Below are 57,671 nucleotides of genomic sequence, written 5' to 3'. Positions count from 1 at the left end.
TTAAAATCTCCTGATAAACCAGTTTATTACCCTGAAATTGTTGACGAGAACGAATCGTGGCATTCATTCCCACCACTCGTCCCTGCACCTTTCCCGTCCCAGTAATTTTAGTAATTGTATTGGCCGTTAACTTGTCTCCGGAACGACTCCAAGATTCGAGGGTTGTGGTGTATTGTAGATTGTTATAACGTTCCCAAAAATGAGTTAAAGCTTTTTGAGTTTTTTCGTAGGTCAAACCATCGGAATTAGTAAATTTCGGACTATAAAACTCCATCAATTGCTTGAGATCCCGCTCATTAGCGGCCGTTTCGATTTTGGAGATAAGGGTTTTTAAATTAGCCGGAGCAGTTTCTGGCTTTTCGGCCCGCAGACCGGTGGCAAGGGTCAAAGTTAACCCCAAACCTAACAGCAACGATAGGGAAAAATTGAGGGATTGACGAAAAAATTTATTGGGAATCGTGTTCAAGTTACGCATTAGTGATAGTTTGTGTAAGGATCGATCAATAACTATGGTAGATTATTTCATTCTAGGGCTGAATTTACCCTCTCTCGAATTATGGCACGCACTCCAACCCGTCTCCTGATTTCCGCTAGTGGTACTGGTGGTCATTTATTTCCCGCTTTGGCCCTGGCCGAGCGTTTGCCGGATTACGAGATTGAATGGTTAGGAGTTCCAGACCGTCTGGAACAGTCCTTAGTTCCAAAAACCTATCCCCTGCACACTATTCCCATTGAGGGATTTCAAACCCGTTTCGGGTTAAAAACTCTCAAGATTCTGTTCGGTCAACTGCGGGCCATTTGGCAAGTGCGTAATTTAATCAAAAAACGTCAGATAGCGGCAGTTTTTACCACCGGGGGTTATATTGCAGGCCCGACCATTTTAGCGGCTCGTTTAGCCAATATTCCTGTCATCCTACACGAATCTAACTACATACCGGGCAAAGTCACGAAAGTTCTCGGTCGCTGGTGCGATACGGTTGCCCTCGGTTTTCAGGGAACCGCCAGCTATTTACCCGGCACTCGCACCACTTGGGTTAGTACGCCTGTACGAGAGCAGTTTCTCATTCCCCAGTCCCTAGATTTACCGATTCCAGAGGATGCTTTTTTAATTGTCGTTGCTGGTGGTTCTCAAGGGGCCGTGGCTCTTAATCAAATTGTCCGGCAAAGCGCTCCCCAATGGTTAGAAAAAGGCATTTATATCGTGCATCTCACGGGAGAAAACGACCCCGAAGCGGATAGTCTGCGCCATTCTAACTATTTTTCCCGGCCTTTTTACGACAATATGGCGGGATTATGGCAAAGAGCTAATCTGGCTATCAGTCGCTCCGGTGCCGGCACTTTAACGGAATTAGCGATCACTTGTACGCCTTCGATTTTAATTCCCTATCCTTTTGCTGCCGAAGACCATCAGTTCTACAATGCCAAAGTTTTCGCCGAAGCTCAAGCCGCTTATCTTTATCGTCAAAATGAGTTAACTGCTCAGTTTTTAGGCGAATTAGTCCTCGATTTATGGTCTAATCCCGAAAAATTGGCCGCCATGGCTCAACAAGCTTCTCATCTAGCCATTAGTGACAGTGCCGATTTATTAGCCGATTTGTTGAGAAGAAAGAGTCAAAAAGATAGTTTTTGAAACAAATCAGCCACGGGAAAAGTGAACCCCGGAACCACATCTTCCCCCTCCAAAAAATCTCCTGATGTTAATAATCCCTGCGGTTCGTACCCGGAACGATAAACTAAAACATAGTGTTGACCTGGACTGATAACCCAGAGCAAACGAGTACCATTGGCAAAATACTCGGCAATTTTGTCCTCGATTTCTGCCACTGTATTCCCTGGAGAGAGAATTTCTACCACTAAATCTGGCCCACCTTCTAAAAAACCCGTCGGCAATTCTTCCAATCCTTGCAGACGTTCCTTAGCAAAAAAGGCTATATCAGGAGAACGTTTATTGCCATTTTTCATAGTAAAAGCAGTGCTGGAGTCCAATAATACCCCTAGTTTTCGAGATGTTACTAAAGCGAATAAAGCAGCACTTAAAATAATGGCAATATAACCGTGTAAAGCCCCAGAATTCCCCATATTAGTTAACTCTCCCTTGACTAATTCGTAACGATTACCATCGTCAGGTAACGCCATAAATTCTGCATCAGTCCATACTTTTGTCTCTGGAGTTTTAATCACAGTAGTTTCTCGAATAGACATAACTTATCCTCGGTAAATATTCACAAGTAAAACCCTTAAAGAATTTCCTGTAACATCCGATTGGCCTGGGAAGCATAACCACCACTAAATAAATTAAAGTGATTGAGAATGTGGTAGAGATTGTAAAGAGTTTTGCGCTTTTGATAACCGGCATCGAGGGGGAAAACATCGTTATAACCCCGATAAAAAGCCGCCGGAAAACCGCCAAAAAGTTCCGTCATGGCTAAATCTACCTCCCGGTCTCCCCAATAGGTGGCAGGGTCTAAAATTACTGGTTCCCCATCGACGGTAATTGCCGCATTTCCCGACCACAAATCACCGTGGACGAGGGAGGGATGGGGTTGATGCTGACTCAAAATCTCGCTAATAGCGGGAATAACTTGATCCTCGTCGGGAAAATTACCCCCGCGCTCCTTCGCAAGTCTTAATTGATAGCCAATACGCTGATGAGCGAAAAAATCCGCCCAATTGTTACTAATGGTATTAATCTGGGGAGTAGAACCAATGGTATTATTACAATGCCAACCAAAGCGATCGGATAAAGAAACTTGATGTAAATGAGCTAAATTTTGCCCCATTTTTTCCCAGCTTTGACTATCGCCACCACCGAATTCTAGCCACTCTAGCACTAAATAACTAGATTTATCGGCAATTCCCCAACAAATTGGCTCTGGAACCCTGATAGTCTTGGTGGCGTGAATTTGCTTTAATCCTAAAGCTTCGGCTGCAAACATGGCCTCTTGGTTCGCTTGGTTAATCTTAACGAAATAAATTAAACCATTGCCACTAACGGCATAACCCTGATTGATACAGCCACCACTAACGGGACGACTTTTCTCGATTTCAAAAGGTTTTTCCGTGGTTTGGGTAATATGTCGAGCAATTTGAGTCCACATGGTTTATCAGTTATCAGTTATCAGTTATCAGTTATCAGTTGTAAGTTTTAAGTTATCAGTTATCAGATGTAAGTTATCAGATGTAAGTTTTAAGTTATTTAGTTATTTATTTATTTATTTTCATCTTTATCCCTGTTCACTGTTTACTGATTACTGTTCACTGATTACTGATTACTGATTACTGAATTGGTCTCACCACCACCACACCGTAAGCGTGGGGATTTAAATACTCTTGACAGGCATTTTGAATATCCTCTAAAGTGAGGGCTTCAATGTGTTGGGGATAACAAAAAGCTGGTTGTAAATCACCGATCTGAGTATGATAATAACCGTAAAGGTTAGCCCGATCGCTCGGTCTTTCATTGCTAAAAATAAACCGATTGGCCACTTGGGTTTTAACTCGTTCCAGTTCAGAAACTGTCACAGCTTCCTGTTGAATTTGTCCAATCTGTGCTACCACCTCTCTCTCCACTTGCTCGATATTTTCCGAGGCTAATTGGGCCGACACGGAAAACACCCCTTGCACTGCTTGGGACATATTACTGGCAGTTATTTGGGAAACTAAGCCCTTTTCTTGACGCAGAGACTGAAATAATCGCGATACCTTGCCCTGACCGAGAATAGCCGCTAAAACATCGAGAGGATAGGTTTTTTCTAAGTCTCTCAACCCCGGCACTTTCCAAAATAGGATTAAGCGGGCCTGCTGCAAATTTTCATCCTCGTATTCTTGACGGATAATCTCGTTAAAGGGAGCTTCAGGCTGTAAATTAGCGATAGGATGAGAAATCAACCCAGAATTGCCCTTACTGCCTAAAGTATCTAAAGAATCCCTCACAATAGCCATTAAATCATCTACAGGCAAATTACCCACCACCGCCACCGTCATCCATTCGGGACGATACCAAGTCCGATGAAAATCGCGCATTTGTTGAGCAGTGAGATTTTCAATCACTGCCATCGGACCCAACACCGGACGACGATAGGGTAAAACTTGAAAACAAGTCTCCATGGTGCGATAAAAAGTGCGACGACGGGGATTATCCTGAGAACGACGAATTTCTTCTAAAATAACCTGTCTTTCCCGTTCAAAAGCTTCATCAGGGATTAAAGCGTCTAAAACCACTTCTAGCTGCAGCGGAGCCAGATGGGCGAAGTCCTGCGGGGCAGTGGTAATGTAATAATGGGTGTATTCTTGGCTAGTAGCGGCATTAGTCACCGCTCCCCTCGATTCGATCGCCCGTTCAAATTCACCACTGTCTAAGTTAGGGGTTCCCTTAAAAACCATGTGTTCGAGAAAATGAGCCATGCCATTGATCTGATCCGATTCTAAGGCCGAGCCGACCTGCAGCCAAACATTGAGATTAACCGCTTCTACCGGTTGACTTTCGGCAATAATCGTTAAACCATTGGCAAGACGGTGCAGAATCGGAGTGTTAAGCGTGGCAGGTTTCCCTAGGATAGCCGTCATTCTTTATTAGTCCTCGGTGATCACTCTGGCAAAAATTGTCACTTTTCCCTATTGTAGTCCCAGACTTTCACAGAGCCAACAAGATCAGGTGTTGGGTGTTAGGAGTTAGGAGTCAGTATTCAGGAGACAGGAGACAGGAGATTATTTTTATTTATTCTTTCCACACCCCACACCCCACACCCCACACCCCACTTCCCACTTCCCCTCTTGCCTCTGAGAAAAAAAAATGCTACGATAAAACTAAATCGGGCTTCTACGTTGGTGACTGCCTTTCAAGTTTTTTGATCTATGCTTGATTGTGATAAGGGAGCAAATAACCAATCCGTGTGGTAGTAAACCGAGCTTGTACTCGGAAACAGAAACGCGGAATATAAGTTCCCACCTGGTTAACCCAGGTCATAAACTTAGGTAAAACGGCGTAGCGGTCTTTTCAAGTTTTTCGAGCATATATAGGTCAAATTCTGGGGAGATTCCCTGTACTTCCTTAGTTTTGCCCTCTTGGTTGGTCAAAAAAGCCAGTATCTATATTTTTTTCTAGGTTAAAGACGGCTGTTTTCGGTAACGCTTGTCACCGCTAAATTGTGACAATCCGGACTACACTAGGGAGAAATTTATGAATTATTGTTAAGCAATGACTGAAAAACAGCCAAGAGTTGTTATCATAGGCGGCGGATTTGCGGGTTTATACACGGCCAAAGCCCTAAAAAACGCCCCCGTTCATGTTACCCTCATCGATAAGCGAAATTTCCATCTTTTTCAGCCCCTCCTCTATCAAGTCGCTACTGGGGCGCTATCTCCGGCCGATATCTCCTCACCTTTGCGCTTAATCCTACGGGGTCATGACAATACAGATATTCTCCTCGATCATGCCATAGATATAGATCCAGTCAAGGGAGAAGTGATCTTGGAAGATCACCCACCGATCGCCTACGATCAATTAGTTATTGCCACGGGAGTCAGTCATCACTATTTTGGCAATGAACAATGGCAGCCCTACGCTCCAGGGTTAAAAACCATTGAAGATGCAGTAGAAATGCGTCGTCGCATCTATCTTGCTTTCGAGAAGGCCGAGAAAGAAATCGATGCCGAAAAGCGGCAAGCTTTATTAACTTTTGTTATTGTCGGTGGCGGACCGACGGGGGTAGAATTAGCAGGAGCGATCGCAGAAATTGCCCACGGTGCGCTTAGGTCTGATTTTCACCAGATTAACCCCACAGAAGCGAAAATTTTGCTCTTAGAAGGGATGGATCGGGTATTACCCCCATATTCACCCGATTTATCCGCTAAAGCTGCCGCTTCTCTCATAAAATTAGGGGTGACAGTGCAAACTAACAGCATCGTTACCAATATTGTTGAAGGTTGTGTCAGCGTCCGTCAGGGAGAAAAGACGACAGAAATCGCTGCCGAGACAATTTTATGGGCAGCAGGGGTCAAAGCATCGAGAATGGGGCGAATTTTGGCCGAAAGAACCGGGGTAAATCTCGATCGCGTCGGCCGGGTAATTGTCGAACCCGATTTAAGTATCGCCGGTTATGGCAATATTTTTGTGATCGGGGATCTGGCTAATTTTGCCCATCAGGGAGATAAACCTTTACCCGGAATTGCCCCCGTGGCCATGCAGGAGGGCGAATATCTGGCGAATTTATTAATTTCTCGCCTAAAAGGGCAAAGTATTAAACCTTTTCATTATATCGATCGAGGTAGTCTGGCAGTGATCGGCCAAAATGCGGCCGTGGTTGATTTGGGATTTGTCAAGTTTTCCGGGTTTATCGCTTGGTTAGTCTGGGTTTGGGCTCATATTTACTATCTGATCGAATTTGATAATAAATTAGTGGTGATGGTGCAATGGGGTTGGAATTATTTTACCCGCGGTCGTGGTGCTCGTTTGATTACGGGAGAGGGGCAGAATTTAGCCTCGGGACAATTGCCGCAAAATAACAGCCAAAATAATAATAATCTGGCCGTTTCTAACCCGAAGGAAACTCTCTCTGCGCGATCGTGAAAGGGTGAAAAAATAGCCGTGATTATCTAGTTATCAGTTAACCGGTAAAAACAATCGATCATGAAAATAGAACATCCTAACAGTCTAGAAATTACCCCAGAGGAAAGCCAAGAATTAGAATATTTACGAGTTACAATTGAACGAGCGATCAAAGATGGTGTGATCACAAGAATAGAATTTGAATCGATTAAAACGATCATGTTTTCTAATAAGAAAAATAATCCCGACCAAATCCTCCGGCAAGTGACACTCTATCGCCATTTAGTCGTTGAAAAAATGAATAATGGCGAACTAATTTTTGAATCTCCTCAATAGGGCGAAATTCCTTTTTTAGCTATTTAGTACAAATGCTCAAACTTTCTTTCCCTTCTTCCCACTCCCCACTATCCTATACCTTTTAAACGGGATTTAGTAAGTAGCTAGACACAATTAATTAGGGCTTGCGGCAAAAAGTACGGGCGAAGCATTCGGATAGAAAATCTACGATTTCACCGATAGGTTATGCCCAAATGCTTCGCCCCTACAGGACTCGGGCTGATGAAGACGCAAGGTTTTTAACGACGATTCTCTCAAAATCTTGCACCTGTTTCGCGAGAAAAGCCATAAAACTCTTACGTTGCCTACATTTCACATTTATTCAGCAAGCCCTAATTATACATATCTAAACACCTCTTGCCTTTTGCCTCCGGCCTTTATTAGCTTATTCTTTTTTGTCGCTACCCGGAAAAGCTCGACCTTGAATATTTTCTAAAGCTGAAACTGCCGCCCTGGAACCAGCCATAATATCTCGTTCTTCTCCCCCTAAATATAAGCGGCCAAAACTGCCCACGGAAGTAACGTGTAGGATATTAATTAAAGCAGCTTTTTCGGCCTGATTAGCGGCTAGGGAAGCGTAGGCGGCCGGTTGCACTTCTAAAACGTATAAAGTCTGTCCTGCCATTAACATCATACCCCGAGAACTACGGTTAATTAATTGGGCTTGGTAAGCGTCAATGTTGCGAATAATTTGGCTAGAGACAATTTGCGGTTTCAGACAATCGCGCTGACTAACGCCTAAATACTGCAAAATTGCCTGGCCGGCCGCCCTGACCTCTCCCTGACTGCTAGAATGGAGTTCTAAGAGTCCGTAGAGTCTTTCTACGAATAGAACCCCCGGACGAACCACGGCGGATTTGAGGGCAATATCGGTGATGCGATTAATCTCGATGCCGGGGGAAATTTCAATCCAGAGGGAAGCATCCCCGGGTAAGGGTAAAAATCCTTGGGCGACTGTACCGATGTAAGCGGCGTGTTGAAGTTGTAAATTGTCAAGATAAACGTAACTGCGAAGTTCTACACCCAAGCTGATTTCTCCCTCTTTCTGTCCTCTAGCCAATCCCCATTCCAACCCGGGAGCGATGATTAATCTATCCTTAATTAGGGTTTAGGCATTATCATCTTTCACTATAGTATAGAATTGGTGGCCTTTAAATTTGCCTGATAGAAAGGGTAAAAAACTATAATTATGGGGACAAACTCAGGGAAAAACCAGCATGACGATTCTTTTAGGGGGAGATATCGGGGGAACTAAAACAATCCTGCGTTTAGTGGATTGCCAAAACTCACCGGATAGTCCCCAACCCCTGCTAACTACTCTCGATCAAGAAATTTATCCCAGTGAACAATACCCCGATCTGGTGCCGATCGTCCAGCAGTTTTTGGCCCGACAAACCACTATTCCCCCAGTGACAAAAGCTTGTTTCGGTATTGCAGGTCCTGTGGTTAACAATAGTTCCGAATTGACTAATTTAAGTTGGTCTCTAACTGGCGATCGCCTAAGCCGTGAGCTGCAGATTGAGCGAGTAAAATTGATTAATGATTTTGCGGCGATCGGTTATGGGGTGTTAGGATTAGCCCCAGAGGAGCTGCACAATCTACAGTCGGCCCCAGCAGTACCAGAGGCCCCGATTGCGGTTATCGGTGCGGGAACGGGGTTAGGAGAGGGTTTTTTGATTCCTATCTCGAAGGGTAAATATCGGGTCTTTGCTACTGAGGGATCCCACGCTGATTTTGCCCCTCGATCGAGTTTAGAATATCAACTATTAAATTATCTCTTGGAACTCTATAATATCGACCGCCTTTCGGTGGAGCGAGTGGTTTCTGGACCTGGAATCACTTCTATCTATCGATTTCTCCACGATAGTAACTATAGTCAGTCATCACCGGCCATGGCGGAAATTTACCGCACTTGGTTAGCAGAAATGGGTAAAACGCAAAAAACCGTGGATTTAGCGGCTGAAATCGCCAGTTTTGCCCAAGATAACTCGGATCATCTCTGTTATCAAACCATGAAAATCTTTGTCGAGGCCTACGGTGCGGAAGCGGGCAATTTAGCCCTGAAGTTGCTTCCCTACGGAGGATTATACATCGCGGGAGGGATTGCGGCCAAAAATCTTCCCCTAATGACCGAGGGTAGCTTTATGAAGGCTTTTCGGGCTAAAGGTCGGATGAGGGAGCTATTAAGCAATATTCCCGTCCATATCGTTCTTAATGCTCAAGTGGGACTGATGGGGGCGGTTTACTGTGCTAGTCAGCTATGAGGGAGGGTTTAGTGGAGATGGCTAGGGATTATTTTCAGGTGGTGATTCGGTAGTAGTGATGGAGGCTTAATCCTTTCCTTTGCTGTGCATTAGAACTCTTGCAAATTAATTATATGTTATGATGGTAGGCTAACTAATTTTTTGGGAAAATTAGCCAATTAGTGCATTTTTTCTGAATGAAAACCTGAAGTTTTACTTTTAACTCAAAACTCTTTATATATGCTTTAATTTGGTTATCAAAACCTCTTTATTTAAGCTGCAGAAACCATCTCAATTTTTATTATTGAGAATAAATTATCCTTGACTGGATTAATGTTTGGCAACTTTTAAGAAGTTGCTATAACTATTCCTAACTCATAGTTATAAATAGTCGTCAAAAAGTTAATTTTTAAACTATATCTTCGACGACAATTCCGATATTTACGCGATAATATTTTCAAAATTTTGAGTTTCCTATTTATAGGTTAAATGATAATCCTTTCTTTGGTTAAAGCATTGTTATACTCCTTTTATAACTCTGTTAATTTTCTATTTTTCGGTTTCTTTTTCAGTGCATAACTATTACTATGGTATGCATCTATTCCCTGATAATCATTGTCTTCTCTGCTGGGAGTTAAAGGATGAAACCGAACTCGAATTTTTTAAAATAAACTAAAATCGTGACCTCTAGCTTTCCCACAACAGACACAGATAATTTCCTCGGTATTTTTATCAGCTACTAATTGAGATTTTAAAGTATGATAACCTCTTTTACCACCAAAAAAAATTTTCTGTTTCTTTTTGGGGAGTTCCCTGGGAGTTTCCGTTACATCCATTACCGTTATGACCGGTATCTCTGCTTGATTTAGTAGAGCTTTTTTTCCTTTTAAACGGAAGTTTCCCGATTGTAAAAGCATTTTTTCCGTCTTATTTACAATCCTAACTTTATACCAAATAGGAACTGGAGATACTGCCTAGGTCGGGGATGTAAGACCAAAAACTGGGTGTAAGTCGGTTTTGAGGCAATCCCCCGTGACATAGGAAGTAGTTCACCTTGACTGGAATGTATAACACCCATTTCCTCCTACAGATACCTAGAGAGCGTTTCTGCTCAAATCGACGATCGACTCCTCCCTGACCATTAAGATAGCTGTTATCAGTAATTATCGGAAAATAAATTTCCATACCTTATTTCCTCGTGGCACAATAGAGACAAAGTATAAAAAACTTAACAATAAGGAGGGGTTCGATGGTTGCTACACCAGTCAAAACAAAACGTCTCACTGTGCAGGTGGCCGATCTCACCGCAGACATCACCGCTATTCGTTCCCTCGATTGGGATCGCGATCGCTTCGATATTGAATTCGGATTACAAAACGGTACGACTTATAACTCCTATCTGATTCGTGGGGAAAAAATCGCCCTTGTGGATACCTCTCACGAAAAATTCCGTCAACTATATTTTGATAGTCTCAACGGATTAATTAACCCCCAAGAAATCGATTATTTAATTATCAGTCATACCGAACCTGATCACAGTGGTTTAGTCAGAGATCTGCTGCAACTCGCTCCCAATATTACCGTCGTTGGGTCGAAAGTGGCAATTCAGTTTTTAGAGAATTTAGTTCATCATCCCTTTCAACGTCAACTGGTCAAAAATGGCGATCAGTTAGACCTAGGCAATGGTCACATTCTCGAATTTGTTAACGCTCCTAATTTACACTGGCCCGATACTATCTTTACCTACGATCACGGTTCGGGAATTTTATTTACCTGTGATGCTTTTGGAATGCACTACTGTTCCGATGATCTTTACGATGAGCAATTAAGTGCTATTGAACCAGATTATCGCTTCTATTATGAATGTTTAATGGCTCCTAATGCTCGCTCGGTACTAGCGGCGATGAAACGGATGGAACCCCTAGGTAATATTAATCTCGTGGCTAATGGTCATGGACCAGTATTAAAACATAATGTTACTGAATTATTGACCCGTTATCGTGATTGGAGTCAAGCACAAACTAAGGCAGAAAAAACCGTCGCTGTTTTCTATATTTCCGATTATGGTTATAGTGATCGCCTCTGTCAATCGATTGCCAAAGGTATTACTAAAACTGGTTTGGTTGTAGAAACTTTAGACCTGAAATCCGCCGATCCCCAAGAGGTAAAAGAATTAGCTTCTTCTGCGGTGGGAATCGTCATCGGTACTCCCCCGGTTTCTGGTATTCATGCCCAAGAAATTACGGGTAATCTAGGCACAATTCTCGCCTCGGTTAACCCCAAACAATACCTCGGAATGTTTGAATCTAAAGGGGATGATGATGAATCAATTTTACCTCTATTTAATAAGTTTCGTGAAGTTGGTTTAACCAAAGCTTTTGATCCCATTCGTAGCGCAGAAACTCCTAACGAGAGTCTCTATCAACGCTGTGAAGAAGCGGGGACAGACATGGGACAACTATTAACACAAGAGGTAAAAGTTAAACAAAGAAAATCCCTCGATACTGACCTTGATAAAGCCATCGGACGGATTAGCGGAGGTTTATATATTATTACCACCAAGAAAGGAGACAGAAGCGGTGCAATGGTCGCTTCTTGGGTGACGCAAGCAAGTTTTGATCCTCCCGGTTTTACCGTTGCTGTGGCCAAAGATCGGGCGATCGATTCTTTAATGCAAGTGGGGGATCAATTCATTTTAAATATTCTGGAAGAAGGCAATTATCAAACCCTGATGAAACACTTTTTAAAACGTTTCGGACCTGGGGAAGATCGTTTCGCAGGAGTCAATACTCACACCGCTAATAATGGTTCCCCAATTTTAGCCGATGCTCTCGCTTATTTAGAATGTGAGGTCGCTAGTCGCATGGAATGTGCTGACCACTGGATTGTTTACAATAAAGTCACCGATGGTCGCGTTTCTAAACCTGATAGTTTAACGGCTGTTCACCATCGCAAAGTCGGTAATTATTATTAGGATTCTTGCTTGATTTGACTGGTTGAGAAAATACAGATCAAGATGCTTGATCTCAGCTTTTGAGATTGTTTAACCTCTCAACCAGTTAGTCATACTAAATCCGTTGATTATAGGCTACATATCAGGATAGGCAATAGGCAAAAGAAGTAGAAGGGCATCCGAGGGGGTCAACGAGAGAATAAGGATTTTAGCGATTGTCTTACCCCCTCAGATGCTTATAGATTGTCACAACAATATAAATTTATCTTATGGTAATACTCAAAGAAAAGGTTTTTCTCCGCGCCACTACCTTATACTAAATCTGGTTATTAAAAACTGATTATTTATTCCCCCTTTTGCCTCTTGCCTCTCCTCATAACTAGCCTGTACTCAACGGATTTAGTATTAGTCCTAATTTTTCGGTGAACGGTCAATTCTTTAATGGCATTGGCAGAATGAGTTGAGTTACACTGTAAACAGTGTAATTAAAAGTTAAAAAAATTGATGTCCCAAGTTGTTAGCACCAGACTGCCCGACCACACAGCAGAAAGACTGAAAAGGTTAGCCCGCCGATTAGGAAAAACCCCTAGCGAAACCGGCGCGATTTTAATCGAGGAATCCCTCCGAGAAAGCGAGTTCCCCTATATTGAATTTCGCCATTCTCCTTTGGGGCGGCAGCCCTACCTAAAAAACTCCAGTTTGGCTCTGTGGGAAGTAATTCAAATCGCTCAAAGCTACGGACTAGATGAAGAAAAAACGGCGGCACATTTTCATCGACCCCTGGAATGGGTACGCTCTGCCCTGCTCTATGCCGAAGCCTATCGGTCCGAAGTCCAAACTGCGATTTCCGATGCTCAAGCGATGAATGAAACGACGATAAAGCGGCTCTTACCGCAATTGGAAACAATGACGGTTTCTGCTGATTTGAGCGGGGAATAGCTAAAATGCTATCTTTTTTATTGGATGAACATATTTCTCCGACGGTTGCCGAACAAATTAGTTATAAACGTCCAGAAATCTCGATTTTTCCCCTAATAACTTGGCAAAAAGGTAGATATTTGGGCTATTCGGATGAAATCGTCTTAAAAGCGGCGGCTGAAGCCCGATTAACTCTAGTAACCTACGACCAGAACAGTATTCCCCCGCTTTTGTGGGAATGGGGAGAAGCTTGGAAAAGTCATAGCGGCGTTATTTTTATCGATTATGAGTCTATTCCCCCTAGCAATTTCGGTCTTTTGATCCGTTCGCTTTTAGCCTTGTGGGAACTGCAAGGAAAGCAGGATTGGACTAACCGACTTGTTTATTTGAAGCCAAAAGTCTAATTCTTTTGGACAGATTGCGATCTGATGTGTTATATTAGTTAAAGGTGTGGCAGAAATGACTACAATTATCCATTGCGAAAAGACCTGATTTTTGTCTACGCATGGAGACGTAGTAATGAAAATCACCAAAATCGCCGCCATTAAGGTTTCCGCGTTAGTTGTCTGTAATGTAGTCTCGGTAGTTGCACCGCACGATGCGATCGCACCTGCGGTAAACGTTCTGGTCTGGGGATCGATCGAAATCTGCATAAACAACAGAAAGCCAAAAGATGAAAAATAAGTAGGGTCTGCTGAAAAAGTACGGGCGAAGCATTCGGATAGAAAATCTACGGTTTCACCGATAGGTTATTGTCCGAATGCTTCGCCCCTACAGGACGCGGGCCGATGAAGACGCAAGGTTTTGAAGCACGATTCTCTCAAAATCTTGCACCTGTGAGAGCAAAACAGAACCCTAAAACCCTTACCTCGTCTATATTTTACATTTATTCAGCAAGCCCTAAGTAATCAATATCCCCTAGTTTAACTAAAAACTAGGGGAACGTATTTTTTATAGGGATTTGGCTAATTCTTCGAGATGATGCTTTAAAGGGGTATAATCATTTTCCGTCCATCCACATAGGGTTTCCAATGCAGAAATAAATTTACCTTTAATCTCGTTTCTATAAACCTCATCTACCTTATTGGGGAGATTGCTATCGTTTTGATTTAGATCGATTAACTTTTTGGGATCGGTGAGATAAAGAATCACTTCTTCTTTTTTTACTCCCCGTAAATTGTGCATTAGTTGGTTACGGCGATCGAATTCATGCTCTCTGTCTCTTATGGATGACCAAATTAATAATTGCCAATAATCATTATCTACAGTTTTCGTAAATTCTTTGAGTAAAGGAAAAAGTTCATGAGGACTCTGAAATTTATAATTTCTCTGGTTAGATGATTGAAGTTGCTTAATCACTTCCTGGATTTTTGTTTCTTTTAAGTTAAGTGATAATCCTTTCTCGTTCCATTCTTTAAAACCTCCGGGTATATGTTTTTGTAAATAGAGTGAAATAGAAGCTTTTAAAAACGTCTCCTGCGCGGCATTTAATAGAGTGATTCCCTGAAGATAGTTTTCTTGTTTCAAGAAATATTCGATTAAATCTAAGGTTTCACGAACTCTCTTGATCGCTTGTGTCGGATCAAATTCATCGCCAGTGTCTATGGTTTTAATATTAAAAAGATCGATGTATCTTTCTAGCTCCTTAATTTTTTCTTTTTCTGAGTTATTGTATCCTACCTCTTTTAATAATGCCAATGCCGATCCCGGAAAACCATCTGTGATTAATTTTTTAGCCTTCTGTATTTGTAATTGTTTCCAATAGCTAGAACTCGGAATAATTTCGGGGCTTGTTTTAATATTATTTTCTTCATAATATCGATTAAGTATCAAGAAATTGACGTTAGAGAAGTAACCAATACTGAAAAATTGAACAGCCGAGGAAATAGCGGGGGTACTAGCTTGATGACTGATGTAAAAAACATCATCTTGCTGTATTTTTGTTAACTCTTCGGTGACAAGAGTTAACACTTGATCCCAGTGATCTAGTCCTCTATTATTAACAGAAAGCTGTAAAGTGATAAAATCCGGTTTTAGCTTAAGTTTGGTCTGGAAGTACCATTCAAAAAGCGGTTTTAAGGTACAGGTATCTTGCCAGAAAGGACAGGAAGAATTTTTGATGTCCGATGTTTTAAAAAGCTTTTCTTGATCGGTTAGGATGATATAAACTCGATCGGGAGATTTTTTATCTTGAAATTTTTCAATTAAAACATCAAGCAAAGGGAATACTAAATCTGAATAACAATGTTCATGATCTTGATAAACTAATCCCAAAACTCTAGCGGCAACCGGAAAACGCTTAGTATCGTTTTCTCGTTTAAGATTGGCAAAATCTGCACCTTCTCCCTGGCAATTACAGAGAGGTTCGTTGTTTTTAGCCTTCTTAAATAATCCCTTCCCTCTCGTCCAATTGGCATCGGTATTTAATTGAATATCGCTGTTTCCCGTTGTGATAATCCAAGTAGTCATGGTTTTACCCGATAAATAGGGTTTGCTGAATAAATGGGCAATATGGACGAGGTAAGGGTTTTAGGGTTCTGTTTTGCTCTCACAGGTGCAAGATTTTGATCGTCGTTCAAAACCTTGCGTCTTTATCGGCCCGCGTCCTGTAGGGGCGAAGCATTCGGGCAATAACCTATCGGTGAAACTGTAGATTTTCTATCCGAATGCTTCGCCCGTACTTTTTCAGCATACCCGATAAATATGACAAATATTACCAAATTTTTACAAAGTCCGATCGCTCGTTGAGAAAAGCGATAAAATGAGCGCTATCCTCGGTTGTTTCGGGAAAGAAAGTCAATAGTTCGATCGGTGGTTTCTGTCGTTGCAGTTTACCTTCAGAATTCGAGTGATAATAAGGGTAAATTCGATGCCAAAGTCTTCCAGTTTGCGAGTCCCGTCCGATGCTTCCTTGTAAGTTCCGCAGGGTGTGGGTTCCCTCGTAAGGTTGATGGAACCATTTGATAGCTTTAATCCGATCCTCGACAATTCTTCCCCAGACTTGCACCCCACCTTGATTATCGTAAGGATACCAAGCTTCTCGCCAATCACAGTGTACAGGATTATCGGGATGAATAGTATAGCCTTGTTTAGCGGCGTAATTCTGGAATAGTGTCCGAAGGCGATCGATAAATTGCGATAGATCTTGTTGTAAATCGGTGATAGGAAGATAAAGAGATTCTGAAGAGTCTATAAATTTCCAATGACACCCGATCATCGGTTTATTGCCTTTTTCTAAATAGGGACGGAAAAACTGCCAGTGATCCGCTCTTCGCCATGATTTGCCGAATCCCCCGAGTAAAAGAGCAAATTGCACTATTGCCTTGGCTAATTCCGCGAGTTCTTGCCGATCTTCCGAGGAAGTGCGACGATTCATACAGGAAATTTGTAAAGTTCCCCGTTTGAGATTGTATAGAGGCATAATTTGCTCGCTTTTACCCGGGGGAGTGTAGGGATGCTCGCCAAATTTTAAATCATCATCATGGTAGGTGAAGCTGATGCCGAGTTGTCCCAGAGTAGCGGCTCCGTCGATGCCTCCCCAGAGGATTTGGGTCAGATGTTTAGCGGTCTTTTCATCGGTCATTCCTCCTAGTAAACGTAGGGTATGACCTCGAAGGGCTGCTTTAAACATATTGGGACGGAATTCGGGAGTTTTGTCGAGTAATGTAGCGATGATTCCCTGTCCTGTGAGATGAACTTGTAAGAGGGTTTCTGGTGAGGGTACATCTTTAAAGCGACCGTATCCGGCGCTAACTCTGGAACCGAGTCCATTGCCGATCGCTTTCTCCCAAATTTGCCAGATCGTTCGCCATTCTTGTTCGTCGAGGGGAATGGTACTGGAAATCCCGAAGTTGAGAGTTACCTCGTGAAAAGATAATAGTACATTAGCGTTAGTTTTTCCGTCTTGAATAACTTGTTTTTCCTGCTGGGGATGAGCGATATCGACTAAGTTTCGAGTCCAGTTATTATCCGTAGGATAGCCTCCTAGAAAGCGCAGAATACCTGGTTCGGAACCCTGATCGCCTTGGGAGGGTTTGCCGCAATACTTTAGAGCTTGTTCGGTAGTACAGGCACAGGCACGACGGAAAGCCCCTTTCATCGATGATCCGGGGTAGTAGGGATAGCCTCGCGCACCGATAGCTGGTCGGATAATGCCATCATCTTGACCTCCATTGGTGACGAGTCGCCAAGTCATAGTATAGGGTCGCGTCTTGGCTTCTCCGCTAAATTGCGGTGGTTCGGAAAGGTTATTTTTTTTGACAGGAGACGGACGTTGTTGCGATTTGGGAGTTTTATCGGGTTGCCCGGATCGACCACCGCTATCGTCAGTGGAATGATAAAGTTTAGTCCACTGATCGACCCAATCGTAGGCTGGCGATTTTTGTTTATTTTCTTGTCTTTGTAATTGACATCTTCCCTCGATCTGTGCTTGATAGAGGAGGGGTACATCTGACCAGTCCGGCATTTTATTCTTCCTCCTCGATGTTCGGATTTTGGGGATTAGAGCTAGGTTTTTTGTATCGTTGCGTCCACCAGACCAAGCTATCACAAAGTTGGGTGAGGACGTAGAGAGCGATTCTCTGATCTTCTAGGGGAAAAGTTTCTTGATTCCAGAACTCTCGGGCGATCGCTTGGATAGCTTTGGTTTGAGCTTCCGGTTTATCTTGAGGATTAATCTTGCCACGGGGAACCCGTAATCCCGCCTCTTCTAAGATATCGACGAATTTCTGCCAGACATCTTGCCAGTATCGTCCTTTTTGTCGATCAGTAGCGTCATTTTTGTCGATCAATCTCAGGTGTTCACCCCAAAAACGTTCTAAACCGTAGGCGACGGTGGTTCTCATTTTGTGGGATTCATTTAACACTTTCTCGCTGTCTCGGTATTTTAAGACCAATTCCTGGGCAGCCCGATCGAGGTTATAAGGATTCCATGTCATGAAGCACCTCCCGATGGTTTTTTCAAGGTCATCATGCAGTGGCCGAAGCCGACCGATTCGAGTCCCCCTAGATAAATATCCCCCGTTTTATCTTGTTCCAGTGGTTTCCAGTTGTCCCAAACGTTATCATCGATCGGTTTAAGGGCAAGGGGAAAAGCGAGGACTGTTCCTTCTGGTATTGCCTCGACATTAAAAAAAGCTTTATTAGCCGCCACTTTCCGCCCCTCTTCTAACTGCACGCGACTCTGACGATAGAGGGCCATATCGTGGATCATACCCATATCATTGTCATCGACCACCACGGCGGGCAGGTTTTTGAGGGGAAACCAGGGTGTTAGATCCCAATTGGGGTAACTCACCGTGATAAACCCCAAGTTGAAGAAAAGTACGGGGTCAGAGTTGTTTTTGGAACGGGTTTTTAGAGTTTGCGAGCCGGTGTACTCGGGGGGGATGTCTGCCTTGACGTCGGCAATGCGTTGGTAGCGTCGCAGTAAACTCGGACAACTAACCCAAACGATCGGTTGTCCGGGGCAGAAAACTGGCAGCCAGACGATCGAGGCGTGTTCTGGTTTGATAATCGATTCATAATCGTAGTTTTCCTGTCGGTTTTTTTCTGCACCGCGGCCGTACCAGCGTTCCACTTCTTGTAACGCGCTCGTTTTGGCCTGTTCCGGGGGTTGCCCTTGCTTCTTGTATTGGCTTGTTAAACGGGCTAACATATCGGAGCGGAGACGACCGCGTAGGGAACTACTGGGGATTATGCCCGTTTGGGTGAACTGATCGCGAAAGATCAGGTTAAGGTTGCCGCTTTCTTCCCCGGCGGCGGCTCCCAGATGGAGTGGGGCAAGGGTTTCAATGATGCCGTAGGCTTTTAGATACATTCAATTCAATCCTTTTATTGTTAGCGGTAGAGATAGTCCACAGCCGATATGTTTGAGGGGAAACCCCTCTCTAGGAAACCAGTCTTCCGGCCAGTCCCACCACGATCGCCCGATCGGTTCTTCCAGCACATACACGCTTCCCGAAGGAACGGAATACCTACCCCGTCCCAAGCGTCCACCTAAACCGTAACGGTAGGGGATGGGTTTGTCGGTGAGCAGCAGTTGAACTGAGGGGAAATCGGGTTGTTCGGGAATTCGGGAGGAAAATCGTTTCGATCCCCAGATGGCCGGAGTGATCGTCGCAAAGGCCTGTTCGATTGGCTGTCTCAGCAATTGATAGATGGCCCAATCGGGTTTAATCTCAACGCTCTCGATCTCGACTAGATGATTTTCTCCGCCGAATTTATACCATCCCGGATCGAGGGGATGGGTGGCTAGATAGATCAAACAGGTTCCCTCCTTCATCTGCACGGCGTATTCTAAAAACAGACCGTCCTTCTCGACGGTACAGCGTCGATCGATCTCTAGCTTGGGATGTAGGATCGGGGTAAATTCCCACGGTGAGAGTTCCGCAAATCCGTTGTCGGCGATGTATTGCGCCGATTCTGTCCAATCTTCACTAGAAATCCAGGAAAATTCGGGTTCTATTGAGTCCTTGTCGCAATCTCGCTCCCAGACGACTTGTCGATCGGGTGCAGGTCGGATTCGCCATTCGTCGGAGTCGTCGGTGGCGATTATTTTCGTGCGGGGAATCGGGATATAGACGTTACGAAGACTATTGGTTTCGGCCCAGAAAGGGCCAGCGATGAAGAGGTTGTCTCTTAATTCCCGATGGCTATACTGATGGGTCGTTTTATTGGCGCTGAAAAATAGTCCGGATAGGGTGGCGGCATCGGGGGGAAATTTAGAGCCAGAACGTCCGACAAGGTTTTCTGGGGAGAGGAACGCGCCGGAACTGCCGTACATCATGCCGAGGGGTTTAATGATGATGAGATGGGAAAACATAAGTAGGGTCTGCTGAAAAAGGTTTTCCTGGGGGCAGGGTGTGGGGTGTGGGGTGTGGGGTGTGGGGTGTAGGGTGTGGGGTTTTAGCGATTTTCATCTGGTCAATTACCTAATTTTCAGGGAAAAAGTTCAGGGATTTTACCCCCGATCACTCCAATGGTTGGCACTTTTTGAGGGAAAAAAAGTCTAAAAGGTTTACTCAACAAGGTTTTTAGATTTATTCAGCAAACCCTAAGTAGTCGTGCAAAATTAATTTCTTGGTTAGGATAGGCAATAGGCAATAGATTCGGATTTAGGATTATTTTTTGATCGTTTCCCCGATCGAGAGATGCCAACCGATCGCGATCAGTTCGTCTATCCAGCGAACGATCGCCCTAGCGTAGTCCTTCGATGGCGCGTCCTTTGGGAGGGAGACGATCTGATCATCTTCTTTTTCTAAAATTTCTTTATAGCCGCTAAAGTATAGATCGAAAAACTGTAGGAGTTTGGAGAGGTTATCGAGGATTTTCGAGTCTGCGCCATCGGAATGGCTTCTAGGGTTATCGAGATAGCCCAGACCGAAAGCGTGACGGGCTTTTAGTCGGGCGAAGTCGCTATAGATATGACCCCAGTTTTTCCCGCCGTCCCGATCTCGATAGTGGTTTAGCGTGTTCAAGTATTTCCATCTGGTTGTCCATTGAACATATTGCCCGTTGTTAAATAAAACGCGGATGGTGAGGCGATCGCGTCCTAGTTTTTTCGAGCGCTGTTCTGCTTCCCGACAGTGCTGTAAAACGTCTCTCTGGGGAATGCTGTGGGCTGCCCAAACGAAGCCGAGACTTAGAGTCACCCGTTGATTGATTTCTTCAGTTTTTCCAGTTTTCCACTGTTGATCGAGGGTTTGTAGCCAGTGAAAAACTCGATCGAGATCGATCGAGTCGAGTTGTGGATCGGGAAATTGGCTATTATAAACGATGCCCAAAAAATCATCTCCTCCCGCGTAAATTATTCTACCGAGTTCGGTCTGGTTAAAGTCCCTCTGAAATTTTTGTCCCCACTGACGCATAATCTTGCTGAAATCTCGGATTTTTTGGTCTGAGCCGAGGTTTTTCAGGTAATCGCCTACTTTATCGCCATCTCCCATGAACCAGCCCGTTTTTTGTCCCACTGAGGCGGGGTTATCTTGCGGTCTCCTGATCAGGTCTCGAAATCCTCGCTGGCGAAGTTCTTCGGGAAGTTCAACTCCTAGAGAGCGGGCGATATGTGGGAGAGTGATCAACCGTTTGGTTAATTCGGGAATATTCAATCTTTCGTTTCCATCGATGTATTTGCCTTCCGGTTGTCTATCTTTGGGTTGACCGTCAGGATCGTTAACTCCATCGAGAAGGAAGGCTAATCTTCGGTAGAATAGGGCGATATGTCGGTTTTCTTCGCTCCAGTCAAGCGTTTTCATGTCTTGGTTTTCCCGATCCATCCCGTACCAAGCGATCGCGTCAGTCCCGGACAGACTAGAGCTTTCCCCGACCCAATTCACCCCTTGCCAATTGCGGGCGAGTTTACGATTTTCTAGATCGACCATGGCGGACTCTAGATCGTCCCCCATGCCCCAGAAAAATTCCCAGGTGCGTCTTTCCCACTTTTTCCAGCTTTTTTGCCAATTCCATTCTGAGGATCGATAGTAAGGCGCGAGGGCGTTTTCGACCCATTTTCTACAGGTTGCGAGAATATTTTTCCAACGATTTAAAAAGGCTCGTTGCAGTTCCGCAATGATTTCCTCGGAGGAGGAGGACTGTATTTCGCTATCGATTTTCAGGAGAACACGGTTGGGCATTCCCTGTTGGGAGTTTAGCAGTCCGGGGCTAATTAGGTGGTACTGCTCGGGCCGGTGGGTGACGATTGTACTGGTCAGATCCGAGAGAATCTGAGAGGCTCCGTACAGGTCCCTCAATTTGCGGGATTTTTCAATAAAGCTTTGGACGGGGGAGAAGGTGATGGCTATATATTTGGACATAAAGCTAAGTAGTCGTGCAAAATTAATTTCCTAGTGAAGATAGGCAAGAGGCAAGAGGCAAGAGGCAAGGGGCAAGGGGCTAGGGGTGGTTAGATATGTGTAATTAATTTTGCTTAGGTAGCTATAGAAAACTCGATTGTTTAAGAGGTATATTCAACAGCCTTGAAAAGACCTAGAAAAGACTTATCTCTGGCTAAAAAAATAGGATTGTTAGATTAATTGGCTCTTTTGTACTTTTATATCTATCACTAAATTTCTAATTATTGTGTTAATTTTAAATAATTTTTCTTAAACAATCTTTATTTTCATTGATTTTTCTTAATTAAGTATCGTTTCTATTCAGGCACTTAACTAATTGGAATTAAAAAAATTGTAGGGTTAATTCATGAGTTAACCCTACACATCTTTTCCATTCATACGCTTCACGAATTGGAAGCAAGTAGAGGCTTTTCCGAAGTATAAGGCGGCTTTAGAGGAGTTTCCATTCATACGCTTCACGAATTGGAAGCAAGGAAAACTGTATCAATACGCCCACGATAACCAGTTTCAGTTTCCATTCATACGCTTCACGAATTGGAAGCAAGCGTCCCCACTTGGCAACCCTATGGCAATGCTACGGTTTCCATTCATACGCTTCACGAATTGGAAGCAAGAAAATTTATCAATTTTTCCGATAGCCAAAACCTCTGCCGTTTCCATTCATACGCTTCACGAATTGGAAGCAAGTCTTGCGTTGTTCTGTTTTCCGTTGGTTCTTTCGGCACTCAAAGGTTTCCATTCATACGCTTCACGAATTGGAAGCAAGCCCAACCTGGACAATCCCCGTAATGCCCTGCATATTGTTTCCATTCATACGCTTCACGAATTGGAAGCAAGCTTCTCGTTTCCGCTTGCGTCTTCGTTTTAAGCTGGTTTCCATTCATACGCTTCACGAATTGGAAGCAAGTCACATTGTGGGGGCTGATTTACATTAGTATCGCACGGTTTCCATTCATACGCTTCACGAATTGGAAGCAAGTCTTGCGTTGTTCTGTTTTCCGTTGGTTCTTTCGGCACTCAAAGGTTTCCATTCATACGCTTCACGAATTGGAAGCAAGATGCAGGAAGCAACTACTGGTGAAAATCCAAGAGTTTCCATTCATACGCTTCACGAATTGGAAGCAAGAGAGTGGCTACTAAGCAATTTTTCAGTCTGGGGTTACGGCCACGTTTCCATTCATACGCTTCACGAATTGGAAGCAAGACCTTATGTAAAGGTAACTTTTAAGACTATTCCGAGTAGTCTGGAGTTTCCATTCATACGCTTCACGAATTGGAAGCAAGCAAAGAGAGGGGTGGGATCCTGATCCCTCAAATTTCGTTTCCATTCATACGCTTCACGAATTGGAAGCAAGTTCATTATCGGACTATGCGCAACTGCGCATAGATTTTGGTTTCCATTCATACGCTTCACGAATTGGAAGCAAGGTTTTTATTGGCCCTTTGCCTCCTCCTATACCGTTTCCATTCATACGCTTCACGAATTGGAAGCAAGACTGACTGGGGAAATCACCCAGAAAGCTCCTTTCCAGACAAACGTTTCCATTCATACGCTTCACGAATTGGAAGCAAGTTTTTTAGGGTTACTCTTGCTCTGGGAATTTCTCTTGTTTCCATTCATACGCTTCACGAATTGGAAGCAAGACTAGCTTTGCAAAGCTAGGCTGTACAAGGATTGTACAACGATTTTTCGTGGGATATTGAAAAGCATAGACATTATTAATAATAATTGTCAATAGTCACCTCGGTCATCAGGCTCAAAGCCTTACTGGACAAGGCATCGACGCACCTCAACGAAAACTCTAGATTTTCAGCCATTGTGTCTAACCCGCGAAAAATGTTGATAACCGATAACTGATAACTAATAACTGATAACTGATCCTATGGACTAATACCCGCAGATTTAAGGGCTTTTTCCATTAAAATTACATGGGTACTGCTTTCCTGTCCCTCATTGTCAGGACGACATCGCTTTTTGATGATGAGGAATAGCGATCACTTTTGGGAGAAGCAACTTTTTTGGCGATTTTGATGAGGAGGAGTGCGATCGCTTTTGGAAGGAGCAATTTTTGGGAATGGAAGTAATTAAACTAAAACTAATCAGAATAAATATCTCGACGATGACCAACTTGATGAATCGTAATAAAGTCATCATCAAAAGAATATATCACCCTGTAATCGCCAATTCTAAGTTTAAACAAACCGCTTTAAATTAGAACTTAAACTTTGATGTCTAATATCATCAAAATTTTCATTTATCCAACGAACTTTTTTAAAAGACACGCTCGCGAACAACTGCCGTAAGCGACTCTAAACCTTCAAAAGCTTTATCGGTAAATTCTATATAGCGAGGCATTACCAATCTAATCCTAATCTTTGAGCTACTTCTTCCGCAGAAATTCCCCGTTCTCCATTTCGAGTTCGCTGTAAAGAGTCAGCTAGAGATTGAGAGACTTCGGTTTTAAGTTGTTTATCAACATCAGGATCATTTAGTAGAGATTGAACTGTTTCTGTAACAGTTTCTTGAATCAAAAACTTAAAATCTTCAACACTTAGGTCTTTAACTTGCATTCTTGTAATTAGAACTCACTATTCTGACTATAGCATCGTTTAAGAATAGCGATCACGTTTTGTGGGGATACAATTGGAGGATGCGATCGCTTTTTGATGATGAGGAATAGCGATCACTTTTGGAGAGTCAACTTTTTTGGAGATTTTGATGAGGAGGAGAGGCGATCGTTTTCTTATCAAAGTCCTATAGAAATGAGATAGGATCAGGAAATTCCTGTAAAGTGTCAAGAATTTATGAAATCCATTAAAATCATTGTGGAAAAACATTCTGATGGCTATATCGCCTATCCATTGGGAATTCAAGGCGTAGTAGTCGGTGAGGGTGATACCTATGAAGATGCTCTTATTGATGTGCAATCGGCGATCGCTTTTCATGTTGAAACCTTTGGGGAATCAGTTCTCGAAGCTGACTCATCTTTATTAGAAGCCTTTGTTGTAGAAGCAATAGTCTAATGGCAAAATTTCCGGCTGATGCCCCTAAAGCCAAAGTGATTAAAGTTCTTGAAAAATTTGGTTTTTCAATTGTTAGATAAAAAGAGCATATTTCTATGATTAGAAAAAATCCAGATGGAACAACAACACTTTTAACGCTACCCAATCATAAGCAAATTAAAAGCTCTACACTAAGGATTATTTGCACTCAAGCGGGTATCTCACGAGATGATTTTATTGCTTCCTAAGTAGCTGGTTATAATTAAATTAAAAATGGATTTTAGGTTCGATCCCCCCTGCCCCCCTTGATAAGGGGGGTGCCGATCCCCCCTTAATCCCCCCTTGATAAGGGGGGTGCGGATCCCCCCTTAATCCCCCCTTAATAAGGGGGGCATCTGACAGCTTTTAACGCCTACCTACTTATGAAAAGATTTAAAGCAAAATCCTTTAAATGTGATTATTTGGTCTTTTGAAAGTGCGATCGCTACTTAGGGTTTGCTGAAAAAGTACGGGCGAAGCATTCGGATAGAAAATCTACGGTTTCACCGATAGGTTACTGCCCGAATGCTTCGCCCCTACAGGACGCGGGCCGATGAAGACGCAAGGTTTTGAAGCACGATTCTCTCAAAATCTTGCACCTGTTTCACGAGAAAAGCCACAAAACCCTGACCTTGCCTACATTTCACATTTATTCAGCAAACCCTACTTATGAGGAGTTTGTAGCCAGTGGAGAACTCGATCGATCTCGATCGAGTTGAGTTGTGGACCGGGAAATTGGCTATTATAAACGATGCCTAAAAAATCATCTCCTCCCGCATAAATTATTCTGCCGAGTTCAGTCTGGTTAAAGTTCCTCTGAAATTGTTGTCCCCACTGACGCATAATCTCGCTGAAATCTCGGATTTTTCTTAACCGATGAGATGGGATTGATCCCTGGCATTCTGTTTCCATTCATACGCTTCACGAATTGGAAGCAAGGTGAGTTCGAGATTACCATTTCTCTCGACGGTAGTGACGGTTTCCATTCATACGCTTCACGAATTGGAAGCAAGATTCTCCTGCTGCAGAATGAGGTGGATCGCTTACGGTTTCCATTCATACGCTTCACGAATTGGAAGCAAGATTTAACTTTGACCGAAGTTTAGACCCCCAAACCCTTGTGTTTCCATTCATACGCTTCACGAATTGGAAGCAAGAAGTATTCATAGCCGTCAATATTCTGAAGTCTCATCTTCGTTTCCATTCATACGCTTCACGAATTGGAAGCAAGGCTCCGTTTCAGGGCAACGTCACTGGAACCGTAGGCGTTTCCATTCATACGCTTCACGAATTGGAAGCAAGCCTCCACCAAGAGGTGGAGGACGACAAAAAGTCCATCAAAGTTTCCATTCATACGCTTCACGAATTGGAAGCAAGAAACGCGCACGGTGATCCGGTGCGCTAGGATTGAGCGCCGGTTTCCATTCATACGCTTCACGAATTGGAAGCAAGTCGCAACGGAGATGTGCTGACTATCAATCTCGTGTTTCCATTCATACGCTTCACGAATTGGAAGCAAGAGGAGTGAGTGTCGTTCCTACACCCACCACTACCCCCAGTTTCCATTCATACGCTTCACGAATTGGAAGCAAGTTGCATTTCTTGTCAAGAACAAGAAATCGATGTTGAAGGTTTCCATTCATACGCTTCACGAATTGGAAGCAAGTAGTTTTTGGATTGTTCGCCTGCGAACAAACCGTAACCCGTTTCCATTCATACGCTTCACGAATTGGAAGCAAGACCGGACACTACGTCCAGTGGTGGCCTACCTCTATGTTTCCATTCATACGCTTCACGAATTGGAAGCAAGCAGGTCCCAAAAGGGACATTCTGCGCAGCAAAAGGTTTCCATTCATACGCTTCACGAATTGGAAGCAAGCCTTTAACAGAGTTAAAGGCTTTACCTTGTTGGCTTTACTTGCTTGGTTTCCATTCATACGCTTCACGAATTGGAAGCAAGGTTGATATAGTTTTCCCCCTCGGGACACTGAAAGTGTTTCCATTCATACGCTTCACGAATTGGAAGCAAGTTTGTCGCTTTGTTTCTGGCCGTCCTAGGTAACCTCCACAGTTTCCATTCATACGCTTCACGAATTGGAAGCAAGTTCACTTGTTTATATTTTTCAATGAAAAAAATTGCCGGGTTTCCATTCATACGCTTCGCGAATTGGAAGCAAGAAGCAAGATTAGAGTCCGCAATAATGGACTATTTAGCAGAGTTTCCATTCATACGCTTCACGAATTGGAAGCAAGATGTTTTTATCTGCATTTCTTTTTGCTAGATTAGGGTTTCCATTCATACGCTTCACGAATTGGAAGCAAGTGTCCCTCGTTAGAAAGGGCATCGAAAAAGCACTACCCTTGACGTTTCCATTCATACGCTTCACGAATTGGAAGCAAGACCCCCTTGCGCGGGTCAGGGAGATTGGGGAAATTGTGTTTCCATTCATACGCTTCACGAATTGGAAGCAAGTTTATCCCCCATGCATAAGCAGGGAAGCGCCGCCATGAGTTTCCATTCATACGCTTCACGAATTGGAAGCAAGACGACTACGCCGCTGATAAAGCTGATAGAAACGTCGTCTAGGTTTCCATTCATACGCTTCACGAATTGGAAGCAAGACCAATTATGGACCTCAAAACCATTGCCAATGTCCCAGGTTTCCATTCATACGCTTCACGAATTGGAAGCAAGTTGCAACCGACCGTAAAGGTGGGTGGTTGGGCGCTTTTGGGTTTCCATTCATACGCTTCACGAATTGGAAGCAAGCTCCGATTGGAAACAGAGGAGTGGGAGGACCTGGGGTTTCCATTCATACGCTTCACGAATTGGAAGCAAGTTGTAAGGAAGCCGACCTGCAGTGGGAGTGGGACCGAGAGTTTCCATTCATACGCTTCACGAATTGGAAGCAAGACTAGCTTTGCAAAACTAGGCTGTACAAGGATTGTACAACGATTTTTCGTGGGATACTGAAAAGCATAGACATTATTAATAATAATTTTCAATAGTCACCTCGGTCATCAGGCTCAAAGCCTTACTGGACAAGGCATCGACGCACCTCAACGAAAACTCTAGATTTTCAGCCATTGTGTCTAACCCGCGAAAAATGTTGATAACCGATAACTAATAACTAATAACTGATCACTGTTCCTATGGACTAATACCCGCAGATTTAAGGGTCTTGTCCATTAAAATTACATGGGTACTGCTTTCCTGTCCCTCATTGTCAGCACGACGCTGAATATAACTGCCATCGGATTGTAATTCCCATGCTTGTCGGTTATCTGACAACATAATCCCGAGAATTTCTTCCAGTTCCTTGGCGATCGCTGGTTCATCAATGGGTGTCACTGCTTCCACGCGACGAGTCAGGTTCCGCGTCATCCAATCGGCGCTACCAATATAAACCTCCTCCTGACCATCATTGTAAAAGTAAAAAATGCGGGAATGTTCCAAAAAGCGGCCGATAATGCTAATTACTCGGATATTTTCGCTTATTTCTGGCAATCCGGGTCGTAAACAACAGATGCCGCGAATAATTAAGTCAATCTGCACACCAGCACGAGAAGCGGCGTATAAAGCTTCTATAATCGGTTTATCGACAATAGAGTTCATTTTTGCCACAATGCGCCCCGTACCGCCATTTTTACAGTTTTTGGCCTCGCGATCGATCATTGCTAACATCCGTTTTCGCAAACTCACTGGAGCAATTAAAAGTTTGCGGTAGGATTGCTGACGGGAGTATCCAGTCAGAAAGTTAAATAAATCGGTGATATCTGCCCCCAAATCCTCGCGACAGCTAAGTAAGCCCAAATCAGTGTATAATTTAGCCGTTTTTGGGTTATAATTGCCCGTGCCAATATGGAAATAACGACGGATTTTATCCCCTTCTTTTCTGACCACGAGAACCACTTTCGTGTGGGTTTTTAGACCAACTAAGCCATAAACAACGTGAACTCCGGCTTGTTCGAGCTTTTTCGCCCAACTAATGTTATTTTCCTCATCAAAGCGTGCTTTTAGTTCCACTAACGCCGCTACCTGTTTCCCATTTTCCGCGGCTGCAATCAGGGAATTGACAATCGGGGAATCTCCGGAAGTACGATACAAAGTCATTTTAATCGCTAAAACATGGGCATCATAGGCCGCCTGGGCGATAAACTGTTGTACTGAGGCACTAAAGGAATGGTAGGGGTGATGAACGAGAATATCGTTATTGCGAATTAAAGTAAAAATATCTTCGCCATCCTGTTCTAAAATGCCGTCTTCGTTACCGTCAACTATTTCTCGCAATCCCTGTAAAACCGGTGGGGTGACAGGATTCCAAGGGGGATCTTTCAGTTCGGGACAGGGTAAAGACAGAAAATAAAATAAATCTTTGTGTCCCAGCAGTCCATCCACATCGTAAACATCGATCTCCTCAAGTCCCAGATCGCGCATGATCCGGTCTTTAATATTGCTAGGGGTAGAACTGTGAATTTCCAGACGTACTGCCGATTTACCGATGCGGCGCTTGCGTACTTCTTCCTCGATCGCTAATAATAAATCATCGGCCTCATCTTCTTCGACGGAGATGTCAGCATTGCGTGTCACCCGAAAAGGATAACATTCTTGAATGATCATGCCGGGGAAAAGTGCCTCTAAATTGTGCATTACCACCTGTTCCAGAGGCACTCCCGTCCAAATCGAAGCTTTTCCATCTTGGTGGCGTAATTCCTTGGATAATGCCAGAAAACGGGGGAAAACCTGCGGCACTTTCACCCTGGCAAATAATTCTTTATCGGTGTCGGGATCGCGAACGACTACGGCTAAATTGAGACTAAGATTAGAAATATAGGGAAAAGGATGACTAGGATCCACCGCTAGGGGAGTTAAAACGGGGAAAATATTTTGTTCAAAGTAATCATGGAGATAATTGCGCTGTTCTTGATGTAAATCAACATAGTTAATCAGATGAATTCCCTGTTCCACTAAGAGATTTTTTAGGGTGTGTTCAAAAAGACGATCCTGCTGTTGTACAAGGGGACGCAGACGTTTACTGATCTCGGTTAGCTGTTCCGAGGCAGTCCGGCCATCGGCACTTAAAACGGCTACATTTGCCTCTACCTGTTGTTTAAGCACTGCCACCCGTACCATAAAAAATTCGTCGAGATTGGCACAAAAAATGGCGGTAAATTTTAATCTTTCTAGTAGGGGAGTCCGAGGATCAAGTGCTTCATAAAGCACGCGACGATTAAATTCTAACCAGCTTAATTCTCGGTTAAAGTAATATTGCGAATCTTTAAGATCGATTTCAGAAGTTACGGTAGAAGCTTTAGCCATAGAGTCTAATACCTAAATAATAGATTAAACAGTTAGTAAGAAGCCACTCAAGTCTAAATTTGACTATTTTTGGCGTTTTTTTAGGCTACATTGCCCCAGATTAACCAAAGTTACCCCGATTATCTTGGATGCTAGTCCTACTGATTTTAGCCTGACTGGGGAAAAAATCAATTTATTAAAAGGTTAAGAAATCAGTCCCGACAGATCAAGGTTAAATTAATCTTTCGGTGAAATTAGATTTGTTAAAGATCTAGACTTCCCCGTTGACAAAAGGCCATAACCTGTGCTGTGGCAGGGATTAAGAGAATTTGTGCCGCTCGCTACTGGCTATAAATTAAGGAAACCCCTAATAAATATAACGCTTTCTGTTGCAGAGAAGTCGGTCGAGTTATCTTAGAAAAACCATAACTTCCCTCTCTAATTCTACATTTTACTATATTCAAGTAAATCGTCCTCAAGTCCTCCAATAGAGTCCGAGTAATATCTAGTTCCCAAGTAGAACCGGGGAACGCTCTCTTTAGGTTCTACCTGAATACTAATGCTATTTTAAGGCAGAGCTTTAGATATTGTGTTCCAAGAAGTTAATTTTGTCCTATTACTTATAAAATGATCTATCAAAACTAAGCTAAAGTAAAAGCAATCTAGTGGCAGAAAAACTTTTCCAAGAGATTCCCTCTGACAAAAGAAAAATCGACCCTTGTGACAAGGGCAAAGAATTTATTGGACATCAAGAGTTGAGTGAGAAACTAGGAGTAGATTTTTATTTTGCTACTCCTGATCATTCTTGGGAGAGGGGATTAAACGAGCCGACTAATGGACTAAGCTCAGACGGATCTAAATCCCTTATTCTTGGATTAGCCGAATCTCCCCCACCCCCCGGAAGTGGGAAAGTTGGGGGGAGTCTTGCCTCTTGCATAAGTCCCTCATCTCAACAAGTAATTTAAATTACGAAAAACTTAACAATCGTCCTCGAAAATATCTTGACTATCCTAGCCCGAATGAGGTATGCTCTGATAGCTCAGACAGTGATGCAATTCAGGCTTGAATTGGCCTGTACACAGAATCGAGGATATTAGGTATGAGGACAGAACACAAAAATCCACAATTAAATTGTCAGAAATTAGCAGAAGTATTTTTATCAAATCCCTTAATTGAAGATTGCTATTTTATGGTACGGGAGGGGGAATTAGTCGCCTATATCGTTTCCTCTGGAGCTTGGAATTCTGAACAATTGTCCTCCGATTTACAGTCTCAGTTACCGGACAATCTTCTACCTAATATCTATGTGCAGATTTCCAGTTTACCCTTAACCGATAGCGGTGATGTCGATGAAACTGCATTAAAGAATATTGAAATTATCGATGATCATCAAGTTCAGGAAACAGAAGAAAAACTAGGCTCTTTGTCAGATGTCGATCAAGTCGCTGTCGTCATGACTTCTAAAAAGAACAAAATTTTACCCCTACATCTATCAGAATTATTGCCCTTAAAAATAGAGAAAAAAAATGATAATCAAGAATCTCAAACCCCGATTCATCTGGGGATTCACACTTCTAACACTCAAGCTGGAATCAGTCACGGACAGCTTTTAGAAGAATCTGAACTTCAACCGAAAACCTTGGCAGAAATCCTCCAAAAAGCTGCTGAAAATTATTCAAATAAAGGGATTATTTATATTCAATCTAATGGTTCAGAAGTTTTTCAATCTTATCAACAATTATGGGAAGAAGCTCAACAAATACAAGCCGGATTACAAAAGCAGGGTTTACAAGCTCAAGATAAAGTAATTCTTCAGCTATCGGAAAACTATGATATCATTTCCGCATTTTGGGGGTGTCTTTTAGGAGGATTTATTCCTGTTATTATTTCAGTGCCACCCAGCTATAAAGATTTTAATAATGAAATTCATAAAATTTCTCAAGTTTGGCAGTTGTTAGATGAACCTACTATTATCACAAATCAATCCCGTCAGCAAGAGATAAAACATTTAAAACAATGGTTGCCTAATCAAACCTTAAGATTGAGTTTTATTGAAGAATTAAAAACTTATTCTCCCCATCAGACTCATATTAGTCAACCGGATGATATTGCGTTCTTTAATCTAACATCAGGCAGTACAGGAATACCGAAATGTATCTCATTAACCCATAAAAATGTCATCTCTCGTGCGCGAGGAACAAACATCATTTGTGAACATCAAAACGACGATATTATTCTTAATTGGCTTCCTTTTGATCATATTGGAAGTATTTCAGACTGGAATATTCGCTGTGTCGAGTTAGGATGCCAAATGGTTTATGTTCAAACTGAATATATATTAGGTCGTCCTTTGAATTGGTTAGATTTAATTGCTCAATATCGAATTACCCATAGTTGGGCTCCTAATTTTGCTTATAATTTGATCAATGAAGCTTTAAAAAAAGAACCGGATCAAAATTGGAATTTAGATTGTGTCAAATTCTTTTTGGCAGCGGGTGAAGCCGTTTCTGGTCAAGCAGTTGGAGAATTTATTAACACCCTTCATCTTCAATATAATCTGAAAAAAACGGCGATGCGTCCTGCTTTTGGGATGGCAGAAATGGGGTCAGGAATTACCTATTATCAGCCGACAGAACAACAGCCATTACTCTTTCATACGGTTGATAAATCCTCCTTGAATTCTTCCTTAAAACGAGTCCATCCTGAACATCCCAATGGTGCAACCTTTACGGATTTAGGATTACCCATCCCAGGAATATCGATTAGAATTGTTAATGCTGATAATTCCCTATTACCAGAAGAAACCATTGGTCATTTACAAGTTAAAGGTCATGCAGTTTCACCCGGGTATTATAAAAACCCAGAAGCAAATCAAGACGCTTTCTTAAAAGATGGCTGGTTTAAGACAGGAGATTTAGCATTTATTAGTAACGGTCATTTAGTTATCACTGGAAGAAGTAAAGAAACCATTATTATTAATGGAGTGAATTATTATAGCCATGAAATTGAAACTGTAGTGGAAACTATTGAAGAAGTACAAGCGTCCTACACAGCCGCTTGTGCTGTTTATGATCCTAGGAATAGTACCGATCAATTAGCTTTATTTTTTAGTGCAGAAACCTTTGATCACCAGCATCTAGCGGAACTTCTGAAAAAGATTAGACGAAAAGTAATTAACAGTTTTGGCGTTAATCCTGAATATTTAATCCCCTTAAATAAAACTGAAATTCCTAAAACTTCCATTGGTAAAATTCAGCGATCGCAATTAACAAAACGGTTTGGAAATGGAGAATTTAATTCTATTTTAAAAGAAATAGATATTTTATTAGAAAACGATCAAACCATTCCTGATTGGTTTTACCAGAAAGTTTGGAAACCTCGATCTCCAGTTAACTTAAAACCCGAACTTTCCAAGTATTGTAGTTTAATTTTTCTGGATTGCTTGGGTTTAGGAGCATCTTTAGCAGAAAAAATCGAAGGGCAAAACTTACCCTGTATCACGGTTTTAGCAGCGGAAGAATTTTCTCAAATCAGTCAAAATTGCTATACTCTAAGACCCGGGACAGCCAATCATTATCAACAGTTAATGGCATCTTTATCCGAGCGAAAAATTATTCTTGGCAATATTATTCATCTGGGGACTTATCAAGACTATCAGGGAGAAATTTCAACAATTGAACAGTTAGAAAAAGCACAAGAAAAAGGAACCTATGATTTATTATTCCTAGTTCAAGCTTTAGCTAAAATTCATGATTTTAACTCAAAAATTCAATTGCTATTTGTTTCCAGTTATAGTCAATTTGTCATAGAAACCGATGAAATTGCCTATGAAAAATCTCCAGTTTTAGGACTGATCAAAACCCTAGCTCAAGAACTTCCTTGGTTAAATACTCGTCATGTTGATTTACCTCTGGATCAAACCGAAATTAATCTCAGTTATCTGCTGCAAGAACTATCGGTTTTATCCAAGGAAAGAGAAATTGCCTATCGCAACGGGAAACGTTTAATCGCAGGTTTGGAAAAAGTCAATTTACTTCAACACACCCAACAGGAATTACCCTTTAAATCAGGGGGAATTTATCTGATTACTGGAGGACTAGGGGGGATTGGCAGACAAATTGCTCAGTATTTGCTCAAAAATTATCAAGCTCGTTTACTGTTAATTGGAAAAACACCTTTACCAGAAAAACACCTCTGGAGTGAGTATCTCAAAACCGAAGATCAATTATCCTTAAAAATCAAAAATCTCCAAGCTTTAGAAAATCTTGGGGGACAGGTAATTTATCAAGCGGTAGATGTGGCTAATTTCCCTCAAGTTAAACAGGCTGTAGAACAGGTGAAAAAACAATGGCAAGGAGAACTTAATGGGGTGATTCATCTGGCTGGAATTTACAAAGATTGTTTACTTCTGGACGAAACTCAAGAGGGTTTATCGACAATTCTTCACTCTAAAGTAATAGGAACTTGGGTTTTACATCAACTTCTCAAAGAATCTCAGGGAATTTTTATTAGTTTTTCTTCCTTGGCTAGTTTTTTTGGAGGAGCGGCTTTGGGTTCCTATGCGGCGGCTAATAGTTTCCTTGAGTCTTTGAACAGCTATCAAAAATCTAAGAATTTGTTCCCCAGTTATTGTTATAGTTGGACAACTTGGCAAGAAACCGGGATTAGCCAAGGTTATCAGATGCAATACATAACTCGATCTCAAGGGTATTATGATATGACAGTGCGGCAAGGTTTAGACTCATTTCTAACGAGTTTATATCACAACCAAAGACAATTAATAATCGGTTTAGATGGGAGTAATAGCAAGATTAATCGTTTCACATCTAGGTCTGAAGGATGCCAAAAGTTAACGGCTTATTACACCCGTAAATCTACAGTTCAATCGGTCAATCTACCTAATCATGTTAGTCTAAAAGATCGATTGGGAACGTCCTATCAATGTCCCCTAGTTCTGCGACAATCTCTGCCTATTAAGGATAATGGAGACATTGATAAGCGGCAATTACTCAAGGAACTCCAAGGCAAAGAAAATAACGAATTGATAGCACCCAGAACGGAAGCTGAACGTCAAGTTGCTAAGATTTGGCAAAAGGTGTTAAATCTATCTCAAATTGGAATTCATGACAATTTCTTTGAACTAGGAGGACATTCCTTGCTGGCTAGTCAAGTCATCTCTCGTTTACGCGATGTTTTCTCGGTAGAATTGTCTTTGCACAGTTTATTAGAATACCCCACCGTTGCCAGTTTAACTCAAACGATTGAGGTGCTTAATGTAGCCAACAATAGTCAAAGTGTATCCAAAAGTGGTAAAGTTATGACAACAGCCTCAGAAAATTATGAAGAAGGAGAATTATGAAAATAGCTTAACTAAAATTTAAGCTTTTCAGATCCATTTTGGAAAAAAATGTAAAAAATTGTATCCATCACTAAAATTTATCATCCAGAATATGCTATAAATAGTTTCGGTTTAAAACAGTCTTTTTGTGGAGTATGTAAGCGGTTGCTCCCATAGCAACTGACTTTAACAATAACCACCGACTCCCCGCCATTGATAATTTTTGTTTGGTCTATAGTATTTAGTCTTTGAGGGACTTAAATTTATGAAAACAGTTGAATTTTTATCGGATCTGAATCATTTAGGTGTGACAATTTGGATGGAAGGGGATAAGCTGCGCTATCGTTCTCCTCAAGGTGTTATGACTCCCGATTTACTCGAACAATTGAAAGAGCATAAAGAAGAACTCATCGTTTTATTGCGTGAACAAGCTGACAATTTTAGTTCGGAAACAGACTATGATGTGGCAATTTGTGGCGGTGGATTAGCGGGTTTAACCTTAGCGAGACAGTTAAAACTTAAACAACCTAATCTTTCCGTTGTTGTTCTTGATAAAATGGCTCGTCCTTTACCCGAAGCTGGTTTTAAAGTGGGGGAATCAACCGTTGAAGTTGGTGCTTTTTATTTAGCAAATACGCTGCAGTTAACCGATTATTTTAACAATCAACATTTATCTAAACTGGGATTACGTTATTTTTTCAAACCTCAAGAAACTGAATTTCATAAAAGACCTGAACTGGGATTATCAGAGTTTCATGCTCCTAAATCTTATCAAATTGATCGGGGTAAATTAGAAAATGATTTACGCCAATTTAATATTGAAGCAGGAATTGACCTTAAAGAAAATTGTTCGGTTAAAGACATCGAGTTTGCTGAAGGGCTACAGCAACAGCATAAAATTATTTATACTCAAGGCAGTGGAGCGAATCAAAAAACTCATTGTATTAAATCCCGATGGGTTGTCGATGCGATGGGTCGTCGTCGATTTATACAGAAGAAACTCGGTTTAGCGAAACCTAATCATAATAATTACAGTGCGGTTTGGTTCCGAGTTGAGGGTCGTTTTGATGTCAGCAATTTTGTGCCAGCCAGTGAAGAAAAATGGCATCGGCGTGTTCCTAATAACAACCGTTATTATTCTACAAATCATTTATGCGGTGAAGGATACTGGGTTTGGTTAATTCCTTTATCTACGGGTTATACCAGTATTGGCATTGTGGCTCGTCAAGATATTCACCCGTTAAAAAATTATCATAACTATGAGTTAGCCTTTCAGTGGTTAAGGGAAAATGAACCCGTTTTAGCGGCTCATTTAGAAGGTAAATCCCCAGAAGACTTTAGAAAGATGCCGAAATATAGCTACTCCTCGAAACAAGTCTTTTCCTTTAATCGTTGGGCTTGTGTCGGTGAAGCAGGCCTATTTCCTGATCCGTTTTATTCCCCCGGTTCAGATAGTATTGGTTTTGGCAATTCTTTAACCACTCAAATGATTGAACTTGACCTTAAAGGTCAACTAACTCCCGAAAGAGTTGACGATGCGAATCACTTTTATTTAACCTATCACGATGGGTTAGCCTTTAATATTCAAAATTCCTATAACTGTCTTAAAAATGGGACAGCGATGGCTACAAAAGTCATCTGGGATACCTTAGCTGGATGGACATTCGGTTGCTTAATGATGTTTAATTCCATCTTCCTTGACCCGGAACTTAAGATGAAAGTTCAACAGATTAATGCAGAATTTTTCCCTCTTTCCTATCGAATACAACAACTATTCCGAGATTGGGCAAATCAATCCCTGGGTCGGGTTAGCTTTGAATTTATTGATTACTTAGCAATCCCCTTTGTAAATGAACTGCGAACCAGGAATTTACAATCTAATAAAACCGAAGCTGAAATCATAGAAGCTTATCGAGCCAGCTTAAAATTATTAGAAGAATTTGCTCAAGTCATTTTTCAAATTGCCTTAGAGGATACCAGACCCGAACTGTTACCTAAAATTAACGAACACCCCTGGTTAAATGCTTGGGCAATTAGTTTGGATGCCAGTAAATGGGAGACTGATGGGCTGTTTTCGCCTAAGAGCGAACCTCGTAATTTACACAGCATTAAAAAACAATATTTAGAGGCAATAAACCGATAAAAATAGACGAATCAAGTTGATTATATCTCTAACAGTAGCTCTAGCTTGAGCTACTGTACTCAGCCAAATATCACCCCCATTCCAAAAATACCAGAACATTAATTAAGGAAAAGGATACTATTGATGAAAGTCGCAGAATTTTTATCTTACTTAAATAGTTTAGACATCAAGCTTTGGCTTGAGGAAGAAAAGTTAAAATATCAAGCTCCCCAAGGAGCAATGACACCAGAAATTAAGCAAGAAATCGGGACAAGAAAACCAGAAATTCTCACTTTTTTAAGAAGTGCAACAACACCATCTAAACCCCTTGAATCCGTAATTAATAGCGTTGCCCGAACTGAAGATTTACCCCTATCTTTTGCTCAACAGAGAATGTGGTTTCTCTATCAGATGGATCAGCAAAATTCGGCTTATAATGAAGCTCTAACCATCCGTTTAACGGGACGCTTAAACATTGATATTTTAGAGCAAACGATTAATGCTATTATTCAACGCCATGAGAGCTTACGGACAACCTTTCCAGTGGTTGAAGGAAAACCTATTCAAAAAATTGCTCCATCTCTAAAGATTAAATTATTAGTTATTAATTTAAAAGATATTTCCCAAGATCAAATTGATAAACAGATTATTGAAGAACTACAAAAACCCTTTGATTTAACCCAATCTCCCCTATTACGATGTACTCTGTTTGATCTGGGATATGAAAATTATATTTTAGTCAACGTTTTCCATCATATTATTATCGATGGTTGGTCAAAGGGCATTTTATTTAAAGAATTATCTAAATTTTATCAAGCACTTTTATCCAATTCAACCGTAGATTTACCCGAATTAGCCATACAATATGCGGATTTTGCGGTATGGCAAAGACAATGGTTACAAGGTGAAATCTTAGAAAATCAGTTAAATTATTGGAAAAAACAATTAACGGCTGCTCCTCCTTTATTAGAACTTCCAACCGATAAACCCCGTCCAGCTACTCCCAATTTTCGAGGTCATAGTATCTCGTTTCAAATTGACTCAGAACTCACAGAAAACCTGAAACTTTTGAGCCAAAAGTCGGGGGTGACTTTATTTATGACCTTACTGGCTGCTTTAAACACTTTACTCTTTCGTTATAGTGGTCAAGATGATATTTTAATCGGGACACCCACCGCCAACCGAAACCGACAAGAAATTGAACCTTTGATTGGGTTTTTTGTCAATACTTTAGTGCTGCGGAATTCCCTAGAAGGAAATCCGACTTTTTCGGGATTATTACAGCAAGCTCGCAATGTTGTTTTAGAAGCGTATGCCAATCAAGATGTCCCCTTTGAGCAAGTGGTTGATGGGTTAGAAATCGAACGAAGTTTAAGTTATAATCCCTTATTTCAGGTCATGTTTGCGATGCAAAATGCCCCCCTCAATGCTTTAGAATTACCTGATTTAAAGGCTCAATATTTAGCCGTTGAAAACCAGAGAATTAAATTTGATCTCAGCTTAGTTTTAGAGGAAATCGAAACCGAAAAAGGAGCTTATTTAGAAGGTTTTTGGGAATATGATAGCGACCTATTTACTCCTGAAAGAATTAACCGCATGGTGGGTCATTTCCAAACTTTATTAAAGGGGATTGTAGCCAATCCTCAGCAAACCATCGGGGAATTACCGTTACTGACTGAATCGGAAAAACAGCAATTATTAGTAGAATGGAATCAAACTCAAACGTCTTATCCTGATCATTACTGTATTCATCAGTTATTTGAAGAACAGGTTGTTAAAACACCTGATGCTATAGCGGTCATCGATGGAGAACAATCCCTCACCTATGAACAGTTAAATCAAAAAGCCAATCAGATTGCCCGTTATTTACAAAAATTAGGGGTTAAACCAGATCAATTAATTGGGATTTGTGTCGAGCGATTACCCTTAATGATTATTGGATTTTTAGGAATCTTAAAAGCTGGAGGAGCTTATGTACCACTGGACACAAGCTATCCCGAAGAACGACTTGAATCTATCATAAATGATGCTGAAATCAAAATTTTATTAACGCAACAGCACCTCATCAAAAAACTACCAACAACAGTCAATCAATTGATTTGTTTAGAACAAGATGAAGACCCAATTAAACAACAAAGTAAACAGAATCCTCTCAGTCATGTTAACGCTGAGAATTTAGCCTACGTCATCTATACTTCAGGTTCTACAGGTAAACCTAAAGGAGTTGCTATTCCCCATCGAGGAGTGACTCGTTTAGTCTGTAATACTAACTATATATATTTAAAACCAACTGATAGAATGGCTCAGGTTTCTAATCCTTCTTTTGATGCCGCTACTTTTGAAATTTGGGGGGCGCTGATACATGGCGCACAGTTAATAGGAGTAGATAAAGATAGAGTTCTTTCTCCTGAAAAATTTGTTCATTTTCTCCAAAAATATCAAATTACTATTTTATTCTTAACGACAGCGTTATTTAATCAGTTAGTTCAGACTATTCCCCATGCTTTTCAAAGCTTAAGATATTTACTTTTTGGTGGCGAAGCAGTTGATCCTCAATGGGTCAAAGAATCCCTTAATAAAGGAACCGCTCAAAATTTACTTCATGTTTATGGGCCAACAGAAAGCACAACTTTTACCTCTTGGTATTTAATTAAAAATATTCCTTCAGAAGCTACAACTATTCCAATTGGTCGTCCTTTAGCTAATACAGAAATTTATATTCTTGATCCCTATTTGCAACCTGTTCCTATTGGTGTTAAAGGCGAATTGCATATTGGTGGTGATGGTTTAGCCCGTTGTTATCTCAATCGTCCTGACTTAACTGAACAAAAATTTATTCCCAATCCTTTTAGTCAAGATTCGTCAGCACGTCTGTATAAAACAGGTGATATAGTACGCTATTTAGCCGATGGGAATATTGAATTTATTGGACGGATTGATCATCAGGTAAAAATCAGAGGTTTTAGAATTGAATTAGGCGAAATAGAAGCCGTTTTATTTCAGCATCCTCAAGTCAAAGATGGAATTGTTATCGCCAGAGAAGATCTACTTGGAATCAAGCGTTTGTATGCTTATGTTGTTCCGAAAGATAAACAACTCACTCAGCCAGAATTACGAATTTTTCTCCAAGAAAAGCTGCCCAATTATATGATTCCTGCTTTCTTGATTTTCTTAGATGCTTTTACTCTTAATCAGAATGGAAAAATTGATCGCAGTGTTTTACCTAGACCAGAAATTGATGTTAATGAATTAGAAAATTATCTTCTTCCTAGTACCGAGAAAGAAACAATTCTAGCCCAAATTTGGCAGGAAGTTTTAGGGCAAAATCAAATTAGTATTAATGAGAATTTCTTTGAATTAGGAGGCGATTCAATTATCGCCATTCAAATTGTCGCTAAAGCTAATCAAGTGGGATTACAAATTACTCCTAAACAATTATTTAGTCATCAAACTATCGCTCAATTAGCCACCGTAGCGGAGACAACTGCTATCACTGAAATTGACCAGGGATTAGTTACAGGTGAAGTCCCGTTAACGCCGATTCAAAAATGGTTTTTTGAACAAAACTGGCCCGAACGTCATCACTTTAATCAATCTATCTTGTTAGAGGTTCCCAATAATCTACAACCAGATTTATTAAAACAAACTATTTCTAAATTACTCTATCACCATGATGCCTTGCGGTTACGGTTTGTGCAAAAAGGGGAACAATGGCAACAAAATCACAGCGATGATTGCAATAATTTCGCTTTTGAAAAGGTGGATTTATCCCATCTATCTTACCATGAACAATTGACCAAGATGGCAGAAATTTCTGAGGTTCAACAACGGGTACTGAATTTAGAGGAAGGCCCCTTAATGGCGGTGGTTTTCTTCGCCTTGGGTGAGAGTGGAAAAATGTTAATTGTAATTCATCATTTAGCAGTAGATGGAATTTCTTGGCGGATTATCCTCGAAGATTTCGTTACGATTTACCAGCAATTAGAAACCCAAAAGCCTCTGCAACTTCCTCCTAAAACCAGTTCTTTTAAAACTTGGGCTGAGGAACTGCAAAACTATGCGAAAACCCCAGAGTTTTACGCTCAATTCAAGTATTGGCTAAACCGTGATTTTTCATCCGTTTCTCCTCTTCCTGTAGATGTTCAGGGGGATGCCCAATCTAACATTGTTGCCCATGCCAAAACGGTCTCTTTCACCTTAACCGAAGAACAAACCCGCTTACTCTTACAGGAGGTTCCGCAAGCTTATAACACCCAAATTAATGATATTCTATTGACCGCTTTAGTCCAAGCTTTTGGCCGTTGGACAGGAAATTATAAGCTTTTGCTTGACATGGAAGGTCATGGAAGAGAGAATGTAATTGAATCCGTGAATTTATCTCGAACTGTGGGTTGGTTTACCAGTATTTTCCCCGTCTTTTTGACCTTAGAAAATCTTCACCATCCGGGTGAGTGTCTCAAGTCCATTAAAGAGCAGTTAAGACAAATTCCGAATCGAGGATTTGATTATGGAATTGGATATTATCTGAGTTCAGATTTAACGATTCAATCCCCGTTAAAAAACTATCCAAAAGCTCAAGTCAGCTTTAATTATTTAGGTCAATTTACCAGCCATCAAATCGGCGAGATAGGCTGGAAATTATCTCAAGAATCCACTGGTTCCATTCATAGTCCTTTGGGACAACGTTCCCATTTAATTGCGATTCATGGAATTGTGGTTGATGGGCAACTTGATATGGAATGGCAATATAGTGAAAATTTTCATCATCAAACAACGATCAAAAATTTAGCCGCTGCTTATCGAGATTCTTTAGAAAGCCTGATTAACCATTGTTTATCGGTAGAAGGAGGCTATACTCCATCGGATTTTCCCGATGCGGATCTTAATCAGGCAGAATTAGATGAACTGCTTTCAGAACTTGATTTTTAACCTCAACTTAATGTTTAACCCTCCTGCTTGATAACAACTATGCCATCACCTAATCTTCCCAGTGAAATTGAAAATCGTAAAAGTGAACATCTGCGAGTTTGTATCGAAAAAGATGTAGAATTTCAACAACTTACAAGCGGTTTAGAAAAATATCGTTTTACCCATTGTTGTCTTCCTGAACTTGACCGTAGCGATATTGAACTGGGGACAACCTTTTTAGGGAAATCTTTAAAAGCTCCAATTCTCATCTCTTCCATGACCGGAGGAACAGAATTAGCCCATTTAGTCAATACTCGATTGGCAACGGTCGCTCAACGCTATGGTTTAGCGATGGGGGTGGGTTCTCAACGCATTGCACTCGAACAACCGGAATTAGCGCCGACCTTTGCAGTCCGTTCTCTGGCGCCGGATATTCTCCTGTTAGCGAATTTAGGGGCTGTACAGTTAAATTACGGCTGCGGTTTAGAAGACTGTTTAAAATTGGTGGAATTATTAGAAGCTGATGCCTTAATTCTGCATCTCAATCCTTTACAAGAATGGGTGCAATCGGGAGGCGATTCTAATTTTAAAGGGTTACTCGCTAAAATTCAGCAAATTTGCGCTCAATTACCCGTTCCTGTCATCGCCAAAGAAGTCGGAAATGGCATCTCTGCGGTGATGGCCAAACAATTAATTGAAGCCGGAGTCGCCGCGATTGATGTGGCGGGAGCCGGAGGCACGTCCTGGGCTAAAGTCGAAAGCCAAAGAGCCAAAGACAACAGACAAAGGCATCTCGGACAAGTTTTTGCCGATTGGGGTTTACCTACGGCTGAATGTATTACCGCCATTCGGTCGATGAATTCAACCATTCCTTTAATTGCTTCTGGGGGCTTAAAAAATGGCTTAGATCTTGCCAAATCTATCGCTCTAGGAGCCGATTTAGGAGGGTTGGCTCGTCCGTTTCTCGTAGCAGCGATTGAATCAGAAGCCGCCGTTGATGAGTTGGTAAAATTTTTAATTGCTGAACTTGAAATTGTTTTATTTTGTACCGGAAATCCTAATTTATCCACCCTTAAAACTTCAGGAGCCTTAAAACCATGTTAAAGTTTTCAATGGAATTGTGTTATCCTCAGCTTGATATCAAAACTTTAAGCGTTGGCACTTTGGGTCCTAAAGAAACCAGCAGCGAACAAACCTTAAATTATCTAATTTCTCAATGGAAATTACAACAGATTTCGGTTAATAGTCATTTATTTGATAGCTTTACAGATTTAAAGGAATCTTTACTCCAAAATCAGATAGATTTGGCGTTAGTCCCCCATGCCTATGAAAAAATTAATGATTTCTATATGGAACCGAGGTTTAAACTAGGTTTTATCTTCACCTATCCCACACCCGTTTACGGATTAGCCAAGCGAAAAAATGAAGAAATCGTTTTAGAAAATTGTACCCTGGTCACTCATCCCGCTCCTCTTCCTTTACTTCCTTATTTATTACCTGGCGACCTGAATCAAAATAAGATTAAAATCAAATTTGTCAATTCTACCAGTGTGGCCGCTATTCAAGTTAAACAAGGGTTGGCAGATTTAGCCATTACCAATGAAAATGCCCTCCGAGAATATGATTTAGAATTTATTTCACAATATGGTAAAATTGAGATGAGTTGGTCTTTATTTCACAAAAAGGAAAACACCATGATTCAAAGTATTTATTTACCAGTGCATACCTAAAAAAGCTACCTATCCGCTCAAAATAGTTGCCTTCATCACATAAAAATAATTGAGAGTTTAAATCTCAATTTCATTTTGAACCTGTACCCTAAAATCATGTCTGAATTTTTCCCAATTCCCAAGCCTATTAAACTCAATCCTCATGTAGAATTAGAGGTTTTTCAATGCCAAGATACCATTTTTCAATTATACGTTATAGCTCCTAATGCTAAACTTGAATCCCACCAACATCCTGAAAGTCAAATTGGCATGGTATTCTCAGCAGAACTAGAACTGTATATTAAAGATTTGATTAAACCCTTAAGACCTTTGCAAGATGTTTATATAGCTGATGGCAATATTCCTCATGGTGCTTTTAATCCTTTATCAGAACCGATGATTGGATTTGATCTTAAACGGATTACCTCTGCTTTACCGTCAGAAGATGTTTTATTAACACTATCCAACAACCAAGATAAAATCACTCATTTACCTTGTCAATCTGTTAAGGGTTCTTGGTTTGAAATTGTCATGATGAAAATCCCTTCTGGTTATTCCATTCCCCCACATCAAGGTGAGCAAGAAGAAATCGGATTTATTTTGAATGGAAAATTAGAAATCTCCATAGAAAATGAAGGACAGTTTTTAGAATATGGTCAAATTTATTATGCTCCTTCAAAAGTTTTAAAAAAGGGATATAATTCATCGAAACAAGATATTAATTTGATTAAAATTTTAATTTAGTTCGTTTTATGATTTTAAGTTTAACCTCAAAATGCTAGGACAAAGTTTATGGATTTAGGATTAAAAGATAAAGTGGCTTTGATTACGGGAAGTAGTGCGGGAATTGGGTTTACTATTGCTGAAAAATTAGCAGAAGAAGGCTGTCACTTAATTATTTGTGGTCGCAATTCCCAACGCTTAGAACAAGCTTATCAATCTCTGGCTCAAGCTTATCCTGTCCAAGAAATTCTGAGTTTAGTGGCTGATGTCCATCAAGCTCAAGATTCTGAACAATTAATACAGGACTCTTTAAATCAATATGGCAAAATTGACATTTTAGTCAATAATTCTGAAGGAGCTAACTTTGCTGATAATTTAATTGAAAACCTTTCCGATGAAGATTGGTTAAACGTTTTTCAAGGAAAATTAATGGGTTATATTCGCTTAACCAATTTAGTGTTACCGATTATGAAAAAACAACATTGGGGAAGAATTGTTAATATCATTGGGACATCGGGAAAAGAGCCATCTCCTCGTTTAGTTAAATCGGGTGTTGTCAATGCAGCTTTAATGAATTTTACCAAATCAGTAGCTAGACAAACCGCCCCCTATAATGTTTTAATTAATAGTGTTAACCCCGGCGTTATTGACACCCCTAGACATCGAGAATATTTAGAAATTTATGCCAAAAAGGAGGGAACGACCCCAGATTTAATCCGAGAAAGAATTCTAAAAACAATTCCCATGAATCGAATTGGTACGACTGAAGAATTTGCTAATCTCGTTGTATTTTTAGCTTCAGAATGTGCGAGTTATATAACGGGAATTACGATTCCGATAGATGGGGGTTTATCCTCGTCAGCATTTTAAATTGATCTGTCAAGCCAAAATCAACAACCACAAGTGTTATGAATAGCGAATCTAAATCTCAAATGTTAGACAAATTTGTTCCCTATTATCCGACTAAAGATACTCGTAACTTTCCCATTTTTTCCTATCTTATCAATAATGTTAATATTTGGAGGCTGAAACACAAATTTAAACAAGAGCTTGAACAACCTTCGGTGATCCTGGTTTATCAAATGGGTAAAGTTGGTTCTGCTAATCTTTATCTGGCTATTAAAAGAACCTTTCCAGAAAAAGCGGTGTATCATGTTCATAATTTAAACCCAGAAATTGTTGCCAAAATTTGGGATAAAATTCATCTTACTCAACCTTATTATTTGAGTACGATAGAACATTCTTTGACCACCAAATATTTAAGTGATCATCTCGAAACAATTAAGGATAAGGATAAGATCAGAATTATTGCGGGAGTAAGAGATCCCATCGCTCGTAATATTTCTTGGTTTTTCCAAATTATCGATTGTGAGTCTGCTTTTCCCCAATTTTTCCGAAAATTTAAGGAAGGATTAATTACAATTGACGATATGGTAAATTGTTTTTGGTCACAAAAATTTGTTTTTAGCAAACAGTTTGATTGGTTTGAATTAGAGTTAAAATCTGTTTTTGGAATTGATATCAGTGAGATTGATTTTCCCAAAGAAAAAGGTTATACAATTGTTGAATTTCCTGACAAAAAAATTGAGTTATTATTATTCAAATTAGAAAAACTTGACTCTTGTTTACAAGAAATGACACAAGCTTTCTTTGGAATTGAGAAATTAGATTACCAAAAATTGAAATTGATTGACGTAGATTTGGAGTATCATCGTATCTATGAAAATTTTAAAAATAGTCTCACCTTTAGTGATGAATATTTAGAAAAAATTTATGATCAACCATTAGTGAGTCATTTTTACACCGATGAAGAAATTAACAAATTTAAACTCAAGTGGTCTAGTCAACGTTAAAGGTAATTCGTTCTAAGTTTATCGTATTTATTGAATAAAATTTGATTCAATAAACTCACGCACATTTTTATTTAATCTATTGGGAAAAATAATGGTAACACCTCAACAATCTAGGGTTAGTAAAAAAGATATTGAATCCATTTATCCCCTTTCTCCCATGCAGCAGGGGATGCTGTTTCATTCTTTATATAATCCAGAATCAAAGACGTATTTATCACAAATTCAAATCACCTTGCAAGGCAATTTAGATATTAATGCGTTCCAACAAGCTTGGCAAAAAGTAGTAGATAGACATAGTATTTTACGGACTTGTTTTGCTTGGAAAAAAACCAAACAGCCTTTACAAGTGGTTAGAAAAAATGTCACCTTGCCTTGGTTTAATCAAGATTGGCGATCACATTCTCCCGCCGAACAAGAAACTAAATTTCAGGAATTATTAACCTCTGATAAAGAGCAATATTTTGAATTAGATAAAGTCCCCTTACTTCGATGTCATTTAATTCAAGTCGAAGATCAAAAATATGAATTTATCCATACTGGACATCATATTTTATTAGATGGTTGGGCAACAGCAATTCTGTTGAAAGAAGTTTTCGATTTTTACGCTGGACTCATCAACTATCAACCCGTCAATTTACCCACACCCCGCCCTTATCAAGACTATATTAATTGGCTACAACAGCAAGATCAAACTGAAGCCGAACGATTTTGGCGACAAAATCTTCAAGGTTTTACCTCTCCAACTCCATTAGTCGTTGATAAACCGTTAAATCCTCTTGTTACTCAAAGTAAAAATTATCTTCATCAAAAATCAAAACTTTCTCCAGAAATTACCAGTCGTCTGAAATTACTCGCCCAAGAATATCGCCTTACTCTTTCTACCCTAATTCAAGGAGCTTGGGCTTTATTATTGCATCATTATAGTAGTGAATCTGATATTGTATTTGGGGCAACCGTTTCGGGACGACCGCCCAATTTTACTGGGATTGAATCGATGGTGGGGATGTTTTTAAATACCTTACCCGTTCGCATCCAAATTGAGTCTCAACTTGAATTATTAACTTGGTTTCAACAACTACAACAAGAGCATTTAGAACGAGAGCAATATAGTTATAGTTCTCTAATTGATATTCAAAAATGGAGTGAAATTCCGTCCCCTCATTCAGTTTTTGAAAGTTTTGTTGTCTTTGAAAATTTACCCTTTAGCGACAATGATAGTGATAATTTAGGCGGTTTACAAGTCGGTGAAATGCAAGATTATGGCAATGCTGATTATCCCTTAACGGTTATTGTCACCCCTGGAGAAGCCTTAAGTATCAAAATTATTTATCCTCAAGAACGATTTGAAAATGACACCATTGAACGGATATTAGGTCATTTTAAAACCTTATTAGAAGGAATCGCTATTAATCCCCATCGTCGGATTCAAGACTTACCTTTATTAACGGAAGCTGAACGTCAATTATTATTAATTGAATGGAATCAAACTGCACCCCAAAAGCCTCTTAAACACTGCGTTCATGAATTATTTGAACAACAAACCCTCAAAACCCCTTCAGCCATCGCCGTTGTTTTTCAAGAGCAACAATTAACCTACCAAGAACTGAATGAATCTGCTAATCAATTGGCTCATTATTTACAAAAAATTGGGGTGAGTTTTCAATCTTTAGTCGGGATTTGTTTAGAACGGTCTGTTAATATGGTAATTGCCGTTTTAGCGGTGTTAAAAGTAGGCTGTGTTTGTGTTCCCCTAGATCCAACCTATCCTCAAGAAAGACTTTCTTACATCCTGCAAGACACCCAAATCAAAACCTTATTAACCCAAAAAGATTGTCAATCCCTCTTAAACAGTGAAACCATTTCTCAACGGATTTTATTGGATGAACAAGGGTCAGAAATTGCCTTAGAACCCAAGACTAATCTTGACAACCCCGTGAGTTTAAAGGATTTGGCCTATATTATTTATAGTTCAGGCTCTACGGGTGTGCCAAAAGGGATTATGATCCTGCATCAATCCTTAACCAATATTATTGAGCATCATCAGGCGAAAATGTCACCGGAGAGAAATTTCTTACAATTTGCTCCCTTCAATTTCGATGTTAGCTATCACGAAATGTTTGCAGCCTGGTGTTTAGGAGGAACCTTATTTATTGTTCCAGAAGATGCCCGCTTAGACCTTGCTAAAATAAGTCAATTATTGGCAAATAACCCCATTCATAAAGCGATTTTGCCCGTTACTTTGTTACAACAATTAATTGAAACCTATAGTGAGGAAACCTACTTATTTGCTAACTTGCGTGAAATTATTTCAGCTGGAGAGCAATTACAAATTACTCCAACGATGATTTCTGTATTCAAAAAACTCGAACATTGTACCCTTTACAATTATTATGGACCCACAGAAGCGGATATCGTTACCAGTTATACCTTTGACCCTAATCCTGAGCTTTGGCCGAAGTATATTCCCATTGGTAAACCCGCGATTAATGTGCAAGTTTATATTTTAAATTCCCATCTTCAACCTGTACCCATCGGAGTCACTGGCGAGTTATATGTTGCGGGTGGCGGTTTAGCGCGGGGTTATTTCAACAATCCCCAATTAACCAAAGAAAAATTTATTGCTAATCCCTTTAGCGATAATTCATTGCTGTATAAAACTGGAGATTTAGCTCGTTATTTACCCAATGGAGACATTGAATATTTAGGAAGAATTGATGATGTGGTGAAAGTTAGAGGTTATAGAATTGAATTAGGGGAAGTAGAAACTATTTTAAATCAACATCCTCAAATTGCCCAAGCCATTGCTACAGTTCAGGGAGAAACCGCCAGAGAAAAATATTTAGCCGCTTATTTTATTCCCCGTCCAGGTGAAACCGTAAACCAAGTTGAATTACGTCATTTCCTTGAAAACTGGCTACCCGATTATATGATTCCCTCTGCTTTTGTGGTGATGGAATCTTTTCAACTCAGTCCTAACGGTAAAGTTGATCGAAAAGTCTTACCAATACCCGATAAAAACCCCTTATCGTTAACTCAAAATTATGTCGCTCCTCGCACTGCAATTGAAGAAGTTTTAGCGGTAATTTGGGCAGAAATTTTAGAAGTCGAACGAGTTGGGATTGAAGACGATTTCTTTCTGTTAGGTGGGCATTCTTTAAAAGTGATTCAACTGATTAGTAAAATCCGTCAAACCTTAGAAATTGAAGTTTCTGTGCGTCAACTTTTTAATCACTCAACCATCAGCCAATTAACTCAAGTCATGGTTGAATTAGTGGGGAATGAAGGGTTACTAAATGAAATTGCCGTAACGGTTCAAGAAATTTCCCAACTTTCACCAGAAGAAGTTCAAGCTTTATTATCTCAAAACTAAAAAAAATAAGTCAACCACTTCTGAATTATTAATTACAAATGAAAAACAACTCTCAAGATCAACAAAAATTACTCAAGCTCCTGCTTCAAAAAAAAGGTATTAGTTTTAAAAAAGTAAATACTATACCTAAACGCCAATCATCCAACTCTGAATTAATTCCTATCTCTTTAACTCAGTTAGAACTTTGGTTTTTTGCTCAATTTTATCCAGAAAATTGTATTTATAACTTGCCTTGTATTTATCGCATTGAAGGCTTGCTTAATGTTCCTGCACTAGAGGAAAGCTTAAGAGAAATTGTCAAACGTCATGAAAGTTTGCGGACAACTTTTACTTGTATAGATGGAAAAGTGTTCCAAAAAATTACAGATGATCCAGTTTTTGATTTTTCAATTCTTGACCTACAAAGACTTAGTGAAGTGGAGCAAAAAAAAGAAACCCAAAGATTGTTATCAGCAGAAATTAACCGATCTTTTGATTTAGAAAAAGATTCATTATTTCGCAGTAAAATTATAAAATTTGCTGAAAATAACTATCTGTTAATTATGACAATCCATCATATTATTGCTGATGGTTGGTCTTTGAATATTTTGACTAAAGAGTTAGGCATTCTTTATGAAGCTTTTTGTCTGAATAAACCTTCACCTTTGCCTGAATTACCGATTCAATATGGTGACTTTTCTCTGTGGCAATGGCAATCAATAAAAGATAATTCATGGCAATCTCAGCTGAATTTTTGGAAGAAACATATAGGGATTAACCCACCCATTTTAAAACTTCCTACTGATTACCCACGCACAACGGCTCAACCTGTTGAAGCAGCTATTCATCATTTCCTCATTTCCCAAAACTTAACAGACGCATTAAAGTCATTAAGTCATCAAGAAAAAGCGACTTTGTATATGACTTTATTAGCCGCCTTAAAAATATTACTCTTTTACTATACAGAACAGACAGAAATTATTATTGGTGGAGTTGCGGCTAATCGTAACCAACCCGAAACACAAGATTTAATCGGACTTATGGTTCAGTTTCTCCCCTTATATACTCATGTAGAAGGTCAAGCCAATTTTCGAGACTTGCTGCATCAAGTAAAAGAGATGAGTTTAGAGTTTGATGCTTATCAAGAAATTCCTTTTATCACGTTAGTGGAAAAATTAAAACCCATTAGGGATACTCAATATGCTTTGTTTCATCAAGTCATTTTCCTTTTCCAGAATGCTCCTAAACAAGATTTAAAATTCATCAATCTGACAGTCACAGACGAGTTATTAAAAATGGATATAGAACCCCATAGTGCCGAAAATGATTTAACTATATCCCTTGAAGAAACTGAGCAAGGTATGAAAGGTGCTTTCGTGTATAAAGCTGATTTATTTACGGCTGAAACTATTACTCAAATGGAACAATATTTTCAGCAGTTATTGAAGAATATTGTCACTGATCCTAATAAAACCATTTCTGATCTATGTCCTTTCTCTGAATCCGTCTCTTTCTCAGACAATACTTCCCCCTTGTCTTTATCAATCAATGAAATTAAATCTAATGACTTACCCCATAATCTAACTAGAGAAACCATGGTCAATATCTGGCAAGAAGTTTTAGAATTAGAAGAAATTAGTGTTAATGATAACTTTTTTGACCTTGGGGGGGATTCTCAAAAAGTTATTCAGGTAATTGATAAAATTGGTAAAATTCTTAAAATTAATTGTACTTTGCGTGATTTTTTTGAAAATCCCACTGTAGCACGTCTAATCACAACCTTTAAAAATAAATGAATTTAAGCGTATTTCCCTAGCTTTAAAAATGGTATAATTACAAAAAAAATACAGAAAAAAATGACAAATCATCTCTTTGATTTAACAGGTAAAGTTGCAATTATCACGGGTGCTGCCCGAGGAATTGGTCGGGTACTAGCGCAAGGATTAGCACAAGCTGGAGCTAAGGTAGTAATTGGTGATATTAATCAAGTTGGTGCTGAACAAACGGTTCAACTGATTCAAGAAGCAGGAGGCGAGGCCATCGCAATCCAGACCGATGTTCGTCAACGTCAAGCTTGTCAGAATTTAATTAACCAGACGGTTGCTAATTATGGTCAACTCGATATTATGGTCTGTAATGCAGGGGTTGAAATTCTCAAAAACACTGATGAATTAGAGGAATTTGAATGGGATCAGGTTATTAATGTTGACTTAAAAGGTTATTTTAATTGCGCTCAACTCGCAACCAAACAAATGATCAAACAAGGAACAAAGGGATCAATTATTATGAATTCTTCTATCTGTGCTTTCGTTGCTGTTCCCAAATCTTCAGGAGCATATAGCGCCGCAAAAGGTGGTGTCAATCAATTAGTAAAATCCCTAGCGGTCGAATTAGCTAGTCACAAAATTCGAGTCAATGCTTTTGCACCGGGGTATATGAATAATATGATGGAAGGAACAGAAGGTTTACGTTCAACTTCCGATGAAATGGACGAATTATATACTAGAATTCCCATGAAACGAACCGGAGATTTAGAAGAGTTAATTGGCCCTGTCGTGTTTTTAGCGTCCGAAGCTTCCTCTTATGTAACTGGAGCAATTTTAATGGTAGATGGAGGTTATACCGCTATTTAGCATCAATAATTAAACAATTTTTAGGTTGATTTGTATCCATCAAACCAACCTAAAATCACTGAATTAATCCTATTTAAACCATGTCAAAAATGAACCATAACTCTCAAGACAAACAGAAATTACTCAAGCTGTTACTACAAAAAAAAGGAATCGGTGTAAAAACAAATACGATACCTACTAGGAATCCGTCTCAACTTGTACCGCTTTCTTTTTCTCAAGAACGACTTTGGTTTTTGTACCAATTAGAAGCTAACGGCTATACCTATAATATGCCGTTTCGCTTTCAAATTGACGGCAATTTGGACGTTAATATCTTTAGAAAAGCTTTGGAAACTATTATGCAACGTCATGAATTGTTGCGAACTTGTTTTCAAGAAGTTGACAAAACTCCTCGACAAATTATTAAACTAAAAATTCAGTTAAATTTGCCTTTATTGGATTTACTACAAGAACTTTCTCATTTATATGAAGCTTTTGACAAAAATAATCTAATCCTTGATCAAATTTCCCTATTCAATACGGTGATTTTCCCGTTTGGCAAAGACAACAGTTATTTTGCATATTTTACTAAAAGTGGGTTTTTAACACAATAAATGTCGATTTAATCATACCCGATAAGCTGAATTGCACCAGCTTATCTCATCCATTCATTAATTTCACGAGTAAAATCTTATGTTTAATTTAAAACATCAATTATATTTATTAATTTCAAAATTTTTAGAAAAACAAAAACGGATCGAAAAACATAAAAAACTTTCCGACAATGCTACATTTCACAGTTCCGTCAAATTTATCGGAAAGTGTATAAACTATAGGGAGGATAAAACTCTAATTCAAATTGGAGAGAATACAGTAATTATCGGAGAATTAGCTATATTTCCTTTTGGTGGAAAAATAGAAATAGGGAGAAATTGTTATATTGGTGAAGGAACTCGAATTAGATCAGCTACTTCTATCAAAATTGGAAACGAAGTTATAATTTCCGATGATGTCAGTATTTATGATACCGATGCTCATTCATTAAATTATGTTTTAAGACAGAAAGAATTTATGGAAGTACTCATTTTGAATAATCTGATTAAGGATGCTAAGGATGTTGATATACAATCTGCACCCGTGGTGATAGAAGATCATGTTTGGATTGGATTTAATGTTGCGATTCTTAAAGGGGTTACGATTGGGAAAGGGGCAATTATTGGAGCAGGTTCTGTTGTAACAAAAGATGTAGAACCTTTTACCATCGTTGCGGGTAATCCTGCCAAAATTATCAAACGATTATGAATCTGATCCAATTCGGTTAATATTCATTCCTGATCTGTAGAAAAGCCAGAAAATAGTAGTAATATAATTTGTGATAATAATGCAGATTTTTATGGTATGCTGAATTGATGTCTAACTCAAGAGATAGACATTAAAAGTTCTAATGTCCCCCATTTTAGATCAAGGAGAATCCTATGAATGTTGCAGAAAAAACCTCAGATAGTATAAATCTCAAAGAAGATGTCCGAACTTTCAATCAATCTCTTCAAGAATTTTTAAGATTTATTCAAGTTTATTGGTATCCTAAAGAACACCAGGATAGAGCCTTTTCACAGATTATTCGTTCCTGGGGAATGCTCGTTTTATTGTTTTTATTATTAGTGGGATTAGTAGGTCTTAATGCGTTTAATAGTTTTGTTTTTAGAGACTTAATTACCTTCACAGAAGCTAGGGATGCAGAAAAATTAACTCATCTTGTCATTATTTATGCGATTACCCTAGGCAGTATGACGTTTTTCGGAGGATTGTCCAAGTTTCTTAAAAAACTAATTGCGCTAGATTGGTATCAATGGATCAATAGTAGTATCTTGCAAAAATATTTTAAAAATCGTGCTTATTATCAAATCAATTTTAAAGGAGATATTGAAAATCCAGATCAACGTTTATCCCAAGAAATTCAACCCATTGCCAGAACAACGATGGACTTTTTAACAACCTGTGTTGAAAAAGTTATGGAGATGCTGGTTTTTATTGCCATTCTTTGGTCAATTTCTAAAACCATTTCTATTGTGCTTCTGGTTTATACGATTATTGGAAATATTGTTGCCACCTATATTACTCAACAATTAAATAAAGTCAATAAACAACAATTAGAAATCGAAGGAACCTATAAATACGCCATGACTCATGTTCGGACACACGCCGAATCAATTGCATTTTTTAGAGGGGAAGAAAAAGAGTTAAATATTATTCAAAGAAAGTTCAATCAGGTGATTAAAATCATGATTGAAAGAATTAATTGGGAAAGAACCCAAGAATTTTTTAACCGCGGCTATCAATCCATTGTTCAAATCTTCCCCTTCTTAATTGTTTCCCCATTATATATTAGTGGTGAAATTGAGTTTGGACAAGTTAACCAAGTCAGCTATTGTTGCTATTTCTTTTCCACAGCCTTATCCGTGTTAGTGGATGAATTTGGACGCTCCGGTGAGTTTATTAATTATATTGAACGTTTAGAAGAGTTTTACCAAGCTTTAGAGGGTGTAAGCGAACAAACCAACCCAGTTAATACCATTAAAGTCATTGAAGATAACAATCTAGCTTTTGATGATGTCACCTTACAAACTCCCGATGCCGCTAAAGTGATTGTCGAACATTTATCCCTGTCCGTTGAACCAGGGGAAGGTTTATTAATTGTTGGGCCAAGTGGTCGAGGAAAAAGTTCTCTTTTACGCGCTATTTCTGGGTTATGGAATACAGGTACAGGTCATTTGGTGCGACCTCCCCTCGACGATTTATTATTTTTACCCCAACGTCCTTACATCATTTTGGGAAACCTGCGCGAACAGCTAATTTATCCTCAAACGACAACGGAGATGAGTGAATCCCAATTAAAAGAAATCTTACAAGAAGTTAACCTGCAAGATGTTCTTAATCGCATCAAAAATTTTGATGAGGAAGTGGATTGGGAAAATATTTTATCTTTAGGAGAACAACAGCGTCTAGCCTTTGCGCGACTATTCGTTAATCAGCCAGATTTTGTGATTTTAGATGAAGCCACCAGTGCTTTAGATTTAAAAAATGAAGATCATTTATATAAACAGTTACAACAAACTGGCAAGACCTTTATTAGTGTCGGACATCGAGAAAGTTTGTTTAACTATCATCAAAGGGTTTTGGAACTTTCCGAGGATTCTACTTGGCGTTTAATGAGAATGGCAGACTATCATCCATCAGCAGCGATTGCAACTCATTCTAACAATGACCAAACCGTTGATGAAACGATAGAAATTGTCTCTGAAATGAACAATCAAGACAATTTTACCCATCAAGAAATGCAAAAACTGACCAACTATAGCTTAAGTACGATCAAAAATAAAGCCAGTCGAGGTCAAATGATTGTTGCCAATGATGGCATGAGCTATCGTTATGACAAAACCCTTGATATTGCCAAATGGGTGAGAGTTTAGCTTCTCAGATGGATTAAAATCCGCCTGGACTTAAATAACTGGGATTTTCCTGTAGGGAAGTATCGAAGGGATTGGGTAAATCTTGGGTGCGAATTAAAGGTCCAGACTGTTGCTGTTGCATGACATCATAGTATAAAGTTTCGACCAATTTCGCATCCCGAGTAATCAGATTATCGAAATAGGAACCTTGCATAAAAGTACGCCAACCAAAAAGAGAGTTTAACTGTCCTAAAATGCTGGTGTAGTCGTAGAAACGACCCGTATTGTTATTAACAGCGCGGTTAAACAAACCAGGGATATTATTAAATCCTACCGCCGTATCGGGAGAGGGGACAAGTTGCAATTGTTGGGTTTTTACCGGTGCCGGAGTGGTGGCGGGGGAACGTTGGGCGATCGCACTAGGCGGACTCAACCAAACTAAACCGGTTAAACAAAACAGGGAAGGAAGTAAAAACTTAGCGCGCATGGGTAAAAATCTCCTCACAGGGATAGGGTTAATTAAAAAATTGCTTCAATGGGATGAGAAAGAAATCAATACTAGCGATCGAGTCAATATATAATGACTTTTGGCTTAATTGTAACCGAAATTTTGGAGTCAGTCAGGCTCCCAATCCTGAAAATATGGCTAATTCCTCGGTGGCGAATCTCGATACTGCTTCCCTGCGTCAATTTCTCCTCGATGCTCTTGTCCGTCTTGCCTATCGAGAGGGAGATTTCACCCTGTCTTCAGGACAAAAAAGCAGCTACTATATCAATGGTAAACAAGTTACCCTCACTGCGGAGGGAGCTTTAGCCGTGGGGCGTTTATTGCTGTCCCTACTGCCTCCAGATACCCAAGCGGTGGCAGGATTAACCCTAGGAGCGGATCCGATTGTCAGTGCCGTTAGTGTGGTATCTGCCTACGAAAATCGCCCGATTCCAGCTTTAATCGTCCGTAAAGAGGCAAAAGGTCACGGTACTATGGCTTATATCGAGGGGCCGACTTTAAACCCCGGTGCCGCGGTGGTTGTCCTCGAAGATGTGGTGACAACGGGGAAAAGTGCCATGGTAGCGGTAGAAAGATTACGCAATGCGGGTTATCAGGTAGATTTAATCATTGCTTTGGTGGATAGAGAACAAGGAGGGGCGGAATTTTACCAATCTCAGGGAATACAGTTTCAAGCTTTGTTTTCGATTCGGGATCTACAGGCGGCTTATCAGAAAAAATAGGGTTTGCGGCAAAAAGTTTTTCCTGGTGGCAGGGTGTGGGGTGTGGAGTGTGGGGTGTGGGGTTTTACCAGTTTTGAGGTGGCCAATTACCTAATTTTCAGGGAAAAAGTCCAGGGATTTTCCCCCTGATCACTCCCATGCCTGGTACTTTTTGATTGACAAAAAGTCTAAAAGTCTTACCCAACAAG

Annotated in this window: 40 protein-coding genes, 1 other RNA gene, 2 pseudogenes and 2 CRISPR repeat arrays (1 of these 45 running past the window's edge); of the genes and pseudogenes, 26 read left to right on the top strand and 17 right to left on the bottom strand. The window is 40.2% G+C overall.

Annotation, left to right across the window (positions count from 1 at the left end):
* Positions 1–475, bottom strand: the 5' portion of a protein-coding gene (locus IM507_RS15670; protein ID WP_002734171.1) for a hypothetical protein. The gene continues 332 nt to the left of window position 1, outside the view; only the first 475 of its 807 coding nucleotides appear in the window; its start codon is at positions 473–475; its stop codon lies beyond the left edge, outside the window.
* Positions 476–556: 81 nt separating this feature from the next.
* Between IM507_RS15670 and murG the strand changes: the two genes are divergently transcribed.
* Complete coding sequence (gene murG, locus IM507_RS15665; protein ID WP_002733733.1) at positions 557–1,630, top strand: undecaprenyldiphospho-muramoylpentapeptide beta-N-acetylglucosaminyltransferase; 1,074 nt, start codon at positions 557–559, stop codon at positions 1,628–1,630.
* On the opposite strand, the gene IM507_RS15660 is transcribed toward murG, so the two are convergent.
* The 3 genes from IM507_RS15660 to IM507_RS15650 all read right to left on the bottom strand — a co-directional run bounded on the left by IM507_RS15660 (position 1,612) and on the right by IM507_RS15650 (position 4,566).
* Complete coding sequence (locus tag IM507_RS15660; RefSeq protein WP_002732637.1) at positions 1,612–2,202, bottom strand: Uma2 family endonuclease; 591 nt, start codon at positions 2,200–2,202, stop codon at positions 1,612–1,614. The genes murG and IM507_RS15660 overlap by 19 nt on opposite strands.
* A 35-nt stretch (positions 2,203–2,237) precedes the next feature.
* The gene (locus IM507_RS15655; protein WP_287637315.1) at positions 2,238–3,098 is read right to left on the bottom strand and encodes a fructosamine kinase family protein; all 861 of its coding nucleotides are present in this window, start codon (positions 3,096–3,098) and stop codon (positions 2,238–2,240) included.
* 178 nt (positions 3,099–3,276) lie between these two features.
* Positions 3,277–4,566: a M16 family metallopeptidase gene (locus IM507_RS15650; RefSeq protein ID WP_287637313.1), complete on the bottom strand. Its 1,290-nt coding sequence runs from the start codon at positions 4,564–4,566 to the stop codon at positions 3,277–3,279.
* Positions 4,567–4,810: 244 nt separating this feature from the next.
* Here IM507_RS15650 and ssrS point away from each other — a divergent pair.
* The 3 genes from ssrS (at position 4,811) to IM507_RS15635 (ending at position 6,883) form a co-directional block, all read left to right on the top strand.
* Positions 4,811–4,998, top strand: a non-coding RNA gene (gene ssrS / locus IM507_RS15645) — 6S RNA.
* 199 nt (positions 4,999–5,197) lie between these two features.
* Positions 5,198–6,568: an NAD(P)/FAD-dependent oxidoreductase gene (locus IM507_RS15640; RefSeq protein ID WP_123230873.1), complete on the top strand. Its 1,371-nt coding sequence runs from the start codon at positions 5,198–5,200 to the stop codon at positions 6,566–6,568.
* A gap of 60 nt (positions 6,569–6,628) precedes the next feature.
* Entirely contained in the window at positions 6,629–6,883 is a 255-nt protein-coding gene (locus tag IM507_RS15635) for a hypothetical protein (protein WP_002731866.1), read from the top strand.
* A gap of 385 nt (positions 6,884–7,268) precedes the next feature.
* On the opposite strand, the gene IM507_RS15630 is transcribed toward IM507_RS15635, so the two are convergent.
* A complete protein-coding gene (locus tag IM507_RS15630; RefSeq protein ID WP_002734433.1) occupies positions 7,269–7,910 on the bottom strand; it encodes a bacterial microcompartment protein in 642 nt (213 codons plus the stop codon).
* 190 nt (positions 7,911–8,100) lie between these two features.
* Between IM507_RS15630 and IM507_RS15625 the strand changes: the two genes are divergently transcribed.
* Positions 8,101–9,147 carry a glucokinase gene (locus tag IM507_RS15625; RefSeq protein WP_287637312.1) on the top strand — a complete coding sequence of 349 codons (1,047 nt, stop codon included), beginning with the start codon at positions 8,101–8,103 and terminating at the stop codon, positions 9,145–9,147.
* Between the two features lie 326 nt (positions 9,148–9,473).
* Here the strand turns inward: IM507_RS15625 and IM507_RS15620 are convergent.
* Positions 9,474–10,067, bottom strand: a pseudogene (locus IM507_RS15620) (transposase family protein); the annotation flags it as partial.
* A 308-nt stretch (positions 10,068–10,375) separates the two neighbouring features.
* On the opposite strand from IM507_RS15620, the gene IM507_RS15615 reads away from it, so the two are divergent.
* The 4 genes from IM507_RS15615 (at position 10,376) to IM507_RS15600 (ending at position 13,681) form a co-directional block, all read left to right on the top strand.
* On the top strand, positions 10,376–12,100 hold the full coding sequence (locus tag IM507_RS15615; protein WP_287637311.1) for a diflavin flavoprotein: 1,725 nt from the start codon (positions 10,376–10,378) through the stop codon (positions 12,098–12,100).
* A gap of 483 nt (positions 12,101–12,583) precedes the next feature.
* On the top strand, positions 12,584–13,018 hold the full coding sequence (locus tag IM507_RS15610) for a ribbon-helix-helix domain-containing protein (RefSeq protein WP_002774994.1): 435 nt from the start codon (positions 12,584–12,586) through the stop codon (positions 13,016–13,018).
* A gap of 5 nt (positions 13,019–13,023) precedes the next feature.
* A complete protein-coding gene (locus tag IM507_RS15605; RefSeq protein ID WP_002774995.1) occupies positions 13,024–13,401 on the top strand; it encodes a DUF5615 family PIN-like protein in 378 nt (125 codons plus the stop codon).
* Between the two features lie 91 nt (positions 13,402–13,492).
* Entirely contained in the window at positions 13,493–13,681 is a 189-nt protein-coding gene (locus tag IM507_RS15600) for a hypothetical protein (RefSeq protein ID WP_172963161.1), read from the top strand.
* A gap of 267 nt (positions 13,682–13,948) precedes the next feature.
* Here IM507_RS15600 and IM507_RS15595 read toward each other — a convergent pair whose 3' ends face one another.
* The 8 genes from IM507_RS15595 to IM507_RS15560 all read right to left on the bottom strand — a co-directional run bounded on the left by IM507_RS15595 (position 13,949) and on the right by IM507_RS15560 (position 24,420).
* Positions 13,949–15,466, bottom strand: a complete 1,518-nt coding sequence (locus IM507_RS15595) for a hypothetical protein (RefSeq protein WP_287637310.1) — start codon at positions 15,464–15,466, stop codon at positions 13,949–13,951.
* Between the two features lie 244 nt (positions 15,467–15,710).
* Positions 15,711–17,462: an RAMP superfamily protein gene (locus IM507_RS15590; protein ID WP_287637309.1), complete on the bottom strand. Its 1,752-nt coding sequence runs from the start codon at positions 17,460–17,462 to the stop codon at positions 15,711–15,713.
* 1 nt (position 17,463) lies between these two features.
* Positions 17,464–17,934 (bottom strand): hypothetical protein, encoded by a 471-nt coding sequence (locus tag IM507_RS15585; protein WP_287637308.1) that lies wholly within the window; start codon positions 17,932–17,934, stop codon positions 17,464–17,466.
* On the bottom strand, positions 17,931–18,815 hold the full coding sequence (locus IM507_RS15580; RefSeq protein WP_002733227.1) for an RAMP superfamily CRISPR-associated protein: 885 nt from the start codon (positions 18,813–18,815) through the stop codon (positions 17,931–17,933). Before IM507_RS15580 ends, IM507_RS15585 begins: the two co-directional genes overlap by 4 nt.
* Positions 18,816–19,820 carry a CRISPR-associated protein Cmr3 gene (locus tag IM507_RS15575; protein ID WP_042790453.1) on the bottom strand — a complete coding sequence of 335 codons (1,005 nt, stop codon included), beginning with the start codon at positions 19,818–19,820 and terminating at the stop codon, positions 18,816–18,818. It abuts the gene before it with no gap.
* A gap of 298 nt (positions 19,821–20,118) precedes the next feature.
* Entirely contained in the window at positions 20,119–21,810 is a 1,692-nt protein-coding gene (locus tag IM507_RS15570; RefSeq protein WP_287637307.1) for a Cas10/Cmr2 second palm domain-containing protein, read from the bottom strand.
* Between the two features lie 405 nt (positions 21,811–22,215).
* Positions 22,216–23,493: a CRISPR direct-repeat array (repeat unit 35 nt; unit sequence GTTTCCATTCATACGCTTCACGAATTGGAAGCAAG).
* A 452-nt stretch (positions 23,494–23,945) separates the two neighbouring features.
* Positions 23,946–24,020, bottom strand: coding sequence for a hypothetical protein (locus IM507_RS15565; protein ID WP_238560405.1), 75 nt, complete (start codon positions 24,018–24,020; stop codon positions 23,946–23,948).
* Positions 24,021–24,204: 184 nt separating this feature from the next.
* Entirely contained in the window at positions 24,205–24,420 is a 216-nt protein-coding gene (locus IM507_RS15560; protein ID WP_002741152.1) for a hypothetical protein, read from the bottom strand.
* A gap of 234 nt (positions 24,421–24,654) precedes the next feature.
* Between IM507_RS15560 and IM507_RS15555 the strand changes: the two genes are divergently transcribed.
* Positions 24,655–24,873: a type II toxin-antitoxin system HicB family antitoxin gene (locus IM507_RS15555; RefSeq protein ID WP_002795264.1), complete on the top strand. Its 219-nt coding sequence runs from the start codon at positions 24,655–24,657 to the stop codon at positions 24,871–24,873.
* 681 nt (positions 24,874–25,554) lie between these two features.
* Here the strand turns inward: IM507_RS15555 and IM507_RS15550 are convergent.
* Together IM507_RS15550 and ppk1 are read right to left on the bottom strand one after the other, a co-directional pair.
* Positions 25,555–25,734: a hypothetical protein gene (locus IM507_RS15550; RefSeq protein ID WP_110578694.1), complete on the bottom strand. Its 180-nt coding sequence runs from the start codon at positions 25,732–25,734 to the stop codon at positions 25,555–25,557.
* Positions 25,735–25,795: 61 nt separating this feature from the next.
* A CRISPR array of direct repeats spans positions 25,796–27,805; the repeat unit is 35 nt; unit sequence GTTTCCATTCATACGCTTCACGAATTGGAAGCAAG.
* Positions 27,806–28,042: 237 nt separating this feature from the next.
* Positions 28,043–30,211 (bottom strand): polyphosphate kinase 1, encoded by a 2,169-nt coding sequence (ppk1, locus tag IM507_RS15545; RefSeq protein ID WP_002733452.1) that lies wholly within the window; start codon positions 30,209–30,211, stop codon positions 28,043–28,045.
* Positions 30,212–30,840: 629 nt separating this feature from the next.
* On the opposite strand from ppk1, the pseudogene IM507_RS15540 reads away from it, so the two are divergent.
* The 15 genes and pseudogenes from IM507_RS15540 to IM507_RS15470 form a co-directional block, all read left to right on the top strand.
* A pseudogene (locus tag IM507_RS15540) lies at positions 30,841–31,032 on the top strand (IS30 family transposase); the annotation flags it as partial.
* Positions 31,033–31,289: 257 nt separating this feature from the next.
* Positions 31,290–35,549, top strand: coding sequence for an SDR family NAD(P)-dependent oxidoreductase (locus tag IM507_RS15535; protein ID WP_123230863.1), 4,260 nt, complete (start codon positions 31,290–31,292; stop codon positions 35,547–35,549).
* 244 nt (positions 35,550–35,793) lie between these two features.
* Positions 35,794–37,671, top strand: a complete 1,878-nt coding sequence (locus IM507_RS15530; RefSeq protein WP_002734343.1) for a TubC N-terminal docking domain-related protein — start codon at positions 35,794–35,796, stop codon at positions 37,669–37,671.
* A gap of 123 nt (positions 37,672–37,794) precedes the next feature.
* Positions 37,795–42,579 carry a non-ribosomal peptide synthetase gene (locus IM507_RS15525; protein ID WP_123230862.1) on the top strand — a complete coding sequence of 1,595 codons (4,785 nt, stop codon included), beginning with the start codon at positions 37,795–37,797 and terminating at the stop codon, positions 42,577–42,579.
* A gap of 39 nt (positions 42,580–42,618) precedes the next feature.
* A complete protein-coding gene (gene fni, locus IM507_RS15520) occupies positions 42,619–43,662 on the top strand; it encodes a type 2 isopentenyl-diphosphate Delta-isomerase (protein ID WP_002733320.1) in 1,044 nt (347 codons plus the stop codon).
* Positions 43,656–44,288 carry a LysR family transcriptional regulator gene (locus tag IM507_RS15515; RefSeq protein ID WP_002734096.1) on the top strand — a complete coding sequence of 211 codons (633 nt, stop codon included), beginning with the start codon at positions 43,656–43,658 and terminating at the stop codon, positions 44,286–44,288. Before fni ends, IM507_RS15515 begins: the two co-directional genes overlap by 7 nt.
* Positions 44,289–44,384: 96 nt before the next feature.
* Entirely contained in the window at positions 44,385–45,011 is a 627-nt protein-coding gene (locus IM507_RS15510) for a cupin domain-containing protein (RefSeq protein WP_002733836.1), read from the top strand.
* A gap of 48 nt (positions 45,012–45,059) precedes the next feature.
* Complete coding sequence (locus IM507_RS15505; protein WP_002732949.1) at positions 45,060–45,860, top strand: SDR family oxidoreductase; 801 nt, start codon at positions 45,060–45,062, stop codon at positions 45,858–45,860.
* A gap of 38 nt (positions 45,861–45,898) precedes the next feature.
* Entirely contained in the window at positions 45,899–46,843 is a 945-nt protein-coding gene (locus IM507_RS15500; RefSeq protein ID WP_069474086.1) for a putative capsular polysaccharide synthesis family protein, read from the top strand.
* 91 nt (positions 46,844–46,934) lie between these two features.
* Positions 46,935–50,213 (top strand): non-ribosomal peptide synthetase, encoded by a 3,279-nt coding sequence (locus tag IM507_RS15495; protein ID WP_002732387.1) that lies wholly within the window; start codon positions 46,935–46,937, stop codon positions 50,211–50,213.
* A gap of 38 nt (positions 50,214–50,251) precedes the next feature.
* Entirely contained in the window at positions 50,252–51,988 is a 1,737-nt protein-coding gene (locus IM507_RS15490; RefSeq protein WP_123230861.1) for a condensation domain-containing protein, read from the top strand.
* A 60-nt stretch (positions 51,989–52,048) separates the two neighbouring features.
* A complete protein-coding gene (locus IM507_RS15485; RefSeq protein ID WP_002733257.1) occupies positions 52,049–52,825 on the top strand; it encodes an SDR family NAD(P)-dependent oxidoreductase in 777 nt (258 codons plus the stop codon).
* An 80-nt stretch (positions 52,826–52,905) separates the two neighbouring features.
* Positions 52,906–53,418 carry a condensation domain-containing protein gene (locus IM507_RS15480; RefSeq protein ID WP_042790284.1) on the top strand — a complete coding sequence of 171 codons (513 nt, stop codon included), beginning with the start codon at positions 52,906–52,908 and terminating at the stop codon, positions 53,416–53,418.
* Between the two features lie 79 nt (positions 53,419–53,497).
* Positions 53,498–54,106: an acyltransferase gene (locus IM507_RS15475; RefSeq protein WP_002732414.1), complete on the top strand. Its 609-nt coding sequence runs from the start codon at positions 53,498–53,500 to the stop codon at positions 54,104–54,106.
* Between the two features lie 173 nt (positions 54,107–54,279).
* Entirely contained in the window at positions 54,280–56,274 is a 1,995-nt protein-coding gene (locus tag IM507_RS15470) for an ABC transporter ATP-binding protein/permease (RefSeq protein ID WP_287637299.1), read from the top strand.
* A gap of 13 nt (positions 56,275–56,287) precedes the next feature.
* Here the strand turns inward: IM507_RS15470 and IM507_RS15465 are convergent, their stop codons facing one another.
* Entirely contained in the window at positions 56,288–56,740 is a 453-nt protein-coding gene (locus IM507_RS15465) for a hypothetical protein (protein ID WP_002731648.1), read from the bottom strand.
* 53 nt (positions 56,741–56,793) lie between these two features.
* Here IM507_RS15465 and pyrE point away from each other — a divergent pair, with 53 nt between their 5' ends.
* Positions 56,794–57,483, top strand: coding sequence for an orotate phosphoribosyltransferase (pyrE, locus tag IM507_RS15460; RefSeq protein ID WP_002794035.1), 690 nt, complete (start codon positions 56,794–56,796; stop codon positions 57,481–57,483).
* The last annotated feature ends 188 nt before the right edge of the window (positions 57,484–57,671 follow it).

It is taken from the genome of Microcystis sp. M20BS1, assembly GCF_020245305.1.
GTDB lineage: Bacteria > Cyanobacteriota > Cyanobacteriia > Cyanobacteriales > Microcystaceae > Microcystis > Microcystis ichthyoblabe_A.
This window is presented reverse-complemented; position numbering and strand designations above follow the sequence as displayed.

Excerpts from the sequence above, each read along its gene's own strand:
- murG (WP_002733733.1), top strand. The coding sequence starts at position 557 with ATGGCACGCACTCCAACCCGTCTCCTGATTTCCGCTAGTGGTACTGGT.
- IM507_RS15660 (WP_002732637.1), bottom strand. The coding sequence starts at position 2,202 with ATGTCTATTCGAGAAACTACTGTGATTAAAACTCCAGAGACAAAAGTA.
- IM507_RS15655 (WP_287637315.1), bottom strand. The coding sequence starts at position 3,098 with ATGTGGACTCAAATTGCTCGACATATTACCCAAACCACGGAAAAACCT.
- IM507_RS15650 (WP_287637313.1), bottom strand. The coding sequence starts at position 4,566 with ATGACGGCTATCCTAGGGAAACCTGCCACGCTTAACACTCCGATTCTG.
- IM507_RS15640 (WP_123230873.1), top strand. The coding sequence starts at position 5,198 with ATGACTGAAAAACAGCCAAGAGTTGTTATCATAGGCGGCGGATTTGCG.
- IM507_RS15635 (WP_002731866.1), top strand. The coding sequence starts at position 6,629 with ATGAAAATAGAACATCCTAACAGTCTAGAAATTACCCCAGAGGAAAGC.
- IM507_RS15625 (WP_287637312.1), top strand. The coding sequence starts at position 8,101 with ATGACGATTCTTTTAGGGGGAGATATCGGGGGAACTAAAACAATCCTG.
- IM507_RS15615 (WP_287637311.1), top strand. The coding sequence starts at position 10,376 with ATGGTTGCTACACCAGTCAAAACAAAACGTCTCACTGTGCAGGTGGCC.
- IM507_RS15610 (WP_002774994.1), top strand. The coding sequence starts at position 12,584 with ATGTCCCAAGTTGTTAGCACCAGACTGCCCGACCACACAGCAGAAAGA.
- IM507_RS15605 (WP_002774995.1), top strand. The coding sequence starts at position 13,024 with ATGCTATCTTTTTTATTGGATGAACATATTTCTCCGACGGTTGCCGAA.
- IM507_RS15595 (WP_287637310.1), bottom strand. The coding sequence starts at position 15,466 with ATGACTACTTGGATTATCACAACGGGAAACAGCGATATTCAATTAAAT.
- IM507_RS15590 (WP_287637309.1), bottom strand. The coding sequence starts at position 17,462 with ATGCCGGACTGGTCAGATGTACCCCTCCTCTATCAAGCACAGATCGAG.
- IM507_RS15585 (WP_287637308.1), bottom strand. The coding sequence starts at position 17,934 with ATGACATGGAATCCTTATAACCTCGATCGGGCTGCCCAGGAATTGGTC.
- IM507_RS15580 (WP_002733227.1), bottom strand. The coding sequence starts at position 18,815 with ATGTATCTAAAAGCCTACGGCATCATTGAAACCCTTGCCCCACTCCAT.
- IM507_RS15575 (WP_042790453.1), bottom strand. The coding sequence starts at position 19,820 with ATGTTTTCCCATCTCATCATCATTAAACCCCTCGGCATGATGTACGGC.
- IM507_RS15570 (WP_287637307.1), bottom strand. The coding sequence starts at position 21,810 with ATGTCCAAATATATAGCCATCACCTTCTCCCCCGTCCAAAGCTTTATT.
- IM507_RS15560 (WP_002741152.1), bottom strand. The coding sequence starts at position 24,420 with ATGCAAGTTAAAGACCTAAGTGTTGAAGATTTTAAGTTTTTGATTCAA.
- IM507_RS15555 (WP_002795264.1), top strand. The coding sequence starts at position 24,655 with ATGAAATCCATTAAAATCATTGTGGAAAAACATTCTGATGGCTATATC.
- IM507_RS15550 (WP_110578694.1), bottom strand. The coding sequence starts at position 25,734 with ATGCGTCAGTGGGGACAACAATTTCAGAGGAACTTTAACCAGACTGAA.
- ppk1 (WP_002733452.1), bottom strand. The coding sequence starts at position 30,211 with ATGGCTAAAGCTTCTACCGTAACTTCTGAAATCGATCTTAAAGATTCG.
- IM507_RS15535 (WP_123230863.1), top strand. The coding sequence starts at position 31,290 with ATGAGGACAGAACACAAAAATCCACAATTAAATTGTCAGAAATTAGCA.
- IM507_RS15530 (WP_002734343.1), top strand. The coding sequence starts at position 35,794 with ATGAAAACAGTTGAATTTTTATCGGATCTGAATCATTTAGGTGTGACA.
- IM507_RS15525 (WP_123230862.1), top strand. The coding sequence starts at position 37,795 with ATGAAAGTCGCAGAATTTTTATCTTACTTAAATAGTTTAGACATCAAG.
- fni (WP_002733320.1), top strand. The coding sequence starts at position 42,619 with ATGCCATCACCTAATCTTCCCAGTGAAATTGAAAATCGTAAAAGTGAA.
- IM507_RS15515 (WP_002734096.1), top strand. The coding sequence starts at position 43,656 with ATGTTAAAGTTTTCAATGGAATTGTGTTATCCTCAGCTTGATATCAAA.
- IM507_RS15510 (WP_002733836.1), top strand. The coding sequence starts at position 44,385 with ATGTCTGAATTTTTCCCAATTCCCAAGCCTATTAAACTCAATCCTCAT.
- IM507_RS15505 (WP_002732949.1), top strand. The coding sequence starts at position 45,060 with ATGGATTTAGGATTAAAAGATAAAGTGGCTTTGATTACGGGAAGTAGT.
- IM507_RS15500 (WP_069474086.1), top strand. The coding sequence starts at position 45,899 with ATGAATAGCGAATCTAAATCTCAAATGTTAGACAAATTTGTTCCCTAT.
- IM507_RS15495 (WP_002732387.1), top strand. The coding sequence starts at position 46,935 with ATGGTAACACCTCAACAATCTAGGGTTAGTAAAAAAGATATTGAATCC.
- IM507_RS15490 (WP_123230861.1), top strand. The coding sequence starts at position 50,252 with ATGAAAAACAACTCTCAAGATCAACAAAAATTACTCAAGCTCCTGCTT.
- IM507_RS15485 (WP_002733257.1), top strand. The coding sequence starts at position 52,049 with ATGACAAATCATCTCTTTGATTTAACAGGTAAAGTTGCAATTATCACG.
- IM507_RS15480 (WP_042790284.1), top strand. The coding sequence starts at position 52,906 with ATGTCAAAAATGAACCATAACTCTCAAGACAAACAGAAATTACTCAAG.
- IM507_RS15475 (WP_002732414.1), top strand. The coding sequence starts at position 53,498 with ATGTTTAATTTAAAACATCAATTATATTTATTAATTTCAAAATTTTTA.
- IM507_RS15470 (WP_287637299.1), top strand. The coding sequence starts at position 54,280 with ATGAATGTTGCAGAAAAAACCTCAGATAGTATAAATCTCAAAGAAGAT.
- IM507_RS15465 (WP_002731648.1), bottom strand. The coding sequence starts at position 56,740 with ATGCGCGCTAAGTTTTTACTTCCTTCCCTGTTTTGTTTAACCGGTTTA.
- pyrE (WP_002794035.1), top strand. The coding sequence starts at position 56,794 with ATGAGAAAGAAATCAATACTAGCGATCGAGTCAATATATAATGACTTT.